35 protein-coding genes and 1 rRNA gene are annotated in these 46,265 nt (G+C 70.9%); 14 read left to right on the forward strand and 22 right to left on the reverse strand.

Annotation, left to right across the window (positions count from 1 at the left end):
• Positions 1 to 431 precede the first annotated feature (431 nt).
• The 5 genes from ABJI51_RS35980 (at position 432) to ABJI51_RS36000 (ending at position 7,640) form a co-directional block, all read left to right on the forward strand.
• Positions 432 to 1,178: a GH12 family glycosyl hydrolase domain-containing protein gene (locus ABJI51_RS35980; RefSeq protein WP_348955563.1), complete on the forward strand. Its 747-nt coding sequence runs from the start codon at positions 432 to 434 to the stop codon at positions 1,176 to 1,178.
• A 163-nt stretch (positions 1,179 to 1,341) separates the two neighbouring features.
• Positions 1,342 to 2,988: a glycoside hydrolase family 27 protein gene (locus tag ABJI51_RS35985; RefSeq protein ID WP_348955564.1), complete on the forward strand. Its 1,647-nt coding sequence runs from the start codon at positions 1,342 to 1,344 to the stop codon at positions 2,986 to 2,988.
• A 250-nt stretch (positions 2,989 to 3,238) separates the two neighbouring features.
• Positions 3,239 to 4,633: a glycoside hydrolase family 10 protein gene (locus ABJI51_RS35990; RefSeq protein ID WP_348955565.1), complete on the forward strand. Its 1,395-nt coding sequence runs from the start codon at positions 3,239 to 3,241 to the stop codon at positions 4,631 to 4,633.
• A 24-nt stretch (positions 4,634 to 4,657) separates the two neighbouring features.
• Positions 4,658 to 6,019 carry a glycoside hydrolase family 43 protein gene (locus ABJI51_RS35995; protein ID WP_348955566.1) on the forward strand — a complete coding sequence of 454 codons (1,362 nt, stop codon included), beginning with the start codon at positions 4,658 to 4,660 and terminating at the stop codon, positions 6,017 to 6,019.
• A gap of 22 nt (positions 6,020 to 6,041) precedes the next feature.
• Positions 6,042 to 7,640: a glycoside hydrolase family 43 protein gene (locus ABJI51_RS36000; protein WP_348955567.1), complete on the forward strand. Its 1,599-nt coding sequence runs from the start codon at positions 6,042 to 6,044 to the stop codon at positions 7,638 to 7,640.
• Between the two features lie 352 nt (positions 7,641 to 7,992).
• On the opposite strand, the gene ABJI51_RS36005 is transcribed toward ABJI51_RS36000, so the two are convergent.
• Together ABJI51_RS36005 and ABJI51_RS36010 are read right to left on the reverse strand one after the other, a co-directional pair.
• Entirely contained in the window at positions 7,993 to 9,015 is a 1,023-nt protein-coding gene (locus tag ABJI51_RS36005; protein WP_348955568.1) for a glycoside hydrolase family 43 protein, read from the reverse strand.
• A 95-nt stretch (positions 9,016 to 9,110) separates the two neighbouring features.
• On the reverse strand, positions 9,111 to 9,902 hold the full coding sequence (locus ABJI51_RS36010) for a helix-turn-helix transcriptional regulator (RefSeq protein WP_348955569.1): 792 nt from the start codon (positions 9,900 to 9,902) through the stop codon (positions 9,111 to 9,113).
• A gap of 104 nt (positions 9,903 to 10,006) precedes the next feature.
• Between ABJI51_RS36010 and ABJI51_RS36015 the strand changes: the two genes are divergently transcribed.
• Positions 10,007 to 11,530: an AMP-binding protein gene (locus ABJI51_RS36015; protein WP_348955570.1), complete on the forward strand. Its 1,524-nt coding sequence runs from the start codon at positions 10,007 to 10,009 to the stop codon at positions 11,528 to 11,530.
• A 53-nt stretch (positions 11,531 to 11,583) separates the two neighbouring features.
• Here ABJI51_RS36015 and ABJI51_RS36020 read toward each other — a convergent pair whose 3' ends face one another.
• Complete coding sequence (locus ABJI51_RS36020) at positions 11,584 to 12,369, reverse strand: MerR family transcriptional regulator (protein ID WP_348955571.1); 786 nt, start codon at positions 12,367 to 12,369, stop codon at positions 11,584 to 11,586.
• Positions 12,363 to 13,124: an alpha/beta fold hydrolase gene (locus tag ABJI51_RS36025; RefSeq protein WP_348955572.1), complete on the reverse strand. Its 762-nt coding sequence runs from the start codon at positions 13,122 to 13,124 to the stop codon at positions 12,363 to 12,365. Before ABJI51_RS36025 ends, ABJI51_RS36020 begins: the two co-directional genes overlap by 7 nt.
• A 174-nt stretch (positions 13,125 to 13,298) precedes the next feature.
• Between ABJI51_RS36025 and ABJI51_RS36030 the strand changes: the two genes are divergently transcribed.
• Positions 13,299 to 14,504 carry a glycoside hydrolase family 5 protein gene (locus tag ABJI51_RS36030; RefSeq protein WP_348955573.1) on the forward strand — a complete coding sequence of 402 codons (1,206 nt, stop codon included), beginning with the start codon at positions 13,299 to 13,301 and terminating at the stop codon, positions 14,502 to 14,504.
• Positions 14,505 to 14,560: 56 nt separating this feature from the next.
• On the opposite strand, the gene ABJI51_RS36035 is transcribed toward ABJI51_RS36030, so the two are convergent.
• The 5 genes from ABJI51_RS36035 to mgtA all read right to left on the reverse strand — a co-directional run bounded on the left by ABJI51_RS36035 (position 14,561) and on the right by mgtA (position 23,847).
• Entirely contained in the window at positions 14,561 to 16,396 is a 1,836-nt protein-coding gene (locus ABJI51_RS36035; protein WP_348955574.1) for a rhamnogalacturonan lyase, read from the reverse strand.
• A gap of 24 nt (positions 16,397 to 16,420) precedes the next feature.
• On the reverse strand, positions 16,421 to 18,676 hold the full coding sequence (locus ABJI51_RS36040) for a cellulase family glycosylhydrolase (RefSeq protein WP_348955575.1): 2,256 nt from the start codon (positions 18,674 to 18,676) through the stop codon (positions 16,421 to 16,423).
• Between the two features lie 136 nt (positions 18,677 to 18,812).
• Positions 18,813 to 19,592, reverse strand: coding sequence for an ABC transporter ATP-binding protein (locus ABJI51_RS36045; protein ID WP_348955576.1), 780 nt, complete (start codon positions 19,590 to 19,592; stop codon positions 18,813 to 18,815).
• A 16-nt stretch (positions 19,593 to 19,608) separates the two neighbouring features.
• Positions 19,609 to 21,336 (reverse strand): ABC transporter permease, encoded by a 1,728-nt coding sequence (locus ABJI51_RS36050; protein ID WP_348955577.1) that lies wholly within the window; start codon positions 21,334 to 21,336, stop codon positions 19,609 to 19,611.
• A 48-nt stretch (positions 21,337 to 21,384) separates the two neighbouring features.
• Positions 21,385 to 23,847 (reverse strand): magnesium-translocating P-type ATPase, encoded by a 2,463-nt coding sequence (gene mgtA, locus ABJI51_RS36055; protein WP_348955578.1) that lies wholly within the window; start codon positions 23,845 to 23,847, stop codon positions 21,385 to 21,387.
• 151 nt (positions 23,848 to 23,998) lie between these two features.
• Here mgtA and ABJI51_RS36060 point away from each other — a divergent pair, with 151 nt between their 5' ends.
• Positions 23,999 to 24,328 (forward strand): ArsR/SmtB family transcription factor, encoded by a 330-nt coding sequence (locus ABJI51_RS36060; protein WP_348955579.1) that lies wholly within the window; start codon positions 23,999 to 24,001, stop codon positions 24,326 to 24,328.
• Between the two features lie 67 nt (positions 24,329 to 24,395).
• Here the strand turns inward: ABJI51_RS36060 and ABJI51_RS36065 are convergent, their stop codons facing one another.
• The 4 genes from ABJI51_RS36065 to ABJI51_RS36080 are packed head-to-tail and all read right to left on the reverse strand — an operon-like array spanning position 24,396 to position 29,085.
• Positions 24,396 to 26,075, reverse strand: coding sequence for an amylo-alpha-1,6-glucosidase (locus tag ABJI51_RS36065; RefSeq protein WP_348955580.1), 1,680 nt, complete (start codon positions 26,073 to 26,075; stop codon positions 24,396 to 24,398).
• A 30-nt stretch (positions 26,076 to 26,105) separates the two neighbouring features.
• Positions 26,106 to 26,915 (reverse strand): carbohydrate ABC transporter permease, encoded by an 810-nt coding sequence (locus ABJI51_RS36070; protein ID WP_348955581.1) that lies wholly within the window; start codon positions 26,913 to 26,915, stop codon positions 26,106 to 26,108.
• Positions 26,912 to 27,859, reverse strand: a complete 948-nt coding sequence (locus ABJI51_RS36075) for a carbohydrate ABC transporter permease (protein WP_348955582.1) — start codon at positions 27,857 to 27,859, stop codon at positions 26,912 to 26,914. The genes ABJI51_RS36070 and ABJI51_RS36075 overlap by 4 nt, the downstream gene beginning before the upstream one ends.
• Positions 27,859 to 29,085, reverse strand: coding sequence for a sugar ABC transporter substrate-binding protein (locus tag ABJI51_RS36080; protein WP_348955583.1), 1,227 nt, complete (start codon positions 29,083 to 29,085; stop codon positions 27,859 to 27,861). Before ABJI51_RS36080 ends, ABJI51_RS36075 begins: the two co-directional genes overlap by 1 nt.
• A gap of 177 nt (positions 29,086 to 29,262) precedes the next feature.
• On the opposite strand from ABJI51_RS36080, the gene ABJI51_RS36085 reads away from it, so the two are divergent.
• A complete protein-coding gene (locus ABJI51_RS36085; RefSeq protein WP_348955584.1) occupies positions 29,263 to 30,276 on the forward strand; it encodes a LacI family DNA-binding transcriptional regulator in 1,014 nt (337 codons plus the stop codon).
• 144 nt (positions 30,277 to 30,420) lie between these two features.
• Here the strand turns inward: ABJI51_RS36085 and ABJI51_RS36090 are convergent, their stop codons facing one another.
• Genes ABJI51_RS36090 through ABJI51_RS36110 form a run of 5 tightly spaced genes read right to left on the reverse strand, consistent with a single transcriptional unit; the run spans position 30,421 to position 35,052 of the window.
• The gene (locus ABJI51_RS36090) at positions 30,421 to 31,458 is read right to left on the reverse strand and encodes a LacI family DNA-binding transcriptional regulator (RefSeq protein ID WP_348955585.1); all 1,038 of its coding nucleotides are present in this window, start codon (positions 31,456 to 31,458) and stop codon (positions 30,421 to 30,423) included.
• On the reverse strand, positions 31,455 to 32,000 hold the full coding sequence (locus ABJI51_RS36095; RefSeq protein WP_348955586.1) for a hypothetical protein: 546 nt from the start codon (positions 31,998 to 32,000) through the stop codon (positions 31,455 to 31,457). Before ABJI51_RS36095 ends, ABJI51_RS36090 begins: the two co-directional genes overlap by 4 nt.
• A complete protein-coding gene (locus ABJI51_RS36100) occupies positions 31,997 to 32,827 on the reverse strand; it encodes a carbohydrate ABC transporter permease (RefSeq protein WP_348955587.1) in 831 nt (276 codons plus the stop codon). The genes ABJI51_RS36095 and ABJI51_RS36100 overlap by 4 nt, the downstream gene beginning before the upstream one ends.
• On the reverse strand, positions 32,824 to 33,762 hold the full coding sequence (locus ABJI51_RS36105; protein ID WP_348955588.1) for a carbohydrate ABC transporter permease: 939 nt from the start codon (positions 33,760 to 33,762) through the stop codon (positions 32,824 to 32,826). The genes ABJI51_RS36100 and ABJI51_RS36105 overlap by 4 nt, the downstream gene beginning before the upstream one ends.
• Positions 33,763 to 33,774: 12 nt before the next feature.
• The gene (locus tag ABJI51_RS36110) at positions 33,775 to 35,052 is read right to left on the reverse strand and encodes an ABC transporter substrate-binding protein (protein ID WP_348955589.1); all 1,278 of its coding nucleotides are present in this window, start codon (positions 35,050 to 35,052) and stop codon (positions 33,775 to 33,777) included.
• A 211-nt stretch (positions 35,053 to 35,263) separates the two neighbouring features.
• Here ABJI51_RS36110 and ABJI51_RS36115 point away from each other — a divergent pair, with 211 nt between their 5' ends.
• The 3 genes from ABJI51_RS36115 to ABJI51_RS36125 are packed head-to-tail and all read left to right on the forward strand — an operon-like array spanning position 35,264 to position 41,972.
• The gene (locus tag ABJI51_RS36115) at positions 35,264 to 37,978 is read left to right on the forward strand and encodes an exo-rhamnogalacturonan lyase family protein (protein WP_348955590.1); all 2,715 of its coding nucleotides are present in this window, start codon (positions 35,264 to 35,266) and stop codon (positions 37,976 to 37,978) included.
• Complete coding sequence (locus ABJI51_RS36120; protein WP_348955591.1) at positions 37,975 to 38,994, forward strand: rhamnogalacturonan acetylesterase; 1,020 nt, start codon at positions 37,975 to 37,977, stop codon at positions 38,992 to 38,994. The genes ABJI51_RS36115 and ABJI51_RS36120 overlap by 4 nt, the downstream gene beginning before the upstream one ends.
• Positions 38,995 to 38,996: 2 nt before the next feature.
• Positions 38,997 to 41,972, forward strand: a complete 2,976-nt coding sequence (locus ABJI51_RS36125; RefSeq protein ID WP_348955592.1) for a beta-galactosidase — start codon at positions 38,997 to 38,999, stop codon at positions 41,970 to 41,972.
• On the opposite strand, the gene ABJI51_RS36130 is transcribed toward ABJI51_RS36125, so the two are convergent.
• Positions 41,926 to 42,651: a hypothetical protein gene (locus ABJI51_RS36130; protein WP_348955593.1), complete on the reverse strand. Its 726-nt coding sequence runs from the start codon at positions 42,649 to 42,651 to the stop codon at positions 41,926 to 41,928. The two genes, ABJI51_RS36125 and ABJI51_RS36130, sit on opposite strands and share 47 nt — an antisense overlap.
• A gap of 86 nt (positions 42,652 to 42,737) precedes the next feature.
• Here ABJI51_RS36130 and ABJI51_RS36135 point away from each other — a divergent pair, with 86 nt between their 5' ends.
• A complete protein-coding gene (locus ABJI51_RS36135; protein ID WP_489617908.1) occupies positions 42,738 to 43,775 on the forward strand; it encodes an NsdA family TPR-like regulatory protein in 1,038 nt (345 codons plus the stop codon).
• A gap of 146 nt (positions 43,776 to 43,921) precedes the next feature.
• Complete coding sequence (locus ABJI51_RS36140) at positions 43,922 to 44,290, forward strand: STAS domain-containing protein (protein WP_348955595.1); 369 nt, start codon at positions 43,922 to 43,924, stop codon at positions 44,288 to 44,290.
• On the opposite strand, the gene ABJI51_RS36145 is transcribed toward ABJI51_RS36140, so the two are convergent.
• The 3 genes from ABJI51_RS36145 to rrf form a co-directional block, all read right to left on the reverse strand.
• Positions 44,291 to 45,295, reverse strand: coding sequence for a glycoside hydrolase family 113 protein (locus ABJI51_RS36145; protein ID WP_348955596.1), 1,005 nt, complete (start codon positions 45,293 to 45,295; stop codon positions 44,291 to 44,293).
• Positions 45,296 to 45,397: 102 nt separating this feature from the next.
• A complete protein-coding gene (locus ABJI51_RS36150; protein ID WP_348955597.1) occupies positions 45,398 to 45,760 on the reverse strand; it encodes a hypothetical protein in 363 nt (120 codons plus the stop codon).
• A 369-nt stretch (positions 45,761 to 46,129) separates the two neighbouring features.
• A 5S ribosomal RNA gene (rrf, locus tag ABJI51_RS36155) occupies positions 46,130 to 46,246 on the reverse strand.
• Positions 46,247 to 46,265 lie beyond the last annotated feature (19 nt).

Raw genomic sequence — 46,265 nt, forward strand, 5'->3', positions numbered from 1 at the left:
ATTACCACTCACGACCGCGGACCGGCGGCGGGCACGCTCACCAGGCCGATCCGGCATCTGCCGGGCGTGCGCTGAAGGGCACCTTCCTTGCGTCACATGCACGGAAGGTGCCCTTCAGCTCGGCCCGGCAGGGTCCCGTCCGGGCTGGGTGTCCCGGGGCCGCGGTGTCCTGAATGAGTCATTCAGGGCGTAGGAGGTCCTGAATGACTCATTCAAGACCTCCGCGATCGGCACCCCACCGGCGCCGCTGCCCCGGACGGCCCGGCGGGCAGGAAAGTTTCATGCGCGGAAGCGCTTCGACAGCATTTCCGCGGGGCCGGAAAATTGATCACGGAAACCTCTGTACCTCGCGCTCCGGCTGTGGTTTCATCGTGAACACTCCGGCTGAGAGCGCTCCCAGGGACAACGCCACGACGAGGTGGAGACAGCACATGAAACTGAAGCACGCCCTGTCCGCGCTGGTCCTGGCCGCGGCCGGGCTCGCGGCCCCGGTCGCCGTCGCTCCCGCGGCCCACGCCGACACCCTGATCTGCGACCAGTACGGCTCGACCACGATCGGCGGCCGGTACGTCGTCATGAACAACCGCTGGGGCAGCAGTGCCCAGCAGTGCATCAACGTCACCGGCAGCGGGTTCCGGATCCAGACCCAGCAGGGCTCGACCAGCGGCGGCGCCCCGCTGTCGTACCCGGCGATCTACATCGGCTGCCACTACGGGAACTGCTCGCCCGGCACGAACCTGCCCCGGCAGCTGAACCGGATCGGCAGCGCGCCGTCGTCGATTTCCTACACCTACGCGGGCGGGGTCTTCGACGCCTCCTACGACATCTGGATGGACCCGACGCCGAAGACCACCGGGGTCAACCAGATGGAGCTGATGATCTGGTTCAACCGCACCGGCGGCGTCCAGCCGGTCGGCGGCCGGGTCGGCACGACGAACATCGCCGGCCGGTCGTGGGAAGTGTGGCAGGGCAACAACGGCGGCAACGACGTGCTGTCCTATGTGGCCCAGTCGACGATCTCGGGCTGGTCGTTCAACGTCATGGACTTCGTCCGGGACGTCGACGCCCGCACCCGGGTCGACGGCTCCTGGTACCTGACCAGCATCCAGGCCGGGTTCGAGCCGTGGAGCGGCGGCGTGGGCCTGGCGGTCAACTCGTTCTCCGCGAGCGTCAACTGACCTTCCGCGGCCGGGCGTCCTCTCGGGACGCCCGGCCGTCCGGCGCAGGAATCTGGACTTCGGCCGCGGACGTGATCTATAGATGAAACGTCCGCGGCGGAACTCCGCGCCCGGATGTTAACGCTAACAGGACCGGTCCCCACCGTCTCCGAAAGGGGCGACGATGCCCGCTCGAGCACGTCCGCGCATCCTCCACCTGCTCACCACGGCCGCCGCGGCGCTGGCGCTGGCGGTCACCGCGCCGTCGGCCCCGGTGGCGGCCGCCGCGCCCGGGAGCCCGGCGCTCACCCCGCCGCTGGGCTGGAACAGCTGGAACAGCTTCGGCTGCAACGTCAGCGAAAGCGCGGTCCGCCAGGCGGCCGACGCGATGGTCTCCTCCGGCATGCGTGACGCAGGCTACCGCTACATCGTGGTCGACGACTGCTGGTTCGACCCGCAGCGCGACGCCCAGGGTGCCCTGCGGGCCAGCCCGTCGAAGTTCCCCGGCGGCATGAAGGCACTCGGCGACTACATCCACAGCCGCGGCCTGAAGTTCGGCATCTACCAGGTGCCGACCGACCGCACCTGCGCCCAGCGCACCGGCACCTACCCCGGCTCCACCGGCAGCCAGGGCCACGAGGTGCAGGACGCCAACACCTTCGCGTCGTGGGGCGTGGACTACCTCAAGTACGACTGGTGCTCGCCTGCCGGGACGCGGGACGAGCAGGTCGCCCGGTTCACGATCATGCGTGACGCCCTGCGTGCCACCGGGCGGCCGATCGTCTACAGCATCAACCCCAACAGCTACCACGCCATCACCGGCGACAAGTACGACTGGGGCCAGGTCGCCGACCTGTGGCGCACCACCGAGGACCTGCTCGACATCTGGCAGAACGGCAACACCAACAGCTACCCGATGGGCGTCGGCAACGTCCTGGACGTCAACGCCCCGCTGGCCGCGCAGGCCGGGCCGGGGCACTGGAACGACCCGGACATGCTGGTGGTCGGCAGGCCGGGGCTGTCGCTGACGGAGTCACGGACGCACTTCACCCTGTGGGCGCTGATGGCCGCCCCGCTGATGGCGGGCAACGACATCCGCACCATGTCCGCCGACATCAGCGCCGTCCTGCGCAACCCGCGGCTGCTGGCGGTCGACCAGGACTCGCTCGGCGCGGGCGGCCGCCGTGTCCGCGACGACGGCGACGCCGAGGTCTTCGCCAAGCCCCTCGCCGACGGTTCGGTCGCGGTCGGGCTGCTCAACCGCGGCGGCGGCACGGCCACCGTCAGCACCACCGCGGCGCAGATCGGGCTGTCCGGCTCCTCGTTCACGCTGACCGACCTGTGGTCCGGTGCCACCTCGGCGAGCAGCGGCACGATCAGCGCGAGCGTGCCGTCGCACGGCATCGCCGCGTACCGGGTCTCGGGCGGTACCCCGTTGGCGGCCACGACGTCGCGGCTGCGTGACGCGGGCTCGAACCGCTGCCTCGACGTCGAGAACTCCTCGACCGCGGCCGGGGCGGGCACCGTGATCCAGGACTGCCGGACCAACGCGAGCCAGCTGTGGACCACCTGGCCCGGCGGGGAGATCCGGGTGTTCGGCGACAAGTGCCTCGACGCCGACCACCAGGGCACCACCAACGGCACCCGGGTGCTGTCGTGGCCGTGCAACGGCCAGGACAACCAGAAGTGGACACTGGCCGCCGACGGCTCGGTGCGCAACGTCCATTCCGGACTGTGCCTCGACGTCGAGAACGCCGGCACCGCCAACGGGACGCACGTCATCCTCTGGACGTGCAACGGCCAGGCCAACCAGCGGTGGGCACGCACCTGACCCAGCTCGCGAGACCCGTCGTGAGTGGTAATTCGGGTTCTAACCCTCATTACCGCTCACGACGGCGGCGGCCGCACTTGTGAGCGCGAACACCGGATGCGACACTGATTTGCGCACCGATTCCCGGCAAGCCGGGTTCCGAAAGTTTCGGAATTTCTCCCGGCGGCGCGCCGGGGGCCGGTCGAATGAAACTTACACGGAAACCGGCCTCCTTTCCGGCTCCGCAAAGATTTGCGATCGAAGGTGGATCATGACCTTGACAACGCGGTCACTGTCCCGGGCCGCCGCCGCTTCCGCTTTCCTGGCGGCCTCGCTCGGTGTTTCCCTGGTGCTCGCCACGTCCGCCGGCGCGGCCACGACGCTCGGCGCGGCGGCCGCACAGAGCGGGCGGTACTTCGGCGCCGCCGTTTCGGCGGGCAAGCTCGGCGACTCGACCTACGTCAACATCCTGAACCGGGAGTTCACCATGGTCACCCCGGAAAACGAGATGAAGTGGGACGCCACCGAGCCGAACCGCGGGCAGTTCAACTACAGCGGCGGCGACCGGATCCTCAACCAGGCGGTGAGCAACGGCAAGCGGGTCCGCGGCCACGCGCTGCTGTGGTACCAGCAGGAACCGGGCTGGGCACAGCGGATGGAAGGTTCCGACCTGCGCCAGGCCATGATGAACCACGTCACCCAGGTCGCCACCCACTACAAGGGCAAGATCTACGCCTGGGACGTCGTCAACGAGGCGTTCGCCGACGGCGGCAGCGGCGGCCGCCGCGACTCGAACCTGCAGCGCACCGGCAACGACTGGATCGAGGCCGCCTTCCGTGCCGCGCGGGCCGCCGACCCCGACGCGAAGCTCTGCTACAACGACTACAACACCGACGGCATCAACCCCAAGAGCACCGGCATCTACAACATGGTGCGCGACTTCAAGTCCCGGGGCGTGCCGATCGACTGCGTCGGCTTCCAGTCGCACCTGACCAACTCGCCGCCCGGTGACTACCAGGCCAACCTCCAGCGGTTCGCCGACCTCGGCGTCGAGGTCCAGATCACCGAGCTGGACATCGCGGGTTCCAACCAGGCCAACGCCTACGGCACGGTGACCCGGGCCTGCCTTGCCGTCGCCCGCTGCGCCGGCATCACCACCTGGGGCATCCGCGACAGCGACTCCTGGCGCACCGGCGAGAACCCGCTGCTGTTCGACGCCAACGGGAACAAGAAGGCCGCCTACAACGCCGTCCTCGACGCCCTGAACGCCGGCGGCGTCACCACGACGCCGACCACCCCGACCACGCCCACCACCCCGACGACGCCGACCACACCGACGACTCCCACCACCCCGACCACGACCACGCCGAACCCCGGTGGCTGCACCGCCTCGGTCTCCCTGAACTCCTGGAACGGCGGGTTCGTGGCCACGGTGAAGGTCACCGCGGGCAGCAGCGGCCTCACCGGCTGGAAGGTGACGACGGCCCTGCCCGGCGGCGCGGCGGTGACCAACGCCTGGAGTGCCTCCGGCAGCGGCACCACCGGCAGCGTGACCTGGTCGAACGTTTCCTACAACGGCAATGTCCCTGCCGGGCAGTCGACCGAGTTCGGCTTCCAGGGCACCGGCAGTGCCGAGGGAACCACGGCCACCTGCGCAGCGAGCTGACCCTTCCGCAGAAACGGAGACAACGTGAACCGCCGATCGCGCCTGCTCGCCTGGACCGCCGGGGCGCTGTGCCTGCTCAGTACGCTGACCGGCACCGCGCACGCGGACAACCCCATCGTGCAGCACATCTACACCGCCGACCCGGCCCCGCTCGTGCACAACGGCCGCGTGTACCTCTACACCGGGCACGACGAGGACGGCTCGACGTACTTCACCATGAAGGACTGGCGCGTCTGGTCGTCCTCCGACATGGTCAACTGGACCGACCACGGCTCGCCGATGAGCCTGGCGACGTTCAGCTGGGCCAAGCAGGACGCGTGGGCGGGCCAGGCGATCGAGCGCAACGGCAAGTTCTACTGGTACGTCCCGGTGGTCAACCGCGCGACCGGCCGCATGGCCATCGGGGTCGGCGTCGCGGACAACCCCACCGGGCCGTTCCGGGACGCGCTCGGCCACCCGCTCGTCGAGAACGGCGAGATCGACCCGACGGTGTTCATCGACGACAACGGCCAGGCGTACCTGTACTGGGGCAACCCGAACCTGTGGTACGTGCGGCTCAACACCGACATGATCTCCTACTCCGGCGGGGTCAACCAGATCCCGCTCACCACGGCCGGGTTCGGCACCCGCCCGAACGGCGGCAGCCGCCCGACGATGTACGAGGAAGGCCCCTGGGTCTACAAGCGCAACGGCACGTACTACAACGTGTTCGCGGCCAAGTGCTGCTCGGAATTCATCGGCTACTCCACCGCGCCCGGCCCGACCGGGCCGTGGACCTACCGGGGCACGGTCATGCCCACGCAGGGCAGCAGCTTCACCAACCACCCGGGCATCGTGGACTACAAGGGCAGCTCGTACTTCTTCTACCACAACGGCGCGCTGCCGGGCGGGGGCGGCTACACCCGCTCGGTGGCGGTGGAGAAGTTCGCCTACAACGCCGACGGCAGCATCCCCACCATCACCATGACCACCAGCGGTCCCCCGCCTGCCGACACGCTCAACCCGTACGTCCGGCAGGAGGCGGAAACGATCGCCTGGGAGTCGGGGATCGAGACCGAACCGGCGTCCGCAGGCGGCATGAACATCGGCTGGATCGAGAACGGCGACAACGTCAAGGTCCGCAACGTCGCCTTCGGCGCGGGCGCGAAGTCGTTCACCGCACGGGTGGCGTCCGCGGGTGCCGGCGGCACGATCGAGGTGCACCTGGGCAGCGCCACCGGCCCGGTCGCCGGCCGGTGCACGGTGCCCGTCACCGGCGGCTGGCAGACGTGGACGTCGGTGTCCTGCGCGGTCACCGGCGCGACCGGCACCCAGGACCTGGTCCTGCGGTTCACCGGCGGCAGCGGCTATCTCTTCAACGTCGACTGGTGGCAGTTCTCCGCCTGACCCGTCCCGGAAGGACCCGAACGTGACACGCCGACGACTCTGGACCACCGTCCTGACCGCGCTCGCCGTCACCTGCGCCACCGCGCTCTCCGCGCCGCCGGCGCAGACGGCGGTGCGGGCGGAGACCACCTTCACCAATCCCGTGCTGTGGCAGGACTTCGCCGACATCGACGTCATCCGGGTCGGCAACGCCTACTACTACTCCGCCTCGACGATGCACTATTCGCCGGGCGCGCCGATCCTGCGTTCCTACGACCTGGTCAACTGGGAGTTCGCCGGGCATTCGGTGCCCCGGCTGGACTTCGGCGCGAAGTACGACCTGAACGGCGGCCGCGGGTACGTGCGCGGCATCTGGGCGTCGTTCTTCAACCACCGCGCCAGCAACGACACCTACTACTGGGGTGGCTGCGTCGACTTCGCCAAGACCTACATCTACACATCGACCACTGTGGACGGTCAGTGGTCGAAGCACGCGACCCTCAACAAGTGCTACTACGACGCCGGGATGCTCGTCGACGACGACGACACAATGTACGTCGCCTACGGCAACACCACGCTCAGCGTCGCCCAGCTGTCCAAGGACGGCACCACGGAAGTCCGGTCCCAGCAGGTCTTCCAGACGCCGTCGAACATCGGCACGCTCGAAGGATCGCGGTTCTACAAGCGCAACGGCAGTTACTACATCTTCGTGACGCGCCCGGCGAACGGCCAGTACATCCTGAAGGCCAGCAACCCGTTCGGGCCGTACACGATCCAGCAGGTGCTGCTGAACCTGCCGGGCCCGATCCAGGGCGGCGGCGTCCCGCACCAGGGCGGCCTGGTGCAGACGCAGAACGGCGACTGGTACTACCTGGCGTTCGTCGACGCGTATCCGGGCGGCCGGGTCCCGGTCCTGGCCCCGGTGACGTGGACGGCCGACGGCTGGCCGCGCCTGCAGACGGTCGACGGCCGCTGGGGCACGACGTACGCGAAGCCGAACCTGCCGCCACCGCCCCGGCAGGTGGAGCCGATGACCGGCACCGACACGTTCCCGGGCCCGGGGCTGAAGCCGCAGTGGGAGTGGAACCACAACCCGGACACGACGAAGTTCTCGGTCTCCAACGGGCTCCGGCTCTCGACCGCCACGGTGACCAACGACCTGTACGCGGCCCGCAACACCCTGACCCGCCGCATCCAGGGCCCGACGTCCACGGCAACGATCACGCTCGACCTGACCGCCATGCGCGACGGCGACCGGACGGGCCTGGCAATGCTGCGCGACTCGTCGGCGTACATCGGCGTCAAGCGTGAAGGCGGCCGAAACCGGATCGTCATGGTCAACGGCCTGACCATGGACGGCAACTGGAACACGACGGGCACCGGAACGGAAGTCGCCAGCACGCCGCTGAACGGAAACCGCATCTGGCTGCGCGCCAACGCCGACATCCGGCCCGGCTCCGGCCGCCAGGCCCGGTTCTCCTACAGCACCGACGGAGTGAACTTCACGTCGCTGGGCAGCCCGTTCACGCTGAACAACGCGTGGCAGTTCTTCATGGGCTACCGGTTCGCGGTGTTCAACCACGCCACCCAGGCCCTCGGCGGCGCGGTGACCCTGCAGCGGTTCGACCTGACCACCCCGTAACCGCCGGCTTCAAGCGCGCTGAAGGGCACCTTCCTTGTGTGGGACGGCAAGGAAGGTGCCCTTCAGTGTTGCGGTACCCCAATGTGGCGTTCGGGTCCGGGGCCAGCCGGGTGGGCTGAAAGGGACTTTCGTCTCGTCCGGTGCAGCGAACGGGCCTTTCGTCGCACCAGATGCCAGGAAAGCGCCTTTCAGCACACGCCGGTCGGCGGATCCCAGCCCAACGCACCGAAGGCCGCCCTGGGTGCGTTCAACGCACCGAAGGCCGCCTTGGGGCGCTCGGGCATTCCCCAGCGAGCGAACCCGGTACCGGCCCCAAGGCAACACCCGCGGCCGAGCGCTCAGCCCCGGCGTCTCAGTATTTCGCCGCCAGCCGCTGGTATTCCGCGCGTGTCACCGGCAGCACCGTGCCGTGGCGGGGCTTTCCGGGCAGCTGGGCGTTCGGCACCGGCCGCCAGTCGCCCGACGCGAGGTCCGTCGTCTCGAACGGCCGGTAGCCCGCGCCGCCGTACTCGTCGATGAACAGGTACCAGCGCTTCTCCGTGTTGGACCGGAACACCAGCGGGCCCTCGCCGCCGACGATGGCGTCCTTGCCGATGCACTCCTTCACCAGGTCGTAGCTCCCGCTGGTGAGCACCCGGGACTTCTCCTCGGTGATGTACCGGCCGCACGGGGTCGAACCGCCGCCGCCGGGGCCGCGGTCGTCCTGGGAGAACCGGTAGTACGTGCCGTCGTGGCGGATGACCGTCGAATCGATCACCGAGTGGCCCGGGTCGAACCACGGCTTCGGCGCGCTGAACGTGCGGAAGTCCTTCGTGGTCGCATACATGATGCGGTTGTAGGACGTCGTCGTGTGGTCGGGGTCGGTCGCCGGATAGATCGTCGACGCCCAGAACACCACGTACTCGCCGCGGGCCGGGTCGAAGAACGCTTCCGGCGCCCAGACGTTGCCCGCGGTTTCCGGCGCGACCTGCACCAGGCGCGGCGCGCTCCACCGCACCAGGTCCGCCGACTCCCACACCACGATCGACCGGCTGCCGTGGCGCCACGACTGCTCCCAGTCGTCGCGGCCGTACATCCGCAGGTCCGTGGCGATCAGGTAGAACCGGTCGCCGCGCGGGGAGCGGATGACGAACGGGTCCCGCACCCCCTGCGTCCCGACGGTGGAACGCAACGCCGGACGACCGCTCGGTTCCTGCCACCGCAGCGGGTCGTTGCCCTGGCTCAGCGCGAAATAGACCTGCTCGCCGTCGGGTGTGCCCTCGCCGGTGAAGTAGGCGAACAAATATCCCGCATACCCCGGTGGCCGGGCGTCCGCCGTTCCCGGCAGGGCCAGCGCCAGCAGCACCACCATGGCCATGGTCCGAAAAGCACGCATGATCTCCCCGTTCGCCGTCGACCGGGAAAAGCTATTCAGCCACCGGCGAAAATGTCAAGAATCGTCGAATTCGACGTCGAATTCGACGATTTCCGTCATGGGGTGAGGCCGTACCGCCGTGCCCGGGCGACGACTTCCATCCGGCCGTCCGCGCCGAACTTCGCCAGCAGGTTCTTGACGTGCCCCTTGACCGTGTACACGCCGATGCCCAGCCGGTCGGCGATGGCCTGGTTCGACAGGCCGGTGGACAGCAGCGCCAGCACGTCCTGCTCCCGCCCGGTCAGCGCGGGCGCGTCCTGCGCGGGCTCGCCGGCCAGCAGGCCCGCGGTCCTCAGCAGCCGCGCGCGCAGCTGCGGGTCGCCGACCTCGTCGGCGAGCGTCCGCAGGTCCGCGTACGCCTCCGCCACCCGGGACTGCCGGATGCCCGTCTCGGCGGCGGGCCGGTCGCGCAGCCGGCGCAGGACGTCGTTGACCGCCAGGTCCTGTTCGAGCACGCGCGCCTCGTGGGTCACCGCGTCGAGCAGGCGGCCCAGCTCCCGCTGGCTGGTGCGCAGGGCGACGTAGAGGACGGCGACGCAGCGCCGCGCCACCACGACCGGCGCCGCGGCCATCGCCCGCAGCGATTCGGCGCGGATGACCTGGTCGTAACGGTGCGTGATGGCCGGCGAGCCGACGTAGTCCGGGATGGACAGGGACCGCTGCTGGCACGCGACTCGCCCCCCGACGCCCTGCCCCGGTCCGAGCAGGACCCCGCGCAGCGGGCCGACGACCGGGCCGTCGAACGCGTTCAGCAGGACCCCCGACTCGGTGACCCGGCCGGCGAAAGCCAAGGTCACGCCGGTCCCGGCGCGCAGCCGCGCCAGGGCCGCGCCCACGGCCGGGCCCACCGCGTCGACCCCCCTCTTCGGAGGGTGGCTTGCCTCGTCGCTCACCGCCAGAGTGTCACCCGGGTGACGGCCCGCTGACAATCACCCGCGACTCGGGAGAACACATGCACCTCGACGCCTGGACCGCCGCGTACGACTCGCCCGGGGCGAGCGCCGCCCACCTGCTGTGCGATCGCCACGACCCCGGCGCCGTCGCTTTCACGTTCGTCGGCGCGGACCTGACGTCCCACGACGTCACGTACGGTGAGCTGGCCGAGCGGTCCCGGCGGCTCGCGACCGTCCTCGCCGGGCTCGGCGTCCGCGAGGGCGACCGGGTGCCGGTGCTCATGGGCAAGCGGCCGGAACTCGTGGTGACGCTGCTGGCGATCCTGCGCCTCGGCGCGGTGCACGTGCCGCTGTTCACCGCGTTCGCCACCGGCGCGATCCGGATGCGCGTCGAGGGCTCCCGGGCCCGGCTGGTGGTCACCGAGCCGTCGCAGCGGGCCAAGCTCGACCCGATCGAGGGCATCGAGGTCCTGGAGACGGGCGACGCGTTCGACGGGCTCGTCGACGCGGCGGAACCGCTGGCGACGTCGGTCGCAGCCGGCGGCGACGGGACGATGCTGCAGCTGTTCACCAGCGGCACCACCGGCAAGCCCAAGGGTGTCCCGGTGCCGGTGCGCGCGCTGGCGTCGTTCCACTGCTACCTGCACTACGGGCTCGACGTGCGCGAGGACGACGTCTTCTGGAACGCCGCGGACCCGGGCTGGGCGTACGGCCTCTACTACGGCGTCCTGGGCCCGCTGGCCGCCGGGCGGCGCAACCTGCTGCTCGACGCGGGGTTCACGCCGGAGTCCACCGTGGCCGTGCTCGACCGGTTCGGCGTCACGAACTTCGCCGGCGCGCCCACCATGTACCGGGCGCTGGCCAAGAGCGGCCTGGTGCCGTCGGCGCGGCTGCGCCGGGCGTCCTCGGCCGGGGAGCCGCTGACGCCCGAGGTCGTCGAGTGGGCGCGCGGCGCGCTCGGCACCGAGGTCCGCGACCACTACGGACAGACCGAGCTGGGCATGGTGATCAACAACCACTGGCACCCGGACGCGGCCCGCCCGGTCAAGCCCGGCTCGATGGGGCAGCCCATGCCGGGTTACGCGGCCGGGATCGTCGACGGCCAGATCGCCATCGACGTCGAGAACAGCCCGCTGCTGTGGTTCACCGGCTACCACGACGACCCGGAGAAGACGGCGGACCGGTTCACCGCCGACAAGCGCTGGTACCTGACCGCCGACTCCGGCAGGCTCGACGACGACGGCTACTTCTTCTTCACCGCCCGCAACGACGACGTGATCCTGGCGGCGGGCTACCGGATCGGGCCGTTCGACGTGGAGAGCGTGCTGATCACCCACCCGGCGGTCGCGGACGTCGCGGTGGTCGGCCGCCCGGACCCCGAAGGCATCCGCGGCGAGGTCGTCGAGGCGTTCGTCGTCCTGACCGAGGAGACGCAGGCGAGCGACGACTTGGCCGCGGAACTCCAGCGGCTGGTGCGCGACAACTACTCCAAGCACGCCTACCCGCGCACGGTCCACTTCGTCGACGCACTCCCGAAAACGCCGAGCGGGAAGATCCAGCGCTACCTGCTGCGGCAGCGCTGAACGGATCTGCCGCGGCTTGTCGTGAGTGGTAATGAGGGTTAGAACACTGTTATTCACTCACGACCGGGGGACGGCGGCACGCGCTCCAGCTTCGTCCAGCCGGTCCAGCCACGCACCCGCAGCAGCTCGATCAGGCGGCGAGCGGGTGGCGCGGTGTCGAAGGCCAGCGCGTCCATCAGGCGCGCGAACGGCGGTTCCACGTCGCTGTCGCCGACGTGCTCCTCCCCCTGCTCGTCCGCGAGGCGCGTGATGTAGGCGCCCAGCCGGTCGGCCGGCCGGACCAGGCCCGGGTCGCCGGCGTCGCGGTCGAGTGCCTCGCCCAAGGTCCGGTAGAAGTCGACGAGCGGTGGGTCGCCGAGCTGCTCGCGCTTGCGTGCCGCCCACTCCGGGACCCGCTCGGGCGAGTGCGCCGCCAGCAGGATCCAGCCGTCGCGCTCGACCCGGACGATCCGGTCGTCGATGCCGAGGGCACGCAGGCGGTCGAGGATCGCCGTCACCTCCGGGGGCAGGGCCAGGCCGTCCCCGGCGGTCAGGCGGGCGATCCGCGCGCGGTGGCGCTGCCGCTCCCGGATCTCCGCCCGCAGCCGCGCGTCGACCTCCGCGAGCGCCGCGGCGAACTGCTCGTCGCCCGCCTGGAGCAGCTCGCGCACGCGGGACAGCGGTACTCCCGCCTCGGCCAGCGTCCGGATGCGGATCAGCTCGACCACCGCGCCCGCGTCGTACCGGCGGTAGCCGGACCGGTCGCGGCCGGGCTCCGGCAGCAGGCCCTTGGCGTGGTAGTGCCGGACCGCCCGGACCGTCACCCCGGCGTACGACGCCAGCTCCCCGATCGTCAGCACCGGTCCAGTGTCCCCGGCCCGGCGAGCCGGGCGATCTCGGGCGCGTGGGTGAGGACCAGCCGGTGGTCCGCGTCGAGCCACGACACGCGGATGTGCGGCCGTTCGCGCACCAGCCGGTCGATCCCGGCCCGCCAGTTCCGGTTGCGCCACCGCGTCCGCTCGTCCCCGCCGGTCCCGGCCATCGAAGCGGCCATGATCATGGTGACCGGCACGTCGATCCGGCGGTACGCCTCGATGATCTCCGACCGCACCGCGTCGATCTCGAGGTTCAGGGCGACGACGTCCTGCGGGGTGAGCAGCACCTGCCGCGCGGTCCCCGCGACGACGGCGAACTCGCTCCGCAGGTGCTCGGCCATCGCCCGGAACTGCGGCAGGTCGGCTTCGGTGACGAACGGTTCGGGTACCGGATTCGCGCCGTCGACGACGACGAGCCGGGAGACCGCGTCCGGGTGCGCGGCGGCGTAGTGCACCACCAGGTCCGCGCCCAGCGAATGGCCGGCGAGAACGGGCGGCTCGGAGAACTCCAGGTCGTCCAGCACGGTGGCGAGGTCGGCGAGGAACGCCGCGAACGTGTACTCCCCGGCGGGGCGGGAAAGGCCGTGGCCACGCAGGTCGAAGGTCACCACGTCGTGGTCGCGCCGCAGCAGGGCGGTCAGCTCGTGCAGGTCGGCCTGGGTGGTGAGCAGGCCGGGACACAGGACCAGCGGCCGTCCCCGGCCGCCACGGGACACCGCGATGCCGCTTTTCGTCATCATGCCGGGCACGTTAGGAGGTTGCCCCTGCGGCAGGGTCAACCCCGGTCACCGGATTCGATTTCTTCGATTCCCCTTTTCGATTTCTTCGACCGAGGTCCGCCGCCGAGAGGATTGACGGGGTCGATCGCCCATGTTGGACTATCTCCACCAGGGCCATCAAAAGGGGAAACACCCATGGAATCGAAAGCAACGAAGCTCCGATCCGTTCTGCTCTCCGTCGCACTCGCCGCGGCCGCCCTCGTGCCCGGCGTGGGAAATCCCGCGTCGGCCGAAACCGGTGTGCAGCTCGATGCCACCCAGATCGTCACCGACCTCGGTGCCGGCTGGAACCTGGGCAACCAGCTGGAAGCCAACTCGAACGGCTATCCCAGCGAAACGGCGTGGGGCCTGCCGACCGTCACCCAGGCACTCATCGACAAGGTGAAGGCCGCCGGATTCAAATCGATCCGGATCCCCGTTTCCTATTTGCGGAACATCGGGCCGGGCCCGGACTACACGATCAACGCCGCCTGGCTGAACCGCATCCAGCAGGTCGTCGACTACGCGTACAACCGCGGCCTGTACGTGCTGGTCAACATGCACGGGGACGGCTACAAGACCGTCACCGGCTCCTGGCTGATCTGCGACGCCGGCGGCCAGTCCGACATCAAGGCGAAGTACCAGAAGGTCTGGCAGCAGGTCGCGAACCGGTTCCGCGGCTACGACCAGCGCCTGATCCTCGAGTCCATGAACGAGGAGTTCGACGGGCAGTACGGCACCCCGACCCAGCCGTGCTATTCGAACATCAACGCCTACAACCAGATCTTCGTCGACACCGTGCGCAGGACGGGTGGCAGCAACAGCTCGCGCTGGCTGCTCGTGCCCGGCTGGAACACGAACATCGACTACACCGCGGGCAACTACGGTTTCGTCGTGCCGACCGACCAGTACCGCTCGACGTCGATCCCGGCGAGCGAGAAGCGGCTCATGATTTCGGTCCACTACTACAGCCCGTGGGACTTCGCCGGTGAGGAAAGCGGCACGATCACGCAGTGGGGCCGCGGGGCCACCAACCCGGCGAAGAAGTCGACCTGGGGCCAGGAGGACTACCTGGACGCCCAGCTGAAGGCGATGCACGACAAGTTCGGCGTCCAGGGCTACCCGGTGGTGGTCGGCGAGTACGGCGCCATCGACAAGTCGGCGTTCGACTCGGCGAACAACCGCTACCGCGCGGACTTCGCCCGCGCGATCGTGAGCACGGCCAAGAAGTACGGCGCGGCCACGGTCTACTGGGACAACGGCGCGAACGGCCAGTACGGCTTCGGGCTGTTCGACCGCAGGACCTACGCGGTGACCCACCAGGGCATCATCGACGCCATCATGAGCGGCCTCCGTTCCTGACCCCGGCAAAGCCGTGAATGGCACATCGACGGATCGATGTGCCATTCACGGCCCGCTTACCTGGCCAGCGCGAAACTCGGGTGCGGCGGCTGGTTGTACGCGGTGTTCTGCCAGGCGACGGCCTCCCGGTACTGCCGGTCCTGCATCAGCGACACGTGCGAGATGCTCGTCGGGTCGGTCGTCGAGTAGATCCGCAGCGCCCGGTTGTCGGTCGTCGGCCAGATGACCTCCTCGCGCCAGTCGCCGAACAGGTCGGCCTGCAGGGACGGCGTGTTCTTGGTGCCGTTGTTGGCGTGCACGCCGGACGCCGTCAGCAGCCGGGTGTCGCCGGCAGTGCCGTACTTGTCGATGTGGGTGCCGTCCAGCAGCTCACGCTGGGCGTCGCCGTCCCAGTAGATGACGAAGTTCGCCGACGACGGCTTGCGTCCGATGTTCTGCCCGCTGGTGTTGAACAGCCCGGACACCGCGGACGACCACGACTCGGCACCGGGGCTTCCGGCGTAGATGTCGTCCGAGACACCGCGGCCGTTGTCGCAGCCGCAGGAGGCGTTCTGCCAGATGATCTGGCCGGTCTTCGCGTCCGCCATCCAGGCCGCCGGCTTGGACTTGTCCTCGTCGACCTTGAACTCCTCCAGCCCGGGACGGCCGGGAATGAGGTCACCGACGTGCATCGCGTCACCGTGGCCGTTGCGGGTGTTCCACAATGGACTGCCGGTGTCGTCGATGGCCATGGCACCGAAGACGATCTCGTCCCGGCCGTCGCCGTCGACGTCCGCAATGGACAGCTGGTGGTTGCCCTGCCCCGCATACTGCGAGCCGGCCGAGTTCGAGTCGAACGTCCACCGCTTCGTCAGGACGCCGTTCCGGAAGTCCCACGCCGCGATCACCGTGCGGGTGTAGTAGCCGCGGCTCATGATCAGGCTCGGCCGCGTGCCGTCCAGGTAGGCCGTCCCGGCCAGGAACCGGTCGACGCGGTTGCCGTAGCTGTCGCCCCACGACGACACCGTCCCGCGCGGCGGGTCGTAGTTCACTGTGGACAGTGCGGCGCCGGTCCGGCCGTCGAACATGGTCAGGAACTCCGGTCCGGAAAGGACGTACCCGCTGGAGTTGCGGTAGTCGGCACCCGCGTTGCCGATCACCTGACCGGTGCCCGAACGCGTGCCGTCCGCGGTCTTCATCGCGACCTCGGCCCTGCCGTCGCCGTCGTAGTCGAACACCTGGAACTGCGTGTAGTGCGCACCGGCCCGGATGTTGCGGCCCAGGTCGATCCGCCACAGGCGGGTGCCGTCGAGCCGGTAGGCGTCGACGTAGACGTTGCCGGTGTAGCCGGACTGGGAGTTGTCCTTGGCATTGCTCGGATCCCACTTCAGCACGATCTCGTACTGGCCGTCGCCGTCGAGGTCACCGGCACTGGCGTCGTTCGCGCTGTAGGTGTAGCTCTCCCCCGACGGGGTCGTGCCACCCGGCGGCGGCTGGATCGGGACGTCCCGCGTGCTCGCGGTGGTCCCCTGGACGCTGTCGAGCGTCAGCGATTCCTCCGCGGCGAAGGTGGACGGCTGCTCGACACCGCCGACGACCGCGCGCACGGTGTACCTGGCCCCGGCGGGCGCACCGGCGTCGAGGAACCCGGTCGGCCCGCCGGCCGGGGTCTGCGTGACCCGCGTGCCGTCCCGGTAGACGGCGAAGGCCACCCCGGCCGGATCCCCGGCGAGCAACCGCCAGCCGACGCGGTTGCCCTCGGCGGTGTGGACACTGACGACCCCGCGGTTGAGCCGGTCGACTTGCGGGACGGCCGGGGCGGCCGTCGCCGCCGGGGTGCCGGGCACCACCCCCAGCACCAGCAGTCCCGCGGCGGCGGCAGCCAGCCGCCGGGTGAGCGCGAACGTGCGCATGGACAACTCCGTTCTCGGTTCCGGTCAGCCGGTCGTGCAGGTGCTTCCGTTGAGCGTGAACGACGTCGGTGCCGGGTTGGTCCCGCTGTAGGTGCCGTTGAACCCGATCCCGGCCGACGCGTTCGGCGCCAGCGTGCCGTTCCAGCTCAGGTTCTTCGCCGTCACCGCACTGCCGGACTGGGCGAACGTGGCACCCCAGCCGGGCAGGGTCACCTGCTGGCCGCCCGGGAAGGTGAATGCCAGCGTCCAGCCGTTCACCGTGGTGGCGCCCGTGTTGACCACGGTCACGTTCGCGGTGAACCCGTTGCCGCCACCCCAGTTCGACGCCGAATACGTCACCTTGCAGGCACCGCCGCCCGCACTGGTCGTCGCCGTCACGGCCGCGGACACGGGCGAGGTATTCCCGGCGGCATCCCTTGCCCGCACCTGGTAGCGGTACGTGCTCGACGCGGTCAGCCCACTGTCGGTGAAGGACGTCGTCGCGGCCGACCCGACCACCCCGAACGACCCGCCGCTCGCCCCCGGCGCACGCAGGACGTCGTAGCCGGTCACGCCGACGTTGTCGGTCGACGCCGTCCAGCTCAGCGTGACACTGCCCGCCGTCACGGCCGAAACGACCGGGGTGCCCGGGACCGACGGCGCTTCGGTGTCGGTCTGGCCGCCACCGTAGATCGTGGCTTCCTTCGCCGTCTGCCGGATCCCGTTGGCGCCGTTGAGGAACCGCTCACCCCACGGGGTGAGGCTCGCGGGGTCGAAGCTGTTCGTCATATCGAGGTAGGCGACGTCACTGCTGTTGCCGCTCCACGACCAGCCGAGATAGCCGAGACCGCGGGCCTGCGCCTGGGCCATGATCGTGTCCTCGTCCGGGTTGCCGTCGGTGTGCATGCTCCCGAACTCGCCGACCACCAGCGGCAGCCCGGCGGTGCGGAACGCGTCGAAATAGGCGTTGATCTCGGCCGCGGTGTCGTAGACGCCGTACATGTGGATGGAGAACACGGTGTTGTGCTGCGGATCGGCGTTGAACACCGAAGCCGCGTTGTCCCGCATGATGTTCTGCCAGTCCTGACCCCACATCGGCGCGTCGGCCATCAGCAGATGCTGCAGCCCGGCCGCACGCAACCTGCTGATCGCGCTGCTCGTCGCGCTCGCCCAGGTCGCGCTCACCTGCTGGTTGTTGCCGAACGGCTCGTTGCCGAGGTTGACGACGACGTAGTTCTCCTGGCCCTTGAGCGCACTGGCCACGCTGATCCAGTAGCTCGCCGCCTGGTCCAGGGTCGCGGCCCCGCTCTGCTCGCCGTACCCGGTCGTGTCGTGGACCTCCAGCACGCAGATCAGCCGGTTCTGCTTGCACAGCGCGACGACGTTCGCGACCTCGGACACCGGCGTCGGACCCCACCGCTGCCCGCTGCCGAGGACGACGCGGACGGTGTTCGCCCCGAAGGACTTGATGTTCGCGAACGAGCTGTTCTGGCTGGGGTACCAGACGTAGGCGTGGTTGACCCCGCGCATGACGAAGTTCGCGCCGGTGCTCTCGACGATCCGGGTGCCGTCGACGTGCAGCCCGGTCGCGGACGGCCCCAGCGCCGCGACCAGCGCCGGGTACCAGCGGCTTTCCATCTTCTGGATGCCGGTGGTGCTGTTCGGGTGCACGCCGTCGGTGGTGTCGGCCGCGGTGTCGAACCCGGTCCACTGGTCGACCACCGTGATCGGCGACGCGGCCGTGGAGTGCGCCTGCGCCCAGGCCGGGATGGCGTTGTTCAGCTCGACCACCCGCTGACCACACGCACTACAGTTCGCCGGATTCATCGGGATGATCTTGGCCACGATCAGCTTGGTGGCCGGGTTCGCCGCCCGCATCTGGCCCAGCAACGTCGTGTAGGCGTCCAGGATCGCGCTCGCCGGGATGTTGTTCCACACGTCGTTGGTGCCCAGATGCATGAGCACGATGTCCGGATGCGTCGCCGCCAGCCACCCGGGCAGCTGGTTGTCCCGCACGATCCCGGTCGCGAGGAACCCACCGTGGCCCTCGTTGTCACCGTCGTAGGGGACGCCGCAGCCGGGCGCGGGCAGCGTCCCGACGAAGTCCACGTCGGTGTGCCCGGTCTGCTGCAGGTGCTGCCACAGCAGCGCCCGCCAGCAGCCGGGCGACCCGGTGATGGAATCCCCCAACGCCATCACACGCGTGGGCGCGGCGGCGGCGCCCGCCGGGGCGGGCATCACGACGGCGCAGGCGGCCACGAGCAGACCGACCACGGCCACACGGAGCTGTCGCCACTTCATACCGGCCTCCTTGCCGAAAGGGCGGTAAGCGCTTTCCCGAACCGGCTTCGCCGGAAAACCCGCCTTTTCACCGACGATTTTCCGGGAACGACCACCGGCAGTCCGCCAAGAATGGAACCGCACGCGTGGGAAATTTTCAAGCCCGTTCGACGATTTCCGCGAACGGGCCGGTGAGCAGGCCGCGGAGCCGGTCGGCGAGCGCGGCGAACTCCGGTGCCCGGCGGTCGCGTGGCCGGGCGAGGCCGACCGCGACCTCCGCCCGCACGTGTCCCGGGTTCGCGCCGAGGACGACGACCCGGTCGGCGAGCAGGACCGCCTCCTCGATGTCGTGCGTGACGATGCAGACGGCCCTGGTCGGGAAATCCTCCTGCTGCCACAACGCCATCAGCTCGCCGCGCAGGTGCTCCGCGGTGAGCACGTCGAGCGCCGAGAACGGCTCGTCCATGAGCAGCACGTCGGGTTCGAGCACGAGCGCCCGCGCGAAGCCGACGCGCTGGCGCATGCCGCCGGACAGCTCGCGGGGGTAGGCGGACTCGAAGCCGCCGAGGCCGATGAGGCCGATCGCCGCCAGCGCGCGCTCGCGGCGCCGGGCGGGTGGCACGCCACGGGCGGCCAGGCCGAGTTCGACGTTGTCCTGCACGGTCAGCCACGGCATGAGCGCGAACGTCTGGAACACCATGGCGGTGCCGGGATTCGCGCCGGTCAGTTCGGTGCCGCGGTAGCGGACGCGGCCGGTGGTGGGCGCGGTCAGCCCGGCGATCGTGCGCAGCAGCGTCGACTTGCCGGAGCCGGACCGGCCGAGCAGGGCGACGATCTCGCCCTCGCGCAGGTCGAGGCTGACGTCGTCGAGGACGCGCAGGGTGTCGAAGCGCTTGCCGACGTGCTCGACCGAGACGAGCACTGCGGAGCGGGACATGGGGACCTCCAGGCGGTTACAGGGTGAAACGGCGTTCGGCGAGCACGGTCAGGGGCCGCCAGAACAGCCGGTTGAGGCCGACGACGTAGAGGCTCATCACCACCACGCCGACGAGGATGCGGGCCGCGTCGCCGCTGCCGGTGGCGTCGGCGATGTAGGCGCCGAGCCCGGTCGCGGTGAGCGTGGTTCCCTTGGCGGAGACGACTTCGGCGACGATGGACGCGTTCCAGGCGCCGCCCGCCGCGGTGATGCCGCCGGTGAGGTAACCGGGGAAGATCGCCGGCAGGACCAGCCGCCGCCACCACAGCCTGCGCGGCAGGTGCAGGTCGGCTGCCGCCTCGCGCAGGTCGCCGGGCACGGCCGACGCGCCGGCGATGACGTTGAACAGGATGTACCACTGCGAGCCCAGCGCCATCAGCAGGATGCCGCCCCAGTCCAGGGAAACGCCGGTCGCGGCGAGCGCCGCGGTGACGAGCGGGAACAGGAAGTTCGCCGGGAACGACGCCAGCACCTGCACCACCGGCTGCGCGAGGCGCGACACGCGCGGGTTGAGCCCGATCCACACCCCGGCCGGGACCCAGACCAGCGTCGCGACCGCGACCACCACGACCACCCGGCCGAACGTCACCAGCCCCAGGCCCAGCGCGTTCCCGACCTCGCCGAACCCCGTCGTTGCCGCGACGAACGCGGCCGCCCGGCTCAGCCCGTAGGCGACCAGGGCGAGCACGACGACGCCGAAGACGACGTCACCGAGGCGACGGCGTCCCGGCGAAATCCGCAGCGGCCGCTGGGCGAGCCCGAAGACGGCCATCGCGCGGTCGAGTGGATGCACCAGCGGCCCGAAGAACCGGCCCAGCAGCGCGGGCACGCGGGAGCGGCGCAGCAGGTCGAGGACCAGGCTGCGCGGTGCCTCGGCGGCTTCGGACTGCTCGATGCGGAACCGCTCGGCCCACGCGGTGAGCGGCCGCCAGAACAGCACGTTGACCCCGGTGACCAGGACGATCATCACCCCGATGGCCAGCAGCACCTTGCCGAGGTCGCCGTCGGCGGACGCGGCCGCGACGTACGCGCCGATGCCGGGCAGGGCGTACTGGTGGTCGCCGACGCTGAGGGCTTCGGACGCGGTGAGGAAGAACCAGCCGCCGCCGAAGCTCATCATCCCGTTCCAGACCAGCGGGATCATCCCGCCCGGGACGTCGACGCGCCAGAACCGCTGCCAGCGCGACAGCCGCAGCAGCCGCGCCGCCTCGTCCAGGTCCCGCGGCTGCGAGACCAGGGACCGGTGGAAGGCGAAGGTCATGTTCCAGGCCTGCGAGGTGAAGATCGCGAAGATCGAGGCGCACTCCAGGCCCAGCTCGGAGCCGGGGAACAGGGCGATGAACCCGGTGATCGTCACCGAGAGGAACCCGAGGACCGGTACCGACTGCAGGATGTCCAGCAGCGGCAGCAGGACCTTCTCCGCGCGTCGCAGCCGGGCCGCGGCGGTGGCGTAGACGAACGTGAAGACGACCGACAGCACCAGTGCCGCGAACATCCGCAGCAGCGAACGCCCGGCGTAGTAGGGAAGATCGGCCGGATCAGTGGACACTGTGGACGGTGCGGTCGCCGGGTTCCACGGCGCGGTGGTGCCGTGGGCCAGCCGCACGACCAGCCACAGCAGCGCGGCCGCGCCGAGGAAGACGAGGACGTCGGCGGCGGTCCGCCGCGGCTGCGGCAGCGCGGCGCGGGCCGGAAAAGGGCGCAACAAGGACAAGGGTTCTCTCCGTTTCGGGGCGGGGCGCGGCCGGAGCCGTCACCACCAGGCAGGACTCCGGCGGGCATACCGGCGCTTGACCAGCTGCGCCGCCAGCGCGTAACCGGCCAGGATCGCGGCGAGCCACAGCAGGTAGGCGGCGGGCAGCGGCGTCATCCGGACCAGCCCGGCCAGCGGTGACACCGGCAGCAGCAGGCCGGTCAGCCCGGCCGCCGCGGCCGCGGCCAGCACCGGCCGGGCCGGGCGCGTCCCCCGCGTCCGGGCGCGCAGGACCAGCACCACCAGCAGCTGCGAAAGCAGGCTCTCGACGAACCAGCCGGTCTGGAACAGCACCGGGTCCGCGTCGAACACCCGGCTCAGCACCGCGAACGTCGTCAGGTCGAACAGCGAGCTGACCGGGCCGAACACCAGCATGAACCGGGTCAGGCCGCGGGCGTCCCACCGGCGTGGCCGCGCGAGGTAGCCGTCGTCGACGCGGTCCCAGGCCAGGGCGAGCTGGGCGGCGTCGTAGAGCAGGTTCGCCACCACGAGCTGGATCGGCAGCATCGGCGGGAAGGGCAGGAAAGCGCTTGCCACGAGCACGGTCAGCACGTTGCCGAAGTTGGACGCGGCGGTGATGTTGACGTACTTGAGCGTGTTCGCCAGCGTCCGGCGGCCCTCGGCGACGCCGCGGGCGAGCACGCCGAGGTCCCGCTCCAGCAGCACCAGGTCGGCGGCGTCCTTGGCCACGTCGGTCGCGGTGTCCGGGGCGATCCCGACGTCGGCCGTGCGCAGCGCCGCGACGTCGTTGACGCCGTCGCCGACGAACCCGACCGCCCGGCCGCCCTCCCGCAGCGCGGTCACGATCCGGGCCTTGTGCGCGGGCGTGAGCTTCGCGAACACCGTCGCGCGCGCGGCCAGCGCCCGCAGGTCGGCGTCGCCGGCCGCGTCGACGTCCTCGCCGAGCACGACCTCGGCCGCCGGGAGGCCAGCCTGGGCGGCGACACGCGCGGCGACGTGCCGGTTGTCGCCGGTCAGGACCTTCACCGGGACGCCCTGGGCGGCCAGGTCCCGCACCGCCTCGGCGACGCCGTCGCGGACCGGGTCGGCGAACCCGACGAACCCGACCAGGACGAGCCCGGTTTCCTCGGCGGGCCCCGCGGCGGTTTCCCGCGCCGCGACGGCCAGCAGCCGCATCCCGTGCCCGGCGTGCGCGCGCACCATGTCCTCGGCGGCGTCACGCAGTTCCGGCGTGAGCGCGACGATCTCCCCGGCGCGGCGGGCGTGGCCGCAGCGGGGCAGGACCACGGCCGGGTCGCCCTTGCTGATCAGCAGGTGCTGCCCGGCCCAGCGCACGGTCACGGTCGTGCGGCGGCGGGTGTGGTCGAACGGGATCTCGCCGTCCTTGGTGAACAGCGCGGCGGTCCCGCCGTCCGAGAGCTGCTGCGCGATCGCCTCGTCGAGCCGGTCGGACCGGTCGTCCTGGAAGTGCACGGCCACGGCCGCGTACTCGGCGGGCTCGGGATCGGGGCGGCCGTCGAGGTCGATGCTGTGCGCGTAGGCCACCCGGTCCTCGGTGAGCGTGCCGGTCTTGTCGACGCACAGGACGTCCATCGCGGCCAGGTCCTGGATCGCGTTAAGCCGCTTGACGATCACGCGCTGCCGCGACAGCCGCACGGCACCGCGGGCCAGGTTCGCCGTGACGACCACCGGGAGCATCTCCGGCGTCAGCCCGACCGCGACAGCGGCGGCGAACAGGCCCGCCTGCGCCCAGCTCCCGGTGACCGTGCCGGTGACCACGAGCACGATCGGCACCATCACCAGCATGAACCGGACCAGCGTCCAGCCGACCCGCCGCACCCCGGCGTCGAAGCTCGACTCCGGCCGCGGCGCGGGCCCGGCGAGCGCGCCCGAGCGGGTGCCGGCGCCGGTGGCGAGCACGACCGCGGTCGCGGAGCCGCCCACCACCGACGTCCCGGTGTAGGCGACCTCGGGATCGGTGACGGGCAGCGCCTCGCCGGAGAAGGCGGACTGGTCCACGCGCAGGCCGGTGGCGGCGACGATCCGGACGTCGGCAGGCACGACGTCGCCGGGACCGAGCAGGACGACGTCCCCTGGCACGAGGTCGGCCGTCGGGATCTCCCGCTCCACGGCGGGCCCGTCCCCGGCCCGGCGGCGGACGGTCACGGTGGTCGTCACCTGGTCGCGCAGCGCGGCCACGGCCCGGTCGGACCGGCTGTGCTGCCAGAGCCGCACGGCGACGCTGAGCAGCACCATCACGCCGACGGTGACCGCGCCCCGGACGTCGCCGGCCACGGTGAAGACCACGCCGAGCCCGGTGAGCAGGGCCACGAACGGGCTGCGCACCCCGGCTTCGAGCCAGGCGCGGCGGTGCCGCGGGGGCTCGACCCGGTTGTCGCCGTAGCGGCGAAGCCGGTCTTCGGCTTCGGACTCGGTCAGTCCGCGGGGAGAGCTATCGAGGCGCCGGAAGACGGTGAGCACCGGCGCGGGGGAACGCGTCATGGAAAGTCCCTGGGAGTCGGAGCGGGGAACGACGGCGGGTACTACTTCCTTCGCCGGTCATCCGGCTCACCTCCCTTCGCGCGACGGGTCCCAGTAGACCAGAACACTCAAACACTTGTCGAAGTGACGGCAGACACGAGAGGATGACCGGGTGCCCGACCCCGAACCGCTGTCCCCCGAGCTGCTCCAGGACGCCGCGGCGACCTTCGGCCTGCTGTCGGCCTCGGTCCGCCTGCACCTGATGTGGCTGCTGACCGAGGCCGAGCAGGACGTCGGCACGCTGGCCGAGGCGACGGGTCAGAGCGTCGCGACGGTCAGCCATCACCTGGGCAAGCTCAAGCTGGCAGGCCTGGTCCGCGCCCGCCGCAGCGGCAAGCGCCAGATCCACTACGTCGACGACCCCCACGTCGCCCACCTGGTCCGCCTGGCCATCGACCATCACCGCACGGAGTCCCCAGCAGCCCGAGCCCGCCACGCCTGAGCGTCCTGCGCCGAGCTGGGCGGTCTGCCGCGGCTTGTCGTGAGTGGTAATGAGGGTTAGAACACTGTTATTCACTCACGACCGCGGACCGGCGGGCTTCCGCATCGCCCGCCAGCAGCAGGTAGGCCGCCGCGGTCCAGGTGTACGCGCGGTCGCGGAGGCCCTCCCCCGTCAGCGCGTCGAAGTTCTCCGCGAAGCCCGACTTCTCGCACACCGCGCGGAACCGGGCGCTGACCCGGTCGGCCAGGTCCACCGCTCCCGCTCGCCGGAGGCCGTCCTCGATCAGCACCGTCACCGGGGCCCACACCGGTCCGCGCCAGTACCCGTCGGGCTCGTAGTACGTCGACGTCGGCAGCTCCGTCGCCAGCCCGACATCCGTCAGGTGCTCCTCGAGCCCGGCCACGACCTTGTCGCGGACGTCCGGCGGCAGGTGCTCGCCGAGCACGATCGGCATCAGGTCGAGCAGGCTCGTCCCCGTCCGGATCTCCTCGCCCGTGACCGACCGGCTGACGAACCGGGTGCCGTCCCACAGCTGGTCCAGCAGCGCCGTCCGCATCTCCTCCGCCGCGGCGCGCCACCGCGCGGCCTCGGCGGGATCCTCGGCCAGGGCGGCGAGTTCGTTCAGCTGCAGGACCAGGAACGCCGCCAGGTCCGGGGACTGCACCAGCCGTCGCCGGGCGAACGGCGTCGCGTTGTCCCAGCCGCTGTCGTTGCCGTGCTCGTAGTGCGCGAACGGCTGGCCGGGGACCCGCCGGTGGTCGAGCCAGAACGTCGTCCACGCCGCCAGCTGCCGGTACGCCCGGCCGAGGTCCTGCCCGGGCAGGCGGCGGCGCAGGCGGCCCAGCGCCCAGCCGTGGATGGGTGGCTTGACGAAGTTGCGCAGCACCTCGGCGTGCGTGACCGAGTCGGGCAACGCGCCGTGCGCGTCCTGGTGGTCGAACACGACCTGGAACTGGTGCCATGCCAGCTCGGGCCGCCCGGCGGCGAGGGCGAGCGCGTTGAAGCAGTGGTCCCAGCTCCACACCTTGTCCATCCAGTGCTTCGACATCAGCACCGCCGGGCGGCCGACGAACCCGGACGGCGCCACGATCGCCGACCAGAGCACGTAACACGCCAGTTCCGCCGCCGGGGTCCGCTCGGTCCGCCAGGGCGCGACGGCGTCGGCGAACGCCGTGAACTCCGCCCGGGCCGCGGCGACGACGTCGTCGAACGGCGTTTCCGGCCGGTACGGCGCGGCGGTCCCGGGCAGTTCCTCGATCGCCACCTCCCACGCGTCGCCGTCCACGACGACGGCGCGTTCGGCGGTGCCGAGCGCTTCGGCACCGACGGTCCGCGACTGTCCGGAAAGGACGGTCACGCGGTAGCGGTACCCGGTCTCGTACGACGTGAAGACCGCGGCGCCGCCGACCGGATCGGTGAAGAAGTACGTGCCGGTGAACGGGGTGAGCGTCGCCTCGGCCGCGCGGATCCGCAGCCCGGCGCCCCGCCCGGCGATCCGCAGCACCTCCGGCGAGGCGAACGCCGCCCGGATCCGCCCGTTCCCCCAGGTGAGTTCGGACGGCGTGGCCGCGACCGGTCCCGCACCGCCTTCGGGCACCAGCGCCAGGACGGCGTGCATGCCGTGGCGGTGGGACACCAGGTGCAGGTCGTCGGCGACGGTGGCCTGGGCCACCACCGGCGAGACGTCGAGCCAGGAGCCCGCGAAGCTGAACGGGATCTCCCGCAGCGAGAATTCGCCCGTCGGCACAGGGATTGTCCTTTCCGGAAGAAGTGAGCTTCAGTCCTTGACCGCGCCCGCGGTGACGCCGGCGGCGACGAACCGCTGCGCCAGCACCAGCAGCACGGCAGCGGGCACCGAGGCGACCACCGCCGTGGCCATGATCGAGTTCCACTCCTGGTTGTTGTTGCCGATGTAGCGGTAGATGCCCAGGGTCAGCGGCCGCAGCGAGCCGCCGCCGTCGAGCGTCGCCGCGAACACGAAGTCCGACCAGGCCCACAGGAACGAGAACAGCCCGGCTGTCACGACCCCGTTGCGGCTGGCAGGCAGCACCACCGACCAGAACGTGCGCACCGGACCCGCGCCGTCGATCGTGGCCGCCTGGACCAGTTCGTCGGGCACGGAAGCCATGAAGGACGTCAGGATCAGCACGGCGAACGGCACCGCGATCGTCGAGTCGGCCAGGACCAGCCCCCACGCGGTGTTCGTGATGCCGAGCGCGACGTAGATGCCGTAGAACCCGAGCGCCATGATGATGCCCGGGATCATCTGGGCCACCAGCAGCACGAACCCCAGCGCCCGATGACCGCGCGGACGCAGTTTCGCCAGGGCGTACGCCGAGGGCGCGGCCAGTGCCAGGGTCAGCACGACGGTGCCCAGCGCGACGAGCAGGCTGGTGGCGAAGTACGGAAGCTGCTCGCGCAGCACCCGTTCGTAGCCTTCGAACGTCGGCGCGACGGGGAACCAGTCGGGCGGCGACTTGCGCATCCGCCCGGCCGGGGTCAGCGAGACGTTGACCATCCAGTAGACCGGGAACAGCATCACCGCGGTGAGGACCAGGCCGAGCAGCGTGCGCCAGCGCCGGATCATGCGTCCTCCTGCCTGCGCTGCGTGCGGATGTAGAGCAGGCCCGCGACCAGGGCCAGCAGGATGAGCACGTTGCCGACGGCGGCGCTCGGCCCGAACCGCGGGAGCATGCTGCCGAATCCGAGTTCGTAGGACCACGTCGCGAGCGTCGTCGACGACCCGCTCGGGCCACCCCTGGTCATGATCCAGATGACGTCGAACACCTTCAGCGTGTAGACCAGCCCGAGCAGCAACGTGATCGCCGAAACCGGGCGCAGCAGCGGGAAGGTGACGTGCCGGAACCGCTGCCACGCACCGGCGCCGTCGAGCGACGCCGCCTCGTACACCTCGGCCGGGATGTTCTGCAGGCCGCTGTGCAGCACGACGAGGTTGAACGGCACGCCGATCCAGATGTTGGCGACGATCACCGAGACCAGCGACCACGTCGGCGACGTCAGCCAGTCGATCTTGCCCGCGCCGAACCAGCCCAGCACGGAGTTGACCACGCCGGACTCGCTGTTGAGCAGCCACGCCCACGTCGAGCCCGACACGATCAGCGGCAGCAGCCACGGCACCAGGAACAGCGCGCGCAACGTCGGGCCCAGCCGGAAGTGCCGGGCGAAGAACACCGCCATCGCCAGGCCGATGCCGTACTGGAACAGCAGGGACGCGGCGGTGAAGACGAGCGTGTTGAGCAGCGCCGTGCGGAACGTCGGGTCGGCGAACACGGCCGCGTAGTTGTCGAACCACACCAGCGGCGCGCCGCCGTGGACGAACGTGCGGACGGTGTAGTGACGCAGGCTCAGGTCGACGTTGGTCACCAGCGGATAGCCGTAGCAGAGCAGGAGGTAGGCGACGAGCGGGGTGAGGAACGCCCACGCCAGCACCTGCTGCCGCCGCCGGCGCCGCGGGGCCCGGCCGGCCGCTCTCGCGACCGGCCGGGCGGCGGCCAGTTCCCGGACGGCCACTACTTCGCCGCCGCCGCGGTGGCCTGCGCGGCCGCGAGCGCGGCGTCGGGAGCCTTCGCCCCGGTCAGCGCGGCCTGCACGGCACCCCAGAGCGGCTCGGAGATCCGCGGGTAGCGCGTGCCGAGGTTGTCGCCGGTGCGGCCCTTCGCGACCTGGACCGCGTCGACCCACACCGTCAGCTCCGGCTGGGCGGCGACCTGCTTTTCCTGCACCGCCGGGACGGCCGAGACGTAGGTCAGCGCGGTGTCGGAGTCCAGCACGTTGGCCGGGTTGGTCAGGCAGGAGGCGATCCGGCCCGCGGTCTTCTCCTTGTCCGGGTTGTCCTGGACGGGCACGGTGACGAACTCGCCGCCGGTCGGCGCCGGGGCGGCTCCCCCGGCACGAGCCGGGATCGCGAGAACGCCGTAGTCGAACCCGGTCTTCTTGGCGTTCTGCAGCTGCCAGGTCCCGTTCTCGGCGAAGGCGTACTCGCCGGTCGCGAACTCCTGCCAGCTGGTCGTCTGGGTGTTGCCGATGACCGACTTGGGCGCGTATCCCTTGTCCAGCCAGGACTTCCACTGCGCGAGTGCCGAGACGGCGGCGGGCGAGGCCAGGTCGGTCAGGTTCGCCCCGGCGCCCCAGAACCAGGGCAGGAACTGGAAGCTGCCCTCCTCGGTGCCGATGGCGGAGAAGGTGATGCCCTTCTTGCCCGCGGCGTGCACCTTGGCCAGTGCCGCCTCGAGGGAGGCCCAGTCGCGCACGGACGCCGGGTCGACGCCGGCGGCGGTCAGCACGGCCTTGTTGTAGTAGAGGGCGAGGGTGTTCGCCCCGATCGGGACGCCGTAGACCTTGCCCTTGACGTCGCCGGCGGCGAGCAGGTTCGTGGCCACCTGCGCGGTGTCGAGCCCGGTGTCCTGATTGGACTTCAGGACGCCGCCCTCGGCGAGCGTCGAGACGACCGGGTTGTCCACCACCAGGACGTTCGGCGCGGTGTTCTGCTGGGCGGCGAGCAGCACCTTGTTGGTCAGGTCGGTGGTGTCGAAGGCCTGCCGCGCGATCTTGACCCCGGCTTCGGCACCGCACTTGTCGATGACCTTCGCCCACGCGGAGCTCGCGTCGAACTGGGGGTAGGGGTCCCAGACCGCGAAGGTGCCGCCGGACTCCGTGGTGGGGGCCGTCCCGGAGGAGCACGCGGCCAGCGTCGTCGCGGCGGCGGCCGCGCAGAGCAGCCGGATGATCGGGTTCATGAGGGGTCCTTCCTGTCGGCACCTGTGACGACCCGGAGGCGTTCGGACATCATCTCGATCCAGCATCGAACCGGTTCGATGGCGAAGGCCGCGTCACCGTAAACCCCGCGAGCGCTCCTGCGCAATACTGCGTGGACTACGATCGAACCGGTTCTGGTCACCGGCGTCGGGAGCGGCATGAACATCGGGGAGATCGCGCGCCGGGCGGGCGTGTCGCGCAGCACGGTGTCGTACGCGCTGAGCGGCAAGCGCCCGGTGTCGGCGGCGACCGTCCAGCGCATCAACGACGTCATCGCCGAGCTGGGCTACCGCCCGAACGCGAGCGCCCGCGCGCTGGCCGAGGGCCGCACGCGCACGCTGGCCCTCGTGGTGCCCCCGGCGAGCCGGCGGCTGACCGACGTCCAGCTGGGTTTCGTGGGCAGCGTGGTCGACGCGGCGGCGGCCCACGACCTCGACGTCCTGCTGTCCCCCAGCGGCGGCGACCACGACCGTTCGTTCGAGCGCATCGTGACGGGCCGCCGCGTGGACGGCGTGATCCTGATGGAGATCCTGCTGGAGGACCCCCGCGTGGACCGGCTGAGCCGGGCGAGCGTGCCGTTCGTGACGATCGGCCACGTCGAGCATCCCGGGGCGAGCTGGTGGGTGGACGTCGACTACAGCGGCCTGATCACCCGCTGCGTCCACCACCTGGCCGACCTGGGCCACGAAGAGGTGGTGCTGATCAACCGGTCGGCGGAGCTGGTGGCGGCCGGTTACGGCCCGGCGTTGCGTTCGGCGACGGGCTTCCTGTCGGCGGCGGAGCAGCGCGGGCTGACGGCACGCACGGTGTGCTGCGCGGACGAGGCCGCGGCGGGACTGGCCTGCTTCGAGCAGATTCGCACTCAGTGGCCGGCGGTGACGGCGGCGGTGACGATCAACGAGGCGGCCCTGCCCGGCGTCCAGCGGGCACTGCACAAGGCGGGACTGGAGGTACCGCGCGACTTTTCCCTGACGGGAGTGATCGCCGAGCGCCTGGCGGAGGACTTCCACCCACCCCTGACGGCAGCGGACGTCCCGGCGGTCGAGCTGGGCAGGCTGGCGGTGGACCTGCTGCTGGCCCAGATCGCGGACCCGGAGGCCACCCCGCGGAACGCGTTGCTGGAGCCGCCGATCTCGCTGCGGTCCAGCACGGGCGCCCGGCCCCGCGGCTGAGCACCCCACCGGCCCCAGCCCGGCCGCCGGTCCCGCCTTCGGTTCCGGACGACATGAATGAGTCATTCACGTCACCAGACGACATGAATGAGTCATTCACGTCATCCCGGCCCGCCCCCGCAACCAGGGTCGAACCGGTTCGACTCACCCGGAACGCTTCCGCGCCTCCCGCGGCCGCCGGCTCGACTCCCGGACCACCAGCTCCGGCGTGAACACGACATGCCGGTGGACGTGCTCGTCCGGCGACTGCGACTCCGCGATCAGCAACGCCGCCGCCGTGCGGCCGATTTCGTGACGCGGCTGGCGGACCGAGGTCAGCGGGACCGCGGCCGCCGCCGCGAAGTCGATGTCGTCGTAGCCCACGATCGCCAGGTCCTCCGGGACGCGCACGCCCGCCCGGACCGTCGCCTGCAGCAGCCCCAGCGCCAGCAGGTCGTTCGCGCAGAACACCGCGTCCGGCAGTACCGCCCTGGCCAGCAGCTGCTCGCCTGCCCGCAGCCCGCACGCCACGTTCAACGCCGGCGCGGTCAGTTCCTCCAGGACCTCCGGTGGCCGCCCGGCCAGGCGGACCGCGTCGCGGGCGCCGCGGTGGCGTTCGGCCGCCTGGTGGATGCCCGGCGGGCCGGTGACCATCACGATGCGCGAACACCCCTCGGCCAGCAGGTGCGTCACCGCCAGCTCGCCGCCGTGGCGGTCGTCGACGGCCACCGAGCACCGGTTCTCCTCGGCCGTCGGGTGGTCGACCAGCACCACCGAGATCCCGCGGTCCTGCAGCTGCCGCAGCGGCACCGGGCCCGCCTGCACCGGCGTGATCAGCACCCCGTGCACCCGCTGCGACGCCAGCAGCTCGACGTGCCCGCGTTCCCGTTCCACCGACTCGTCGCTGTTGCACAGGATCACCGCGTGCCCGGCCTCGCTCGCCGCCGCTTCGACGCCGCGGGCGACGTCGGTGAAGAACGGGTTGCCCACGTCCGGCACCACCAGCCCGATGGTGCGTGCCGTCCCGGACCGCAGCTGCCGGGCGGGCTCGTTGCGGACGTACCCCAGCTCGTCGATCGCGGCGAGCACCCGCTCGCGGGTCGCGGCCGCCACGACGTCCGGGCGGTTCAGCACGTTCGACACCGTGCCGACCGACACCTCGGCCAGGATCGCGACGTCCCGGATGCTGATCGCCGGCTTCACCGCCGTGCCCGCACCGCGACGGCGGCCAGCACCAGCAGGCCGGGCGCGACGACCACGAACGCCGGGGCCCGCGCGACGACGGCGGCCACGACGACGATCGCCGCGACCAGCCCGAGGCTGCCACGCCAGTCGAGCACGGCCGCCCGGCCCTCCGACGCCAGCACGTCCGGCCAGCGACGGCCCGGCCGCCAGCCGGCCGCGGCCCGCAGCCCGGCCGCGACGAGCGCGGCAAGCACCACGCCCAAGACCACCCCGAACACCCGGCCACCCGGCAGCCCGCCGAGGACCGCGACGACGTCGATCCCGCCGACGAGCAGCAGCCCGGCCGGTGCCAGGACGGCCACGGGGTGGGCCAGCGCCTCGCGGAACAGCCGGGCGAACCGCCGCACGGTCGGCGTCCGGCCGTCCGCAGTCACCTCGATGAGCAGGACGGAACCGGCGGCGGCCGCAGCCAGCGACGTCACGACGAACACCGACGCGACGCAGACGAGGAGGCCGACGAACAGCACTTCGGCCAGCAGTGTCAGGGACTGGGTTTTCATCCCTTCAGCCCCGACGTCGCCACGCCCTCGACGAGATACCGCTGGAAGGCGAAGAAGAACAGCCCGATCGGCAGCAGCGCCAGCACCGACATCGCGAACATCGGCCCGAACGCCGACTCGCTGGTCTGGTCGACGAAGATCTGCAACGCCAGCGGCAGCGTGAACCTGCCGGGATCGTTGAGGTAGATCAGCTGCGAGAAGAAGTCGTTCCAGGTCCAGATGAACGTGAAGATCGCGGTGGTGATCAGCGCCGGGCGCAGCAGCGGCGCGATGACGTACCGGAACGTCCGGACCGGGCCGCAGCCGTCGATCGTCGCCGCTTCGTCCAGCTCGCGGGGCAGGCCGCGGATGAACTGCACCATCAGGAAGACGAAGAACGCGTCCGTGGCCAGGAACTTCGGCAGGACCAGGGGCCAGAAGGTGTTGACCATCCCCAGTTTCTGGAAGATGACGTACTGCGGGACGAGCACGACGTGCTGCGGCAGCATGATCGTCGAGAGCATGAAGCCGAACATCGGCCCGCGGCCGCGGAAGTGCAGGCGCGCGAACGCATACGCGGCCAGCGAACACGACAGCACGTTGCCGATCACCGCGCCCACCGAGATCACCAGCGAGTTCGTGAAGTAGTGCCAGACGCTGTAGCCCGCCACGCCGCCGAACACCTGTGTGTAGTTCGCGCCCGTGGGATGCGACGGCAGCAGCGACAGCCCGGCCAGCACCTCCTCGGCGGGCTTGAACGAAGCCGAAACCAGCCACACCACCGGATACAGCAGCACCACCAGGATCAGCACCATCAGCAGGTGCCAGGCCCACGACCGCCGCGTCATCGCCCCTCCCCCGCGTAGAACACCCACCGCCGCGAGCCGCGGAACAGCAGCGCGGTGAGCACGCCGATCACCACCAGCAGCACCCACGCCATCGCCGAGGCGAAGCCCATCCGGAAGTCGGTGAACCCGCGCTGGTACAGGTAAAGCGTGTAGAGCAGCGTCGAGTCGCCGGGCCCGCCGCGGCCGCTGCTGACCACGAACGCGCCGGTGAACGACTGGAACGCGTGGATCGTCTCCAGCACGAGGTTGAACAGCAGCACCGGGGACAGCATCGGCAGCGTCACCGAGCGGAACCGCCGCACCGGGCCCGCGCCGTCCAGCTCCGCCGCCTCGTACAGCTCCTTCGGGATCTGCTTGAGCCCGGCCAGGAAGATCACCATCGGCGCGCCGAACTGCCAGACGGCCAGCGCGATCACCGCCAGGAGCGCGAACTCCGGCCGGTCGACCCAGCCGCCCGAGCCGAGCCCGAACGCGTCGAGCACGCGGTCGGCCGTGCCGCCGGTCGAGAACATCGCCCGCCACACCAGCGCGACGCTCACGCTCGCGCCGAGCAGTGACGGCGCGTAGAACGCCGAGCGGTACAGGCCCGCGCCGCGGTTCGCGCGGTTCAGCAGCATCGCGACGGCGAGTGCCAGCCCGAGCTTGAGCGGCACCGAAATTCCGACGTACCGCGCGGTGACACCGGCGGCGTGCCAGAACCGGTCGTCGCGGGTGAACATCGTGACGTAGTTGTCGAGGCCGACCCAGTGCGGCGTGTCGAACAGGTCGTAGTCGGTGAACGACAGCCACAGCGACGCGATCATCGGGCCGATGGTGAGTACCAGCACCCCGAGCAGCCACGGCGACAGGAACAGGTACCCGGTGCCCTGCCCGGTGCGGCGGCGGACGACGGCCCGGTCCCGCGTCACCGGCCGTTCCAGCACAGCTTGCGTCATGCGGTGCCTCCCTCAGGACCCGAGGGACTGCTGCGCGGTCTGAACGACACGCGCGGCCCCGTCGGCGACGCTGGTCCGGCCGAAGATGACGTCGTCGTAGATGCGCTGGAAGTCCCGCTTGACCGCCGCGGCCCCGGTGGGCCACAGGCCGGTCGCCGGGCCGATCCGGTCGGCGACGGACTTCTCGTAGTCGCACACGGCTTTCGTCGCGGCCTGGGCCGTACCGCAGACCTGCTCGCGGATCGCGGTGTTGGGCGGCAGCCCGCGCGCCACGCCCAGCTGCTTGCCCGCCTCGGGGTTGTTGACCAGGAAGCTCAGCAGCTTGGCGGCGGCGTCCTTCTGCGCCGAGTGCTGCGCGATGGCGAAGGTGACCGGCGGCATCGCGGCCATCCCGGACGTCGGCCCGTCGGTGGGCAGCGGCGCCGCCTTGATGCCGGGGCCGTAGCTGGACAGGTAGGCGCTCAGGCTGGAGTCGTAGTTGATCTCGGACCCGGCGTGTTTGGTCACCAGGCCGGAGTTCGGCATCGAGCCGTCCATCTTCGTGGTGACCTCGGGCGCGGTGACGGCCTTGCTCGCGCGGAGGCTGCCGGTCAGTGTCCAGAACTGCGTCAGGTCCGCGGCGGTGAAGCCGAGCTTGCCGTCGCCGGTGTAGAGCTGCTTGCCGTGCTGGTGCAGCCACACTTCGAACCAGTCGATGGCCCAGCCGAAGTCGGTCGTCCCGGCCACGCCGGTAGCGCCCACCTTGGCGAGCGCCTCGCCGAACTGCGTCCACGTCCACGTCTTGCCGGGCCCGGACGGCGGCTCGACGCCCGCCTTGGTGAAGACCGCCGGGTCGTAGGCGAGCATCTGGGTGGTCTGGCCGCCGGGCACCGCGTACTGCTTGCCCTCGACCTGCCCGCCGGCCAGCAGGGCCGGGGCGATGCCGGAGACGTCGATCGCCTTGCCGACGTACGGACTCAGGTCGGCGAGCACGTGCCGGTGCTGGTACTCGCCCAGCGTCGCGCGGTCGAGCTGGATCAGGTCCGGTGACGCGCCGCCGGCGACCTGGGTGGACAGCTTCTGGAAATAGGCGTCGTAGGCAGCGTACTCCGTCTGGACGGTGATGCCCGGATTGTCCTTCATGAACAGGTCGACGGCCGCCTTGGTGACCTTGGCCCGGTCTTCGTTGCCCCACCAGACGAACCGGATCGACGTGCCGCCCGGCGCACCACCCCCGCTACCGCATCCCGTCACCAGGCCTGCCACCAGCGCGGCCACGATCGTCACCAGCCCACCGAACCGTCCGTTCATGGGATTTCCCTTCTGCGATCGCGCCACGGCGATCTCGCCGGAATTCGGCTTGAATCGGTTCAAGCACGTTAAGCGCGTCCGGGCGGGTCGTCAACCATTCCAGAAAGCGCTTACTCAGGGACTGGACTGTTCGGGTTCCCGAGGTTGACATCCGTCGCCGCCTCTGGTTTGAATCGGTTCATCTCGGCGACGAGCTGACCGGAGGCCGACGATGTCCCCGCAGTCCCCCTTCCCCAGAAGATCCTTTCTCGGCGGCGTGTCGGCGGCACTGGCCGCCACGGCCGTAGCCCCCGGGACGGCGTTCCCCGCGGCCCGGACGGACGGCCCCGGAGTACAGCTGCACTGGCTGGACGGCAAACCTCCTGCCCCGGCGGGGTGTTCCTTCGGTGTGCCCTGGCCGCGGGGGACGCTGGCCCGGACCGTGCCGCTGGCTCTGTCCACGGCCGACGGCACGCCGGTCCCGGTGCAGTCGTGGCCGCTCGCGTACTGGCCGGACGGCTCGGTCAAGTGGTCCGGGCACGCCGTGACGTCGTCGGCGGCCGCGGAGTCCTTCCGGCTGGCCCCGGGCACTCCCGCGGCGCCGCCGTCGCCGGTCACCGTGCGCCGCTCACCCCGCGAAATCGTCCTCGCCAACGGCACGATCGAGGTCAGGGTCGCCACGACCGGCCCGATCGCCGTGCCCTCGATCTCCCGCGGCGGCCGGGTCGCCGCCCGCAACGGCGAGCTGGTACTCGGGTTGCAGGACCAGCCGGACGACCCCGACGCGCCCCGCCCGCCGCGCCGCGAGGACTGGACGGGCATCGTCGAGCGCGCCGACATCGAGCAGCCGGGCCCGGTCCGCGCGGTGGTCAAGCTGACCGGCCGGTACCGGCGGGACCGCCGGGCGGTCCTGCCGTGGACACTGCGGATCTACCTCGGCGCTGGTGACGACTCCCTGCGCATCGTGCACAGTTTCCGCTGGGACGCCGACGAAAACCACGACTTCGTCCGCGGCCTGGGCATGCGGTTCTCGGTGCCGCTGACCGACGAGCCGCACAACCGGCACGTCCGCTTCGGCACGGCCGCGGGCGGTGTGTGGGGCGAGCCGGTCCGGGTGCTCACCGGCCTGCGCCGCGACCCCGGCTCGGCAGTCCGCAAGGCCCAGACCGACGGCACCGCCACCCCGCCGGTCGCACAATGGGGCCAGCAGGTCCGCGACGGCTACCAGAACCTCGCGCTGTGGAACGACTTCACCCTGTTCCAGGAGTCCGCCCGCCACTTCGCCGTGTGGAAACGCACCAGCGCGGCGGGCAGCTGGCTCAAGCACGCGGGCCGCGGCGACCGCGCGTCCGGCTTCGGTTACGTCGGCGGTCCCGCCGGCGGGCTGGGCTTCGGGCTACGCGACTTCTGGCAGCGCGCCCCACGCTCGCTGGACGTCCGCGGCGCGGCCACGGACACCGCGACCGTGACGCTCTGGTCGTACTCCCCGCTGGCCCCGGCGATGGACCTGCGTACCTACGACACCACCGCCCACGGGCTCGATCTGTCCTATGAGGACGTCCAAGAAGGATTCGCGACACCGCAGGGCATGGTGCGCTCGACCGAACTGAGGCTGTGGGCACTGGCCGCCACACCACCCCGGGACACCATCGCCGCGCTCTCGGCCACTCTGACCACCCCGCCGCAGCTCGTCACGGACCCGCAGACCTACCACGCGGCCGGGGTGTTCGGCCGGTGGAGCCTGCCCGACCGCAGCACACCCGCCCGCGCGGCCCTCGAAGACGGCATCGCCCGCGAAATCGCCTTCTACGCCGACCAGGTCGACCAGCGCGAATGGTACGGCTTCTGGCACTACGGCGACGTCATGCACACCTACGACGCCGACCGCCACGAGTGGCGTTACGACGTCGGCGGGTACGCCTGGGACAACGCCGAACTCGGCACCGACGCCCTGCTGTGGTACGCCTTCCTGCGCTCGGGCGATCCCCGGACGTTCCGGCTCGCCCACGCCATGACCCAGCATGTGTCCGAAGTAGACACGCACCACAGCGGCCGGTTCGCCGGGCTCGGCTCGCGGCACGCCGTCGTGCACTGGGGCGACGGCGCCAAGGAGGCCCGCGTCGGCGAGTCGTTCACGAAACGGTTCTCCTACTACCTCACCGCCGACGAGCTGCTCGGCGACCTGATCCGGTCGTCACTGCAGGCCGACGAAACCCTGCGCACGATCGATCCGCTGCGCGAAGTCCTCCCGCCACAGACCAAAGCCCCGGCCCGCGTCCGCATCGGACCGGACTGGTACGCCCTGGTCAGCAACTGGCTCACGGAATGGGAACGCACCGGCGACGTCCGCTGGCGCGACCGGATCGTCACCGGCATGAAGGACATCGCCACGTTCCCCGCCGGGCTGTTCACCGGCGAAGCAGGCGGCGCGGCCGGCTTCGACCCGGCGACCGGCCACCTCGTCAACCTGGAGAAGGGCGACTTCGAGGGCGGCTACAACCTGTCGATGGCCTTCCTCGGCGAGCAGATCCTCTGGGAGACCCTCGACCTGGTCGACGTCCCCGAGTTCCGCCGCACCTACCTCGACTTCGCCCGCTACGCGCAGGCGCCGTCGGCCGAGAAGATCGCCCGCTACGGCCGCGACTTCAATCCCGGCCTGTTCAAGACGATCTACTCCCGTGTCACGGCGTGGGCAGGCGAACAGCTCGGCGACGCGAACCTGCGCAAGCGCGGCTGGGACCAGTTCACCAGCGACCCCGCGGGCAAGCCCTGGCCACCCGCCGAACGCGTCACCGGCACCGCCGTGGCCAGTCCGGTGACGGAGATCCCGACGCGCACCACCACGAACCCCGCGGGCGACTTCGCCACCTTCGCCACCAACGACTTCGCCCAGCGCAACCTGGCTATCATCGCGCTGCTCGCCATCGCCCCGGAGGAAGCGCCGTGAGAATCCTGGTTCCGCTGCTGACTGCCGTGCTCGCACTGAGTGCCTCCCCGGCGGACGCGCACTCGCGCTGGACCGTGTGCGACGGCTCGTGTTCCTTCGACGTGCCACCGGGCGACTACGAGATCGAAGCAGTCCTCACCGGACAGACCGGGCTCGACGTCGAAGCCCGGCGGATCGCGCTCGCCCCGGTCGAAACCCGGCCGGGCCAGGACGTCCACCGGTCGGTGACCGTCGAGGTGCGCACGCCCGAGGGCATGCCGAGCGGAGAGGACGGGCCGGGCACACCCGGCCTGCAGATCCGGCTCACCGGACCGTCGCCGCATCCGGCCCGGATCGCCGTGACACCGAGGCCGCGGGCGCCGCGGATCTTCGTCATCAGCGACTCGACGGCCGCGGACTGGACGTTTCTGCCGAAGAACGGCTGGGCGCAGGCCCTGCCGGAGTTCTTCCGCGCCGGGCCGAGCGTGCGGAACTACGCCCAGTCCGGCGCGAGCACGGTCAGCTACCTCGCCGACCCGCGGTACTTCCCGCGCGTGCGGCCGATGATCCGGCGCGGTGACACCGTGCTGATCCAGCTGGCGCACAACGACAAGCAGACGACCGAGGAGGTCTACCGGGCCAACCTCGCCACCCTGGTCGACGGCGTCCGCGCCCAGGGCGGTGCGCCGGTGCTGGTCACGCCGCCGGTGCGGCACCGGTTCGGCCCGGACGGCAAGCTCACCCCGCTCGGCCTGGTGGTCAACACCCTCGGCGTCGACCTGCCCGCGGTCATGCGGGACGTCGCGCGGCAGCAGCGGATTCCGCTGCTCGACCTGACCGCACGCAGCCAGGAACTGCTGGAAGGCCTCGGCGAAAGCGCTTCCTGGCCGCTGTACCTGACGACCGAGCACGACGGCGTCCAGGACGCCACCCACCTCAGCCGGTACGGCGCCGAGCAGTTCGCCGCCCTTGTCGTGCGCGAGATGGCCGACGCCCACCTGCCCCTCGCGCACTTCCTGCGTCCCGAAAGGCTTTGACGATGAGACGCCGTCTTCTCGCCCTCGCCCTCGCCTTGGCCACGGCGGCCGGGGCGAGCAGCGCGCCCGCCGCCCAGGCAACACCGCCCGCGAAACACCGGATCACGTTCGACAAGTACTCACTGATGTTGGACGGGCAGCGGCAGTTCCTGTGGTCCGGTGAGTTCCACCCGTTCCGGCTGCCGAGCCCGGACCTGTGGCGCGACGTGCTGCAGAAGATGAAGGCGAGCGGGTACAGCGCCGTCTCGATCTACTTCGACTGGAACTACCACTCGCCCGCACCCGGGGTCTACGACTTCGCCGGCGTCCGCGACATGGACAAGGTGCTCGGCCTCGCCGCGGAGGCCGGCCTGTACGTCATCGCGCGGCCGGGCCCGTACATCAACGCCGAGGTCACCGGCGGCGGCTTCCCCGGTTGGCTGTCCACTCAGGACGGTACCGCCCGCAGCGACGCGCCGGACTACCTGGCCGCGGCCGACGAGTGGCTGACGCAGATCGACCGGATCATCGCGCGGCACCAGTACCTCGACGGCCGCGGATCCGTGGTGCTGTACCAGATCGAGAACGAGCTGGCCGCCACCGGCGTGTCCCAGCAGAACTACATCGCCCACCTCTACGACAAGGTGCGCGCCGACGGCATCGGTGTCCCGATCTTCCACAACGACCGCGGCCGCAACGGAATCTGGGTCCCGCCGGACTCCGGTGTCCCCGGTACCGTGCCGGGCAAGGTCGACCTCTACGCGTGGGACACCTACCCGGGCGGCACCTGCCGTCCCGACGCGACTCCGGGCACGCCCAACAACGCACCGGACTGGGGCCTCTACGGCCCGGGTGGCGCGAAGGGCGGCGCGAGCGCGTCGCCGAACACCCCCGGGTTCACCGCGGAGTTCGGCGGCGGCTGGTTCGACTACTGGGGCAGCAACGGCACCTACCCGTGCACTGCCGTCCGCCAGGGTCCCGGCTACGAACGGGTCTTCTACGGCACGAACATCGCCAACGGCCTGACGATCCAGAACTTCTACATGACCTTCGGTGGCACATCGTGGGGCTGGCTGCCGGCCCCGGTCGTCTACAGCTCCTACGACTACGGCGCGGCCATCGACGAGGCCCGGCAGCTGCGGCCGAAGGCGGCGGCGATGAAGGAACTGGGCTACTTCCTGCAGGCCGTGCCGCCGATCACCAAGCAGGACAAGGCGGACCCGGTCACCCCGTCGTCGACGGCGGTGAAGGTCTACCACAACGTCAACCCGGACACGCAGACCCACTTCTACCTGCCGGTGCACAACCCGTCGAAGGCGACCACGGACGACGCGTTCACCTTCGCCGTGTCCACTTCGGACGGTGCGTACACGGTGCCGCAGGCGGGCACGCTGCGCCTGAACGGCCAGGACGCCAAGCACCTGGTGGCGAACTTCGACCTCGCGGGCCAGCACCTGGTGTACTCGACGTCGGAGATCATGACGTCGACGGGCAGCACCGTGCTGCTGCACGGCCGTCCCGGCGAGGACGGCGAAACGACCCTGCGTTACCCGCGGGAGCCGAAGGTCGAGGTCCTGTCCGGAAACGTGACGTCCACATGGGACGCCACTCGTGGAGATCTGCGGCTGAACTACGTCCACAACGGACTGTCCCGGGTGCGGATCTCCGGCGGCGACCGGCCGCCGGTCACGCTGCTGCTGGCCGACAGCACCACGGCCGACACCTTCTGGCGGCTGGACACCGGGGCCGGACCGGTCCTGGTCCGCGGTCCCGCGCTGCTGCGCACCGCGCGGTCCCTCGGCGGCCTGCTGGCACTGACCGGCGACACCGCACAGGCCGGCGACCTCGAAGTGTGGGGCCCCGGCACGTTCCTGCTGTGGAACGGGCGGCCGGTGCCGTCCCACCGGACGTCCTCGGGCAGCCTGCTGACGCAGCTGCCCGGCCCGGCGGCGGTCCCGCTGCCCCAGCTCACCGGCTGGAAGCAGGCGCCCGGCTCACCCGAGTCGGCCGTCGCCTACGACGACCGCGGCTGGACACCGGCGGCGAAGACGACCACGGCGAGCACCACCCCGCCACCGGCTGGCCAGCCGGTGCTCACCGCGGACGACTACGGCTTCCACACCGGCGACGTCTGGTACCGCGGGCACGCGAGCGGCCCGGTCCCGGCCGAGCTGAGCCTGACCTACGGCGCGGGCGGCGCGGGCATGCTGCAGGCGTGGCTCGACGGGCGGTACCTCGGCCAGCACGTGCTGCCGAGCGCGCTGGCGGCCCCGCCGACGTCCGGCACGGCGACGTTCGCGGTGCCGGAGGAGCTGCGCGGCGACGGCGACCACGTCCTGTCGGTGATGGTCCGCAACAACGGCCACAACGAGGACGGCGGCGTCAACGACGCCCACAAGGAGGGCCGCGGGCTCATCTCGACGTCGCTGACCGGGGCCGCGTGGAAGATCCGCGGCGGCGTCCCGGATCCGGTGCGGGGTCCGCTGAACAACGGCGGTCTCGACGGCGAGCGCGCGGGCTGGTCGCTGCCGGGCTACCCGGACGCCCGCTGGGCGGCGGCCCAGGTGCCCGCCGCGACGGCGGCGCCGGGAACGACGTGGTACCGCACGACCTTCACCCTGGACGTCCCGAAGGGACACGACGCGTCACTGGGCCTGACCATCGGCGACCCGGCGAAGCCGCGCTCGGGCGGCCACTACCGGGCGCTGGTCTTCCTCAACGGGTGGAACCTCGGGCAGTACATCGCCGACGTCGGGCCGCAGCACACGTTCGTGCTGCCGGACGGCATCCTGAACCCGGACGGCCGCAACACCCTGGCACTGGCGGTCACCAGCGACGGCGGCGACGGCAACGGCCTGGAAACGGTGTCCCTGACCAACCTCGGCACGGTCCGCGGCGGCGTACCGGTCCACCCGGTCACCTCCCCGGGCTACCACCGCTGCGGCAGACTTCTTACGCGCCGGGACCGGAGTAGATCTCCTTGGCCGGGGGCGGGTTGACCGTGGTGGCCTTGTTCCAGTCGCTGAACTCCATCGCGCCCTTCTTCGGGTCCTGCAGGCGCAGCAGGTAGTGCGGCGCGTCGGCGACCACGGTGGCGGTGCCCTCGGTGCTCTTGAAGTTCAGCGCCGAGACGCCCCCGACGGTGGTCGGCTCGCCGCCGGTGAAGGTCGACTGGGCCAGCTCGCCGACGGTGTTGTCGGTGAACGTCTTGTAGTCGAGGAACATCTTGAAGGCGTCGGCGATGCCCTCGCCGAGCTTCGACGTCGACGGGATCCACTTGCCGACGAGCAGCTTGCCCGCCGATGCGGGGATGCCGGCTTCCTTCACCAGCGATTCGCTGAAGCGGAAGTAGTACTTCTCGCCGACGCGCAGGACGGGGATCTCGACGCCGTCCTTGACCACCTTGCCGCTGGCGCTGTCCTTGTTGAGCTGCAGGTCCAGGGTGATGGCGCCCTCGTCGGAGACCGCGCCCTTGACGTGCACGGCGGTGGCCTGCTTGGCGGCGTCGGCGACGGCCTTGCCGGCGTCGGCTGCGGCCAGCGCCGGCTTCGCGGTGGTGGGGGCCGGCGTGGACGAGGACCCGGCGGCGGCCGGGGCGGGGGTCTCGGCGGCGCCCGCGCAACCGGCCAGGGCGAGGGTTCCGGCCGCGAGCAGCGCGGCGAGATGGAGGCGTGACATGGCAGTCCGTTCATGAAGGCCGGGACACCCCCGGGACACGATCGAGGTATCGCCTGAACGGGTGATTCGTTACACCCGGCGGCCGGGTGATCTGCGCTGTCCCCGGTTTTCGTCGCTTTCGTGCCGGGTATTCCGGTAATGCCATGGTGACGACGACGGGCGACAGTGAGCCCCTTCCCATCCAGATCGAGACCACCGACGTCGAAAGTCTCGAAGCCGCGGTGGGGGTCCTGCGTGCGCTGGACTACCGGCAGGGCGGCGCCTTCTGCCGCGACGCGGTCCGCGTGGTGAAGACGGCGAGCCTGCTGCTGAACTGGGGCACGGTCCCGGGTCCGCTGCGCGCCCGCCTGTGCACCGTCCTGGCCGACGTGCACAACCTGCTGGGCTGGACGGAGTTCGACATCGGCCGCCGCGACCCGGCCCGGCACCGCTTCGAGCGCGCGCTGGACCTCGCGACGCAGGCAGGCAACGACAACCTCGTGGCGAACATCCACTACCGCCTCGGCCGCGTGCACCTGCACCACCACGACGTCGACAGCGCACTGGCCGAGTTCACCCGCGGCCGCGAGGCGGCCCTGCGTTCGGGTTCGGCCCGCGCCCTGGCGATCCTGACGGCGAACGAGGCCTGGGCACACGCAATGAGCGGCGACGAGCAGGCAGCGCTGACCCGCCTGGCGGAGGCGGAGTCGGCCTTCGCGGACGCGGCGAGCTGGCCGGAACCGCAGCCATGGGAGGCGTTCTTCGGCGAGGCCGACATGGCGGCCATGCGCGGAACGGTCCTGACGGAGCTGGCCGAGGTGGTGTCCCCCCGCCACGGCGCCCCGGCAGTGACCCAGCTGACACAGGCGGTGAGCGGCTACGGAGACGACATGGCCCGCAGCCGTTCCCTGACGATGATCATGCTGGCCCAGAACCACGCCCGCCAGGGCAACCTGGAGGAGGCGGCCGAGATCGGCGGCGAGGCGGTGGACCTGGCCCGCCGGGTCGGCTCGGTCCGCCCGAAGGACCGCCTGCGCCCCCTGGAGCGCCTGTTACGTCTCCGCCTCAGCGAGCAGAAGGGCAGCAGCGCGGCGCGCGATCTGCTGGAGCAGGTGGTGACGTACCGGCGCGAGCCGCTGGTGTGACGCGGCGACGGCACGCGACCGGCTGACAGAGTGATGTTTCGGCGTCGGAACCCCCGGGTACCACCCACCCGGACTGGACTGTGTCCGACGGACGAGGAGGAATCCGAGCATGGCACCGCGATCGTCGAAGCAGGGCGGGAGCCGACGTGACCACTGACGGCAACCGGCTGCGGCCGCAGGACCTGCTGCGCGTGACCACGTACCATTCCGGCGACGCCGTCGTGCTCGCGGTGTCCGGGGAGGTCGACCTGCTCAGCGCGCCCGTGCTGGGCAAGGAGATCACCGCCGCCCTCGACGGCGTGCCCGCGCTGCTGGTCATCGACCTCACCGACGTCTCCTTCCTGGCCTCCATCGGCATCACCGCGCTGCTGGAGGCACGCCGCCAGGCCCAGCCCGGCACGCAGGTCCGCGTCGTCGCGCCCGCGCAGAGCGTCGTCGAGCGCACCCTCCGGCTGACCGGTCTCATCGAGGCGCTGGCCGTCACGTCGACCCGGGCGGACGCGCTCGCGGGGTGATCACCGGCCGTACCGGGCCGCGATCGCGTGGAAGACCTCCTTCGGTTCCCACGCCATGTCCGGGTACGCGTTTCCGCGGCGCCCGTCCAGCATCCGCACCGCGCCGTAGGAGGCCAGGTCGAGGTCGCGCCGCGGCCCCGGCCGGGACGGGCACTCGTAGCCGGCGAAGGTGAACCAGAACGCGCCGTGGACGTCTTCGGCCTCGAAGACGTCCACCAGCTCCGTGAAGTACGCCGCCTGGCCGGCTTCGTCGCGGACGTAGTCGCCGTTCAGTGTGCGCGGTTCAGCCGTGAAGTCGACGATCGTCCAGCCGGTGCCGCCCGCGTCCGCCGCACCCCGGTACGTGCAGCAGCCGAACTCCGTGATCACCAGCGGCCTGCCGTGCCGCGGGTAGTCCCGCACGAGCCGGGCGAACTCGCCGGCGTTGTCGGACGAGCGGTACAGGTCGACGGCGGCGAAGTCGAACCCCGACCAGTCGATCTCCTCCCAGTGCCCCGCGGCGTAGGTGACCCGGCCGCCGAAGTGCCGCCGCGCAACGCCGGTGACGTCCCGCAGCACCGCGGCGAAGTCGTACTCCGGCGAGAAGGCGGCCCACGCCGCCGGATCGGCCGCGTTGCGGAACCGTTCCAGCAGGTAGGCACCGGGCACGAAACCCGTGCAGAACAACGACATCTCACAGCCCAGCACGAGCACGGTCGCCGGATCCCGCAGGCGGATCTCCTCCGCCCGCCGCGCACAGTCGGCGAAGTACGGCTCCAGCTGCGGCGGCGTCAGATCCATCGGAAACGGCGCGAACCACACCTGCAACCCGGCGTCGAGCGCGGCATGCGCGGCCAAGACGAGCCGGTCCGGGTCGTCCCCGCTGATCCGGACGGCGTCGCAGTGCAGGTCCGCCGCGATGATCTCCAGCTCGCGGCGCACCACCGCGGGCTCGAACTCACGCCGCGACCGGTCGCCGACCGCGCCGCCGAAGCCCGTGTCGTAGTTGATCCCCCTCAGCTGCATGACCCCTCCGGAATGTACGTCGTACATTCGAAGGTACTGACCCGCGCGGCTGTCGTGCGCACGGCGATCGAGGTCGCCGACACCGGCGGCGGCGCTGAGGACTCAGCCGTGGCCGGCCGCGAAGCCGACGGCCACCCAGCCCGCGCCCTGCCTGCGCAGTTCGAAGCCGTAGGCGACGGCGCCGGGATCGTTGCCGTGCAGGGCTTTGACGCTTTCCCAGGTGTAGTCGCCCGGCTCGTCGGGGCGGTACGGCGCCGACCAGTACTGCGGTGTCGTCGTCGCGCCGCAGCTGCGGTGACCCCAGAACTTCACCGACTGGGTGCTGTCGGTGAAGACGGTCCGCGCGGTGTCGTCGATGGTCCACCAGTCACGGCAGTCCGCGCTCCCCGCTTCAGCGGGCCCGGCGACGGCCACACTCCCCACCAGGGCTGCCACGACGGCTGCTGATCTCCCCCATGTGATCATGTCCCGCAGTTTACCCGAAATGTCCGGATAGTGCTGTGACGCCGAGGGCGAGCAGGCCGGCGACCTTGAGCACCTCGAGCCCGATGGAGATCCGGGGCGGATCTCGCGTGATGGAGCCCGGAACTCGCGTGATGGGTCGAGGATCTCGTGGGGCGCGGCCTGGCATCCCGCGCCCTGCACGGGCATCCTCTGCGCCTGGCCCGGGTATCACCCGTGACTGGTGGGGTATCTCGCGTGACTGGAGAGGCATCACCCGTGACTGGAGGGGCATCACGTGTGATTGCGCGGGCATCAGCCCTCGGGGGGGTGGATATGCGGGAAGGCCCCCGGGAGAACCATGGGTTCTCCCGGGGGCCTTCCTCAAGGTAAGTTCGGCGGTGTCCTACTCTCCCACAACCCTTCGGTTGCAGTACCATCGGCGCTGTCAGGCTTAGCTTCCGGGTTCGGAATGGGACCGGGCGTTTCCCTGACGCTATAACCACCGAAACACTACGAAACAACACAC

It is taken from the genome of Amycolatopsis melonis (assembly GCF_040064235.1).
GTDB classification, from domain to species: domain Bacteria; phylum Actinomycetota; class Actinomycetes; order Mycobacteriales; family Pseudonocardiaceae; genus Amycolatopsis; species Amycolatopsis melonis.

Excerpts from the sequence above, each read along its gene's own strand:
- ABJI51_RS35980 (WP_348955563.1), top strand. The coding sequence starts at position 432 with ATGAAACTGAAGCACGCCCTGTCCGCGCTGGTCCTGGCCGCGGCCGGG.
- ABJI51_RS35985 (WP_348955564.1), top strand. The coding sequence starts at position 1,342 with ATGCCCGCTCGAGCACGTCCGCGCATCCTCCACCTGCTCACCACGGCC.
- ABJI51_RS35990 (WP_348955565.1), top strand. The coding sequence starts at position 3,239 with ATGACCTTGACAACGCGGTCACTGTCCCGGGCCGCCGCCGCTTCCGCT.
- ABJI51_RS36005 (WP_348955568.1), bottom strand. The coding sequence starts at position 9,015 with ATGCGTGCTTTTCGGACCATGGCCATGGTGGTGCTGCTGGCGCTGGCC.
- ABJI51_RS36015 (WP_348955570.1), top strand. The coding sequence starts at position 10,007 with ATGCACCTCGACGCCTGGACCGCCGCGTACGACTCGCCCGGGGCGAGC.
- ABJI51_RS36025 (WP_348955572.1), bottom strand. The coding sequence starts at position 13,124 with ATGATGACGAAAAGCGGCATCGCGGTGTCCCGTGGCGGCCGGGGACGG.
- ABJI51_RS36030 (WP_348955573.1), top strand. The coding sequence starts at position 13,299 with ATGGAATCGAAAGCAACGAAGCTCCGATCCGTTCTGCTCTCCGTCGCA.
- ABJI51_RS36035 (WP_348955574.1), bottom strand. The coding sequence starts at position 16,396 with ATGCGCACGTTCGCGCTCACCCGGCGGCTGGCTGCCGCCGCCGCGGGA.
- ABJI51_RS36040 (WP_348955575.1), bottom strand. The coding sequence starts at position 18,676 with ATGAAGTGGCGACAGCTCCGTGTGGCCGTGGTCGGTCTGCTCGTGGCC.
- ABJI51_RS36045 (WP_348955576.1), bottom strand. The coding sequence starts at position 19,592 with ATGTCCCGCTCCGCAGTGCTCGTCTCGGTCGAGCACGTCGGCAAGCGC.
- mgtA (WP_348955578.1), bottom strand. The coding sequence starts at position 23,847 with ATGACGCGTTCCCCCGCGCCGGTGCTCACCGTCTTCCGGCGCCTCGAT.
- ABJI51_RS36070 (WP_348955581.1), bottom strand. The coding sequence starts at position 26,915 with ATGATCCGGCGCTGGCGCACGCTGCTCGGCCTGGTCCTCACCGCGGTG.
- ABJI51_RS36080 (WP_348955583.1), bottom strand. The coding sequence starts at position 29,085 with ATGAACCCGATCATCCGGCTGCTCTGCGCGGCCGCCGCCGCGACGACG.
- ABJI51_RS36085 (WP_348955584.1), top strand. The coding sequence starts at position 29,263 with ATGAACATCGGGGAGATCGCGCGCCGGGCGGGCGTGTCGCGCAGCACG.
- ABJI51_RS36095 (WP_348955586.1), bottom strand. The coding sequence starts at position 32,000 with ATGAAAACCCAGTCCCTGACACTGCTGGCCGAAGTGCTGTTCGTCGGC.
- ABJI51_RS36100 (WP_348955587.1), bottom strand. The coding sequence starts at position 32,827 with ATGACGCGGCGGTCGTGGGCCTGGCACCTGCTGATGGTGCTGATCCTG.
- ABJI51_RS36105 (WP_348955588.1), bottom strand. The coding sequence starts at position 33,762 with ATGACGCAAGCTGTGCTGGAACGGCCGGTGACGCGGGACCGGGCCGTC.
- ABJI51_RS36110 (WP_348955589.1), bottom strand. The coding sequence starts at position 35,052 with ATGAACGGACGGTTCGGTGGGCTGGTGACGATCGTGGCCGCGCTGGTG.
- ABJI51_RS36115 (WP_348955590.1), top strand. The coding sequence starts at position 35,264 with ATGTCCCCGCAGTCCCCCTTCCCCAGAAGATCCTTTCTCGGCGGCGTG.
- ABJI51_RS36125 (WP_348955592.1), top strand. The coding sequence starts at position 38,997 with ATGAGACGCCGTCTTCTCGCCCTCGCCCTCGCCTTGGCCACGGCGGCC.
- ABJI51_RS36130 (WP_348955593.1), bottom strand. The coding sequence starts at position 42,651 with ATGTCACGCCTCCATCTCGCCGCGCTGCTCGCGGCCGGAACCCTCGCC.
- ABJI51_RS36145 (WP_348955596.1), bottom strand. The coding sequence starts at position 45,295 with ATGCAGCTGAGGGGGATCAACTACGACACGGGCTTCGGCGGCGCGGTC.
- ABJI51_RS36150 (WP_348955597.1), bottom strand. The coding sequence starts at position 45,760 with ATGATCACATGGGGGAGATCAGCAGCCGTCGTGGCAGCCCTGGTGGGG.